Origin of the sequence: Burkholderia sp. E168m15, from assembly GCF_016586105.1 — a bacterium.
GTDB lineage: Bacteria > Pseudomonadota > Gammaproteobacteria > Burkholderiales > Burkholderiaceae > Burkholderia > Burkholderia orbicola.
Genome location: NZ_BCPO01000102.1, coordinates 1 through 56858, shown reverse-complemented (window position 1 = coordinate 56858; position 56858 = coordinate 1). Strand labels below are relative to the sequence as shown.

Here is a 56858-nt window from a genome sequence, read left to right as displayed (position 1 = left end):
CCGTCGGCGGCATGTACGCCGCGCCGCGCACCACGCACGGTTCGACGAAATGCTCGTGCAGGTGATCGACGTACTCGGTCACGCGCCCTTCCTTCGTACCGGAAATGCACACGTAGTCGATCATCGACAGGTGCTGCACGTACTCGCACAGCCCGACGCCGCCCGCGTGCGGGCACACCGGCAGCCCGTACTTCGCGGCCATCAGCATCACCGCGAGAATCTCGTTCACGCCGCCGAGCCGGCACGCGTCGATCTGCACGACGTCGATCGCGCCGCGCGCGATGAACTGCTTGAACAGCACGCGGTTCTGGCACATCTCGCCGGTCGCGACCTGCACCGGCGCGATCGCCTCGCGGATCTTGCGATGCCCCTCGACGTCGTCGGGGCTCGTCGGCTCCTCGATGAACCACGGCCGCGCGAACGCGAGTTCGCGCACCCAGTCGATCGCCTCGTCGACTTCCCACACCTGGTTCGCGTCGATCATCAGCTTGCGGTCGGGGCCGATCACCTCGCGCGCGATCGTCACGCGGCGGATGTCGTCCTCGAGGTTCGCACCGACTTTCAGCTTCACGTACTCGAAACCTTCGTCCACCGCCTCGCGGCACAGCCGGCGCAGCTTGTCGTCGCTGTAGCCGAGCCAGCCGGCCGACGTCGTGTAGCACGGGTAGCCGTCGCGCTCCAGCGCGGCGATCCGCGCGGCCTTGCCGGGCGCCTGCCGGCGCAGCAGGTCGAGCGCTTCGTCCGGGCTCAGGCAGTCGGTCAGGTAGCGGAAGTCGATCGCCCGCGCCAGCTCCTCCGGGCTCAGGTCGGCAACGAGCCGCCACAGCGGCTTGCCGACGGCCTTCGCCCACAAATCCCACACCGCGTTGACGACGGCGCCCGTCGCCAGGTGGATCGCGCCCTTGTCCGGGCCGATCCAGCGCAACTGGCTGTCCGACGTCACGTGCCGCCAGAAGCGGCCCATGTCCTCGCGAATCCAGTCGAGGTCGAGGCCGACGACGAGGTGACGCATCGCGTCGATCGCCGCGCAGCAGATTTCGTTGCCGCGCCCGATGGTGAACGTGAGCCCGTGGCCTTCGAGCCCGTCGCGGTCGGTTTCGAGCACGACGTAGGCCGCCGAATAATCGGGGTCCGGATTCATCGCGTCGGAGCCGTCGAGCTGGCGCGAGGTCGGAAAGCGCACGTCGAGGACGCGCATCGATCGAATGATAGGCATGACGAACCGTCCGTTGAAGGGAATCAGGCCTGCACGGTACGCTGGCGCTGCTCGCCGAGCCCGTCGATGCCGAGCGTGATCACCTGTCCGGCGCGCAGGTAGACGGGCGGCTTCTGTCCAAGGCCGACGCCAGGCGGCGTGCCGGTCGAGATCACGTCGCCCGGCTGCAGGCTCATGAAACGGCTCAGGTAGCTGATCAGGTGCGGCACGCGAAACACCATCGTCGCGGTCGTGCCGTTCTGGTAGCGGTGGCCGTCCACCTCGAGCCACAGCCGCAGCGCGTGCGGATCGGGCACTTCGTCGGCCGTCACGAGCCACGGGCCGATCGGGCCGAACGTGTCGTTGCCCTTGCCCTTGTCCCACGTGCCGCCGCGTTCGAGCTGGTATTCGCGCTCCGACACGTCGTTCACGACGCAGTAGCCGGCGACGTGCGACAGCGCATCGGCTTCGTCGATATAGCGGCCGCCCTGGCCGATCACCACGCCAAGTTCGACTTCCCAGTCGGTCTTCTCCGAGCCGCGCGGGATCTCGACGTCGTCGTTCGGGCCCGAGATCGCGCTCGTCCACTTGCCGAACACGACGGGCTCCTTCGGCACCTCCATCCCCGATTCGGCCGCGTGGTCGGAATAGTTGAGGCCGATGCAGATGAACTTGCCGACACGGCCGACGCACGCGCCGAGCCGCGGCGTGCCTTCGACGAGCGGCAGCGACGAAGGCGGAATGTCGCGCAGCCGCGCGAGCGACGCAGGCGTCAGCGCGTCGCCGGCGATGTCGTCGATCACGCCGGACAGGTCGCGAATGTGGCCCTGCGCATCGAGCAGGCCCGGCTTTTCATGGTGTTTGTCGCCAAATCTCAGCAGTTTCATAGCGTCATCCGAACGGAAACGGAAAGGGGAAGTGAGCGGAAAGGGGTGGTCAGTTCGACACGGTCAGTTTGACCAGCCGCCGTCGATCAGGTGAATCGTGCCGGTGGTGAACGACGCTTCGTCGGACGCCAGGTACAGCGCGAGCGCGGCCACTTCGTCCGCGCTGCCGATACGGCCGATCGGCTGGCGCGCGACGAACGCCTGGCGCACCTCGTCGGCGGACACGTGGCGCGTGCGCGCCTGGTCGGCGATCCGCTGCTCCAGCGACGGCGATTCGATCGTGCCCGGGCAGATCGCGTTGCAGCGGATGCCGCGTTCGACGAAATCGGCGGCCACCGCCTTGGTCAGCCCGATCACGGCCGCCTTGGTGGTGCCGTACACGAAGCGGTTCGGCACACCCTTCACGCTCGACGCGGCCGACGCCATGTTGACGATCGACCCGCCGCCGGCTTCGAGCATCGCGGGCAGCAGCGCGCGGATCAGCCGGTACATCGACGTGACGTTCAGGTTCAGCGAGAACGCCCACGCGTCTTCGTCGCACTCGAGGATCGAGCCGTGATGCACGTAGCCCGCGCAGTTGAACAGCACGTCGAACGCGCGTTCGCTCGCGGCGAGCGCCGCGACCTCGTTCGTAGCGGTGACGTCGAGCCGCCGCGTGACCAGCCGGCCGCCCGCGCGTTCGGCGTCGGCCTCGAGCCGCACCAGCGCGGCTTCGTTGATGTCGGTCGCCAGCACGTCGGCGCCCTCGCTCGCGAACCGCAGCGCGGTCGCGCGGCCGATGCCCTGCCCGGCCGCCGTCACCAGCGCGCGTTTGCCCTGCAATCTCATGAGCATCTCTCCGAAAAAGCCGGCCGCCAGTCGGCCGATTGGCACAAAGGACTAAAGGTCCAACCAATCATAGGAAGGGATCGCCCGTTTGTCACGAAATCGCGATTCAGTATTTACCCGGGGCGGATCAATCCGTCCGGCACGCAAGAATGCGGCGGGCGAGTGGCGTTGAAGTCCGGCCTCTCGATTCGCGCAAACCCGGTACCGGCGGGCCTTCCAGCCGACTCTTCACCGACGTTCGGGACGACGGCCGCGCCAAACTGACAAAAAAGTCATGTTCGCGTCAGGGTGCCAACGGGTGGCGCACGCCATCATGGCGTTGCCGGACCGCGCTTCCGGTACATCGCCTCCCCGCCCGCGCCGGATCCCTGCGGGCACCTCCGTCCCCTGGCGATGTATCCCGTGACTGGGCGAGCAGACACGGCGCGCGGGCCGATTTTCCGCCCCGGGCTTTCCGTCCGGGGCTTTTTGTTCTTGGTTTTCCAAGAAAATAAGCGTGGATTGTTTCTAAATCGGCAAAAGGTAATTTGAGCCAGACAGGATGTTTTTTCCGGTCACAGACGCTTACATTTAGCGCACCACTCATGGAAACCCCTACGGATTCCCCCTTGGGTAGTGACACCCACTGCCATGGCCGAACCCGCACGGGCTTTAGGAAACGGCAAAATGAAGGCCTCCCAATCCCTGCCTGCGCTCGATCCCGCCGACGTCCACGTCGAAATCCTCGAACGTTCCGATACGCTGCTCGTCGTCCGCTGGGTCGAGCCCGGCCGCTGTCACTACGGCGAGCAACGCTGGCGCCGCCGCTTCGCGCAGCGCACCGGCACCTGCGCGCTGTCGCGCCAGGTCATCCATCGCGGCGACGAAGTGTTCCGCCCGGCCGAGCGTCCGGCCCCCGCGAACGCCGCCGCCATGATCTCCGCCGCCGAGGTACTCGCGCTGGCCGGCAGCAGGTAACACCTGCCGGCCGTGCGCCAGGCTGGCGGCGCCACGCTATCCGCCAGCCAGTCCTAGAAGCGCCGGTCTAATTCCCCTGCTTGTCTGCTCCGTCCGCCCGCACTATCGTTACACCACTCAATGTAACGATTACGTACGGCGGCCGACCGGCCGCGCCGATGGAGGCAGACATGCATGCATGGAGCGCGCGCCACGTCCCGGCGCAAGGCGGCAAGGTCGCGGTCGTGACCGGCGCCAATAGCGGCCTCGGCTGGCACCTCGCGGAAACGCTGGCCGCGAAAGGCGCGACGGTCGTGATGGGCTGCCGCGACGCCACCCGCAGCGCGCAGGCCGCCGACGCGATCCGCCGGCTTCATCCTCATGCACGCGTCGAAGTCGATCCGCTCGACCTCGCCGATCTCGCGTCGATCGCACGCTTCGCGGCCGACGTCGGCGAACGCCACGGCCGCGTCGACATCCTCTGCAACAACGCCGGCGTGATGTTCCTGCCGCTGCGGCACACGCGCGACGGCTTCGAGATGCAGTTCGGCACCAACCACCTCGGCCATTTCGCGCTGACCGGCCATCTGCTGCCGGCGCTGCGCGCCGCACGTCGGGCGCGCGTCGTCACGATGTCGAGCGGCTTCAACCGAGGCGGCCGGATTCGCGTGGACGACCTGCGCGCCGCGCATCGCTACAACCGTTATCTCGCCTATTGCGACAGCAAGCTCGCGAACCTCGTGTTCGCGCTCGAGCTGCAGCGCCGCTTCGAGCGCGCGGCGTTCGCCGGCATCAGCGTCGCCGCGCACCCCGGCTATGCGGCGACCAACCTGCAGTTCGCGGGCCCGGCAATGGACCGCTCGCCCACCCGCGCCGCGCTGATGCGTGCCGCGAACCGTTATCTCGCGCAGCCGGCCGATCAGGGCGCGCTGCCCGCGATTCATGCGGCCACGTCGCCCGATCTGGCCGGCGGCGCGTACATCGGCCCGTCCGGCTGGTTCGAATCGCGGGGGCTGCCGGCACCGGCAAGCGTGCCGCGCGCGGCGCGCAACGTGGCAACGGCGGCGTTGCTGTGGGAAGCCTCGGAAGCCGCGACGGGCGTGCGCTTTCTCAGTTCCGGCGCACCCGCGGGCCGCGCGTCGGGCCGGCCGTTCGATACGGCGGCCGAAGCACGCTGAATCGCGCGTCGCCGGCCACGGCATTCTTCATACCTATTACGCCAACCGAAAGGAAAGCCCGTTGAAAGACTGTTTCGACGCCTCACTGTTACCAGTCAGGAAACAATTTATCGTCAAATTCAGCGTTTACCCTGAACACGCCGGTGACTAACATTTGATCAATCGCTCAAGACATGGTGTCGAGAGCGAACTCAATAAAACACCGGAGGTCACCATGAAATCGCTCGTTTCCGCAGTCGTTGCCGCTGCCGCCCTGTCCGCTTCGTTCGGCGCATTCGCTCAACAAAGCACCGTGACGCGCGCTCAAGTGCGCAACGAACTGGTCCAGCTCGAACAGGCCGGCTACAAGCCGGGCGTGTCGAGCCCGTACTACCCGAACGACATCCAGAGCGCCGAAGCGCGCGTTCATGGTGTCGACAGCAGCGGCTACGGCGCGCAACCGGCGCCGCTCGTCCACTCGGGCGCGCCGGCAGCCGCTTCGTCGAACGCACGCGACTCGATCTTCTTCGGCCAGTAAGCCGATGCGCCCTCGGCGGGCGCCGCGCGTCGCGCGATGAAGTCACGCAGTCCTGACGAGCCCCCTTCGCGGGGCTCGTCTGTTTTGTGAAACGCATACCTCCGCCGCCCGGCAGCGGGTGGCTTCGCCCGGACGCCCGGCGTCCGGGTGCTTTTTCCCGGCGAGGTGTGCAAGAAGACGCCGTGTGTGCCGGTCAGCCGGCCACGGCCGCGGCCCCGGCCGGCGCCGATCGCGACAGCACGCGCCAGCGCGACAGCAACTCATCGCGATCGACGTAACAGCCCTGCAGGTGCCGACGGCCCGTCGACGGATCGAACCCGGTGCGCGCATGCAGCACGCGCCGGTTGTCGAACGCCCACATGTCGCCCGCCCGCAGCCGGCGCTGTACGCGAAAGCGCGGCTCGCGCGCCAGCGCGAGAAACCGCCGGTACGCACGATAGACGGCCGCGACCGAACCGGCCGGCGCATCGAGCGGCCCGCGCAGGAAGTTCGCGACGCGTACTTCCGTCACGTTGCCGCGTGCATCGAGGCCGATCACCGGCGCCGAACAGCGGTAGTCGCTGTTCGCGCTCTTGTTCCAGAACTCGAACGGCGTCGATGCGAGCTGCTCGAAATCGTCCGGATGTTCGCGCCGCAGCGCATCCGCGAGCGCGAAGCCGTCGAGGAAAATGCTGTCGCCGCCCGTCGCGTCGTTCGCGAGGCAATGCAGGAACTGCACGCCCGGCTGCAATTCACGCGTCGGCAGGTCGGTGTGCGGCGGAAGATTCAGCGACGTATACGCATTGCTGTCCGGGCGCGGCTTCGATTCGACGTCGAACAGCACACCGAAATTACTTTCGCGGATCAGGCCGACACGGCGTGCGATCTCGTCGACGCGGCCGCGCTCGGCCGGCACGCCTTCGACGCGCGTGAGCCCCGTGCGCTGCAACGCGCCGAGCCATGCGAGCAACGCACGGTCGTCTTCCATCACGTCGCGCCACGCGAATACGCCGATCGCCGTCGCATCGTCACCGGTCCATACGTGCCGCCCGTGCGCGGCCAGGCGCTCGGCGCGCGACGCGTCGTCGTACGCATGCGCACGCAACCAGCCCGGCGACCACGCGCTGCGGTGCCCGTCGTTCCATTCCACATGCAGCGCGCCGTCGGTCTCGACGTGCACGGTGAGCGCCGACAGATCCTCGCGCGCATCGGCGATCTCGAACACCTGTTCGCGCGTGATCGCATGCACGCACGCGGAACACGCGCAGTTGTCGCGCAGCCAGTCGAAATGGAACGGCGAGCGTCGCGCGTCGCTCCACTCGACCTCCACCGCGTCATCGCCGATCGTCGCCGCCGCGATCGCCGCGTCGGCCGAAAACGTCCGCCAGTCCTCGATACGGTGTTGCGCCGCTGCCTGCATCGTTGCCTCCCGGAAAACGCCCGCTACGCGTGTGGTGCGAGCAAGAACCCGCCGACCAGCCGGTGCATCCGCGCGGCCTGCGGGCTCGTCCCGAGCGCGCGCCAGCAGCCGTGCACCAGCCCCTCTCCCATCCAGTAGCGCGCGATACCGCCCGCCGCGCGAATCCGTTCGACGTACACGCGCGCATCGTCGCGCAGCGGATCATGCTCCGCGCCGATCGCGAGCACCGGCGGCAAACCGTCGAAGCGTGTAGCTTCGAGCGGCACCGATGCACACAACAGCGGGTTGCCGTCGCGCAGCACGTCGGCCAAGTCGCCGCCCCAGTACAGCGCGCGATAGCGATGCACGTCGTCGAGCGTCAGCATCGGCGCGTACGCTTCCGCGTCGCGCGCGGGCGACTGCGGTTCGAAACCGAGCATCGGATAGACGAGCGCGATGCCGTCCACGTTGCGTTCGCCCGCATCGCGCAGCGCGGTCGCCACCGCCGCCGCGAGCATCCCGCCCGCGCTGTCGCCCGCGAGCGTCAGCGGCGGCACGCACGGCCCCAACGGCCGATGCGCATCGCGTGCGGCACGCGTAACTTCCAGGCAATCGTCGAGCGCGGCCGGCGCGCGGTGTTCGGGCGCGAGCCGATAGTCGACGGCGATCACGTCGAGGCCCGTATCGGCTGCCAGTTGCGCGGTGATCAGCGCATGGCTGTCGAGCGAGCCGACGACGAAGCCGCCGCCATGAAAAAACAGCACCGTGCCGCGCGGCGTGCCGTGTGCGCACGTATAGCGCCGCAGTGCGATCGTGCGGCCGCCCGGTGCGCGCCACACGGCGTCGTGCTGCACGATGCCGGCCGGCAGCGCGGCCGGCGTCCATTCGGCCGCGAAGCGGTCGTAGAGACGGCGCTGCTCGTCGGGCGAACGCGCCGCCGCATCGGCCGGATACCACGCGTCGACGGCCGCGACGAACGCCGCGATTTCCGGTTCGAGCATCGTGTGCGCTCCGCGGTCGAAGATGACGATGGAAAAGATGCAGCACGCCGCTAGCGGCGCGGCGGCAGCCCGATCACGCGGCCCGCATACGCAGGCGCCGCGCACTCGCGCTGCAACGCATGCAGTTCGGCCACGCGCGCGGCCACGTCGTCGTCGAACGGTGCCGATTTCGCGCCGTCGCGCGTATCGACGTGCAGCAGCATCTGCTCGCTCGCCGACACCGCGTCGTCATGCCCGTCGGCGAACAGTTCGAGATACAGGTGCAGCCGCTTCGCATCGTGCGCGAGCACGCGCGCATCGACACGCACCGGCGTGCCTTCCTTGATCTCGTGCAGATAGTTCACGTGCGCTTCGAGCGTGTAGACCGAGCGCCCCCGCTCGCGGCGCGCGGCGTCGTCGAGGCCGATGCGATCCAGCAGCGCATCGGTCGCGAAGCTGAAGATCAGCAGGTAGAACGCATCGCGCAGGTGGCCGTTGTAGTCGACCCATTCGGGCCGCACCACGTCGCGGTAAATCGTCAGCGGGGTATCGCCGGTCATCGCCTGTCCTTTAGTCCTCGAATCGCATCCCGTGCCGCGCCTTCACCGCGGCGATCGATTTCAGCACCTCGGTGATGCACTCGTCGCGATAGCGTTCGAGCTCCTTGATGCTGCGCGTGCCCTGCTGTTCGGTCGTGCCTTCGACGACGCTGTCGATCAGCGCGTCGGTGAGCGTCGGCGCGACCAGCTTCGTCCACGGCAGTTCGAGCGCCGGGCCGAATTGCTGCATGAAGTGTCGCATGCCCGCGTCGCCGCCGGCCAGCGTGTAGGTCAGGAACGTACCCATGAACGACCAGCGGATGCCCGCGCCGAAGCGGATCGCATCGTCGATCTCGCCGGTCGTCGCGACGCCTTCGTTGACCAGATGCAGCGCCTCGCGCCACAACGCTTCGAGCAGGCGGTCCGCGATGAAGCCCGGCACTTCCTTGCGCACATGCAGCGGCCGCATGCCGAGCTTGCGATAGACCTCCATCGCGCCCTCGACCGCTTCCGGCGACGTGCGCGCGCCGCCGAGCACCTCGACGAGCGGCAGCAGATAGACGGGGTTGAACGGGTGACCGACCACGCAGCGCTCCGGATGCGTGGCCCGCGCGTAGAAATCGGTCGGCAGTAGCCCCGACGTCGACGACGCGATGATCGCGTCGGGCTTCGCCGCGCGGCTGATCTGCTCGTGCAGTTCGAGCTTCAGCGCCTCGCGCTCGGGCGCGCTCTCCTGGATGAAATCCGCATCGGCGACGCATGCTTCAATCGTCGATACGAAGCGCAGCCGTGCGGGATCGGCGCCCGGCGCGAGGCCGACGCGTTCGAGCGCGGGCCATGCGTTCGCGACGTTCGCGCGCAGTCGCGCTTCGGCGCCCGGCGCCGGGTCCCACACGACCACGTCGAGACCGTGCGCGAGCGCGCGGGAAATCCATCCGCTGCCGATCACGCCAGTGCCGATGGCGGCAAACGTCTTGATGTCGGTCTTCACAGCCATGTCAACGCATCCTTCGAATCAGGGGAAATCGGTCGGCGGCCGCGCGTGGACGCATGCCGCCGTGCCATGTCAGTCGGTGGGTGAAAAAGCTCACGCGAATTCGGCGATCGCGCGACGTTCGAGCGCACGCTCGCCGCGCGCCGGCAGGCCGAGCTTGCGGCGGCCTTCGGCCGGCGTCAGCACGCGGCCGCCGAGGCGCTCGACGATCTCGCGGGCGCGCTCGACGAGCGTGCCGTTGGTCGCATGCACGCCGCGGTCGAGCCAGATGTTGTCTTCGAGGCCCACGCGTACGTGGCCCCCGAGCAGCATCGCCTGCGCGACCATCGGCATCTGCATGCGGCCGATCCCGAAGCCGGCCCAGTGCGCGCCGGGCGGCAGGTTGTCGACCATCGCCTTCATCGTGCCCGTGTCGGCCGGCGCGCCCCACGGAATGCCGAGGCACAGCTGGAACAGCGGCGGATCGTCGAGCAGCCCTTCCTTGAGCAACTGCTTCGCGAACCACAGATGGCCCGTATCGAAGATCTCCAACTCCGGCTTCACGCCGAGTTCCTGGATGCGCTTCGCGCCGGCGCGCAACTGCGCGGGCGTCGACACGTAGATGTAGTCGCCGTCGCCGAAATTCAGCGTGCCGCAGTCGAGCGTGCAGATCTCGGGCAGCAGTTCCTCGACGTGCGCGAGGCGCGTGAGGCCGCCGACCAGATCGGTGCCCTTGCCGAAGCGCATCGGGTCCTCGCCGGGGCCGATCTCGAGATCGCCGCCCATGCCGGCCGTCAGGTTGATGATCACGTCGACGTCGGCCGAGCGGATGCGGTCGACCACTTCGCGATACAGGTTCGGGTCGCGGCTGCCGCGCCCCGTCTGCGGATCGCGCACGTGGCAGTGGGCGACCGTCGCGCCGGCCTTCGCGGCTTCGATCGCGGCGGCCGCGATCTCCTTCGGCGTGACCGGAATCGCCGGATGCTTGCCGACCGTATCGCCCGCGCCGGTGACGGCGCAGGTGATGATGACTTCGTGGTTCATGCTGGATGCCTCGCTTGATTCGGGTTGTGTCGCATTGCTAACAGCGTATGGGCGCAGGCCATCACAGGCCGAGATACGCCTTCACGGCAGGCAGGCCGTCCTTGCCGTCGAACGTCTTGACGCCCGCGAGCCACGGATCGAGCACCTGCGGGTTCTTCTTCAGGTACGCCTTCGCGGCCTCGGCCGGCTTGGTCTTGTTCATCACCGACTGCATCAGCTGGTTCTCGAGCTGCGTCGAGAAGCGCAGGTTCGTCACGAGCTTGCCCGCGTTCGGGCAGCGCGCGATGAAGTCGGGCGCGGTGAGCGTGTACACGCGCGCTTCGCCGTAGTTCGGGCCGAACGCCGCGTCGCCGCCGGACAGGTAGTTCATGCTGAGCTGGATGTTCATCGGATGCGGCTCCCAACCGAGGAACACGACCCACTTCTTGTCGCGGACCGCGCGCTCGACCGTCACCAGCATCCCCGCTTCGCTCGATTCGACGAGCTTGAAGCCGCCGAGCCCGTACTGGTTCGTGTCGATCATCTTCTGGATCGTCGCGTTCGCGCTGCTGCCCGGCTCGATCCCGTAGATCTTGCCGTCGAGTTCCGCGCGGTGTTTCGCGATGTCGTCGAAGGTCTTCAGGCCGGCCTGGTATTCATAGCTCGGCACCGCGAGCGTCGCCTTTGCGCCGGACAGGTTCGGCGGCTCGACGACGTTGATCGACTTGCTGTCGAGGAACGGTTGCAGCTGCTTCTGCTGCACGGGCCACCAGTAGCCGAGCGACACGTCGAGCTGCTTGCTCTTGAGGCCGGCGAACGAGATCGGCACCGACGCGATCGTCGTGGTCGGCTTGTAGCCGAGCGCCTCGAACACGGTCGACGCGAGCGCCGTGGTCGACGTGATGTCGGTCCAGCCGATATCCGCGAAACGCACGGTCCGGCAGGTCGTGGCCTCCGTCTCGGCCAGCGCGGCGTGCGTGAACGCGCCGGTCGCCAGCACGGCCGCGGCGAGCGCGGCGATCTTCGTCGACTTCATGGTTCGGTTCCTCCCGGTTGGTCTCGCGGCAGCCGGTGCGCGAAGTGTGCACCGGCCTGCATCGTGGGAGTAAAAGTAACGAGCCATATTCGCCGCGAGAAGACCGGCGGCGACCTGTTCTTGCCTGTTTGCGACTATGAGTGGAAACCACTAGGTTGCGCTTGAGGCTTGCCGGACGGGGGTTTGGAGTTTTTCTGGCGTGCGGCGAGATTGCCCGGATGCGGCGCACGCCTTTCGATTCCGCCACGGCCTTGCTGACAGACTTCCGACACGTCGCCGGATGCCGTGGGCGGGCCCTATGCTGGCAGTCGCCGGGCGATCGCGCGCGGCCCGCCAGTTGCCGCGCCGCCCCGGGCCCGGATGCTGCGCATCACTGAAATGGACGGAGACGAACATGACCGGCCGTCGCGATGTCCGTCTCCGGTTTCTTCGGCCAGGAGCAATACGATGCTTGTCGCTTTCTTCGTCGTCGCCCTTTTCGCCATCATCGTGGCCATGCATCGCGGCGTGACGCGCGGCGCGAATGCGAAACTTCGCGCGCGGTTCGACGCAGAAGGCCCGCGCGGCGAACTATCGCGGCGGTTGATGCGCGACGCGGGGTACCGCGTCTGAGTCATGACGTCGGTTCGACCGAACACGCGTGCCGATCAGGAAGCGGCCCGTTCAGCCCGCCGTCACCGCCCGCACGAACGCCTGCGCGAGCACCGTCGGCTCGACCGGCAACACCAGCGCGCACACCGACTGCGCATCCTCGTCCGAAATCGGCACGAACACGACGCCATCGATGCCGATGCTCGCCATCCGCGCCGGCACGATCGCCACGCCCCGGCCGGCCGCGACGAGATTCAGCATCGACGTCTTCGGCGACACGATCCGCGCGGCCGCCGGCACGAAGCCACGCTTCAGGCACAGATCGAGCACGACGCGCGCGAGGCCGCCGCGCTCCCGATACACGGCCGACACGAACGGCTCCCGCCGCAGCCGTGCTATCGCGATGCGCTTGCGGCCCGCGAGCGGATGATCGGCCGGCAGCGCCGCGCACAGGCGCTCGGCCGCCAGTTCGACGAAACGCACGCGTGCATCGCGCCGCAGCACCGGCAGCCGGACGATCCCGATATCGGCGTGGCCGTTCGCGATGTCCGTCACCTGATCCTCGGACGACGCGCGGTCGAGATCGATGCGCGCGCCCGAACAATCGCGCATGAAGCGGTCGAGATCCGGCATCAGGCTGCTGACGGGCACGGTACTGGAATGCAGCAGCCGCAGCACGCCGGCCTCCCCGCGCGACAACTGCGCCCCTTCGTCGGCAGCGGCCATCAGCGTGGCCGGGATCGACGCCACGCGTTCGCGGTAGATCGCGCCGGCCGGTGTGAGCCGCACGCCTCTCGGTTCACGGTCGAACAGCAGGAACCCGAGTTCATCCTCGAGCTGACCGATCTGCCGGCTGAGCGCCGACTGCGCGACATGGAGCGCGCCTGCGGCCGGCGTGAAGCCGCCGAGGTCCGCCACGGTCAGGAAATACTGGATTTGCCGGAGTGATGGCATGCCGAAACGAGATGGATGAGCGCCAGATTCGATATTTGCGTTATACCGGCGCGCTCCGCAGAATGAAAGCCCTCCATGCCGGGCATCGCCGTTGCGGCCATCCTTTCGGAGCGTTCATCCTCGTGGCTACCCTCCTGTCTTATCTGCTGGTCGTGGCGGCCGGCATCAGCGTCGCGTTGCAGCAGGTGCTCAACGCGAACCTGCGCGCGCAAATCGGCTCGCCGTGGTGGGCCGGCTCGGTCAGCTACCTCGTCGGCCTGGCCGCGATGCTGGCGGTCGCGTTGCTGTCGCCTCACCCGCGCCTGAGCGGCACGTTCTCCGGCGCGGGCTCGTGGTTCAGCTGGACGGGGGGATTGTTCGGCGCGGTATTCGTCGGCGTCGCGATCCTGATGGTGCCGCGATTGGGCGCGGCGACGACGCTCGCGCTGATCGTCGTCGGACAAATGACCGGTGCGCTCGTGTTCGACCACTTCGGCGTGCTGGGCATCGTGCAGCATTCCGCAAGCCCGATCCGCGTGGCCGGCGCGGCGTGCCTCATTCTCGGGGTCGTGCTGATCCGCGCGTGACGGCGGCGCGTGCGTACGTGGCCGGCATATCGGCAACGCATGCACGCGCCGCGATGCTCATGCGTAGTTCATCATCACCGACTTGCTCTCCGTGTACTGGTCGATCACTGCGCGGCCAAGTTCGCGGCCGAAGCCCGACTGCTTCATCCCGCCGAACGGCAACGCGTTGTCGAGCAGCGAGTGGCAGTTGACCCACACGGTGCCTGCGGCAATACGCGGGATCAGCTTGTGGATCGCCGCGAGATCGTTTGACCAGATGCTCGCGCCGAGGCCGTACGGCGTGTCGTTCGCGAGCTGCACGGCCGTATCGACGTCGTCGAACGGCATCGCGACGAGCACCGGCCCGAAGATCTCCTCGCGCACCACGCGCATCGCCTGCGTCGTATCGACCAGCACCGTCGGTTCGACGAAGAAGCCGGGGCCGTCGATCGCGCGGCCGCCCGCAGCGGCACGCGCGCCCTCGCCGAACCCCGAGTCGATGTACCCGCATACGCGCTCGCGTTGCTTCGCGGACACGAGCGGGCCGATCTGCGTCGCCGGGTCCATCCCCGGGCCGATCTTCAGGCTCGCGGCGATTTTCGCGACGCGCTCGATCACGCCGTCGAACACCTTCGAATGAATGTATGCGCGCGAGCCGGCCGTGCACACCTGCCCCTGGTTGAAGAAGATCGCGTTCGCCACGCCCAGCGCGGCCTTGTCGAGATCGACGTCGGGCAGCACGATCACCGGCGACTTGCCGCCGAGCTCCAGCGACATCCGCGTCATGTTGTCGAGCGCCGCGTGGCCGATCGTCTTGCCCGTCTGCGTCGACCCGGTGAACGCGATCTTGTCGATGCGCGGATCGCGCGACAATGCCGCACCGGCCGTGTGACCGTAGCCGGTGACGATGTTGACGACGCCGTCCGGAAACCCGGCCGCCTGAATCAGCTCACCGAGCCGCAATGCGCTCAGCGGGGTGTCTTCGGCGGGTTTCAGCACGACGGTGCAGCCAGTCGCGAGCGCCGGCGCAATTTTCCACGCGGCCATCAGCAACGGGAAATTCCACGGAATGATCGCGCCGACCACGCCAACGGGCTCCTTGCGCGTATAGGCAAAGATTTCGCTGTCCGGCAGGTACGGCATGCCGGCGTCGATCACGCTGCCTTCGATCTTCGTCGCCCAGCCGGCCATGTAGCGGAAGCACTGCGCGGCCATCGCGACGTCGAGCCCCTGCGCGACCAGCACCGGCTTGCCGTTGTCGAGCGATTCGATCTCGGCGAGCTCGCGCGCATTGGCCTCGATCAGGTCGGCGAGCACGAGCATCAGGCGCTCGCGGTCGGTGGTCTTCGCGCTGCGCCACGGGCCTGCATCGAAGGCACGGCGCGCGGCCGCGACCGCCTGCTGCACGTCGCGTTCGTCCGCTTCCGGCACGCGGGCGAGCACGGTGCCGTCGGCCGGGTTCACGACATCGAGCTGGCGGCCCGACGCGGCATCGCTCCACTCGGCGCCGATCAGCATCTTCTTCGGCTTCGCGAGAAACGCGCGCGTCGCGTCGAGCAACGCAAAGGTTTCGTTCGTCTCCATGTTCCTGTTTCCCTGATTCGTTGAGTGAGTCGGTCAGTAGCGATCCGCGACGCCGTCGATCCCGCGCGCCTGCAACGCACGGACGAGACCGGCGCGCACGGCCGCGACGTCGGACAGCGCGGGGCGGCGGTGCGCGGCGACTTCGGCGGCCGTATAGGGCTTGAAGTCGCGCGGCAGCGCATCGCGGTTCATCGTCGTGAGCACCCAGTTCAGCACGTCGGCCAGTTCCCGATCCGACAGCGCCGAGTTCGACGCGCCGGGCACGCGCATCACGTACTCGCGCCCGGCCGGCAGGTGCGTGAAATAGCCGAGCGAATTCGCGAGCGGCGGCACCTTGCCGGGAATGCCGCCGCCCGTCGCCGTGTGGCAACCCATGCAGTTGAGCACCCAGTGCTGCCGTGCGAGCGCGGCATCGGCCGCGCCGTCGGCCTGCGCGGACGCGGGTGCGGCGAACGCACCGGCCGCCGCGGCCGCCAGCAGCAGCCAGCACGACAGCCGATGCGACAAACCGCCGAGCCACGACGACGCCGCGCACCGCGTGCCGTGCACGGACGCGCGCACGCCGTTCACAGGCCGAGCCCCTTGATCACCACCGCGCGCTGCGCATGCACGGCCGTGCCGTCCATCTGCTTCGCCCGCGCCGCACGGATATCGGCCGCGGTGAACGGCTTCGCGTCGCCGTGCTGCGCGTTGAGGTCGAACACGACGTAGTTCAGCACGTGCGCGATGTCGTCGTCGCTCGCGCTCGCGAACGACGGCATCTTGAAGTTGTAGCGTTTGTCGTGCACCTCGATCTCGCCGAACATCCCGTGCAGCAGAGTCGCGATCAACTGCGCCCGCCCGGCTTCCGCCGCCGCGTACTTGCCCGGATACTCGGTCAGCGGCGGCGCGAGGCCGTCCTGTCCTTTTCCGCCCGCCTGGTGACACACCGCGCACTGCGCGTCGAACAGGCTTTTTCCGACCGGGTAATGCACGGCTTCCTGCGCGTGCGCCGCGGCGGGCAACGCGAAGGCCGTCGCGGCCGCCATGCATGCAACGATGCGCTTTCCTGCTTGCTTCACTTTCATTGCTTCGCCGCTCCCAGCAGAACCGAAACCGAACAGTGGTAATTCGAATTACCGTTCGCCATGCACCAGTTGATGTCGTTGTTCAACGACAGCTTGTACAGCGGCTTCTCGCGCTCGTTGCGGTTGCAGAAGCACTTGCCGCACGACGTCTTGCCGCAGCAGTCGTTGTACGACACGATGTAGTCCGAACCGTCGTGAGGATTGCGGCAGGTGCCGATCCACGTGATCGGCGAAGGCGTCGTGCCCGGCGGGCAACTGCTCGACGTGCCGCCGCAGCAGCTGCAGAGCCAGCCGTCGATCGCGCAGTATTTCCAGTAGTCGCAGCTCGTCGGGTCGTCGCTCGCGCCGGCACCGGATGCACCCGACGCCCCCGATGCCGCATCGGCCGCATATGCGGTGCGGTCGACCGGCAGCAGCGGCAGCAGCGCCGACCCCACCAGCACCTTGCCGAGCTTCGCCATCGCGCTGCGCCGCGAACTGTGCTGCGCGACGCCGCGCGCCGACCGCTCGAACCATGAATCAAACACGCCCATGTCGTCGTTCTCCAATGACGTTGAAAAAGGTTCGGCCGGTCACGCGTGCTGCGCGTGCCCGTCGTGGGCATCGTGGCTGTGATCGCCATGCACGAACTGCTGCAGCGACGCGACGCCGCGCTCCTTCGCCTCGAACAGGCTCTCGAGATGCTCGCGCGTGTTGACGAGCCCCTTCGCGCGCACGGTGCCCGTTTCGTCGAGCAGCACCGCATACGGCAGCTTGCCGATCTGGTACGCGAAGCCGAGCTCCTGCGACAGCACGTACGGGAAGCGCCCGAGGTCGTGCTTTCGCGCGAAGCGCGTGTGTTCGTCGGCATCGCCGTCGCTCGCGAGCACGATGTTCACCGGCGTCGCCTCGCTGGCCTGCAGCGACGGCAACAGCGGCAGCAGCTTCTTGCAGACCGGGCACGTCGGCGACAGGAAGAACAACAGCGTGGCCTTGCCCATCGCGTCGATGCCGCCGACCTTCACCTGCGCGCCGCGCATGTCGGTCAATTCGAACGTCGGCGCGATCGCGCCGACCGCAGGCCCCTTGTCGATCATCAGCGCGCCGGCCGGCATGATGCGCTCGTACAGGATGCCGATCTGGCGCACCAGCGCGAGGCAGATCGCGCCGAGCGCGAGGACGGCCACCCACAGCAGGGCGGTGGAAACGGTGAGAGCGGTTTGCATCATGAATTCCTCAGGTGGGAAAGGCGCGGGACGTTGGCGAGCAGCACGTCGACGGTGAGCAACGCGCAGACGATCAGCAGCACGGAGAAGAACAGCGTCAGGTAGTCGAACCACACGACGGCGCGCGTGCCCGGCTCGACGAACGCGGTCGCGGCCAGCGCGACGAGCAGCAGCACGCGCCCGACATGCAGCCAGCCGATGCCGCGCGGGACGTCGGCTCGGGCGGCGGTGAAGCCGGAACAGCCGCAGTCGATGTCGGTATGACCGCGCAGCAGGTTGATCGCGAGCCCGGCCGCGAACGCGAGAAGCAACGCGATCAGGCCGGTCGCGCCGGCCGTGCGCGTGTCGGGAAACAGCAGCACCACGGCGGCGACGGCTTCCGCGAGCGGAATCGCGAACGCGACGGGCGCGGTCAGTGCATCGGGCAGCAGCCGGTAGCCGGCGAGTGCCTGGCGGAACGCGGCGGGCCGGCGCATCTTCGCGAAGGCGCCGAGCAGCACGACGACGGCCGCGCCGGCCTGCGCGCTGGTGGCGAGTACGGGATCGAGGGTCATCGCGGCCTCACGGGTTGACGAGCAGCGACGACGTATTGCCGACCTGCTTCTCGACGTGCTGCAGCGCGCCGGTGCGCGCGTCCATCACGACGAGGTCGGAGGTCGCCGTCAGCCCGTAGAACAGCGGCTTGTCGTCCTCGCTGACCTGGATCGACACGAGCGGATCGACCTTCAGCTGCGCGAGATCCCAGCGCGCGACGCGCTGCTTCGACTTCAGGTCAATCACCCACACCTGCGTGCCGGCGTCCTTGTGCGAGCCGTCGGTGCCCTTGTGCATCAGCACGTAGTAACGGTTCTGTTTTGCCTGCACGGCCGTCTGCTGCATGCCGCCCGGGCGCCAGCCTTCGGCACGCTCGGCGTCCGTCAGCAGCGGCCACGGCTTGCCGAACGCCGGCTTGTCACCGCTGAAATCGGCGCTGCGCACGTTGCCGCCGTAGGTGGTGAACAGGTATTCGCCCTTGTACCGCGACGCGTTCACGAACGCCGGATCCTTGTCGACGTCGATGAATGCCTCCGACATCGTGCGCTTCGTCTCCTTGCCGTTCGCGTCGAGCGTGACGGTCAGTGCCTTGCCGCTTTCGCACAGCGCGGTGAAGCGGTCGTTACCCGACGGATACGCAAGCACGCATGCGGCCGTGTCGATCTCCGACAGCACCTTCTTCGAGACGGCGTCGATCACCGTCACCGACGCGGACGGCGTGATGTTCGCGACGTACAGCCGCTTGCCGTCGGCGCTGAATGCGGTGTTGTACGGCGACGGCACGTGCTGCGCGTGCTTCGCCGGAATCACGATCTCGCCCGCGTGATCGAGCGTCGCGTTGTCGATCATCTCGACGACGTCCGTGCGCGTGCCGTGCGAGCCGCGCGAGAAGTAGGTCGTCGCGACGAAGCTGGTCTTGCGATCGGGCGAGATCGCGAGGCCGGGCGCGAAGCCGCCGTCGATCTGGCCGAGCAGCTTCTTCGCATCGGCGTCGTACACGTAGATGCGCCCGTCGGTCATCGACGGCATCGAGATGTCGACGATATAGACCTCGTGCGGATGCCATGGCGGCATCTTCTGCACGACCAGTTCCTCGGGTTTTTCCACCGCGTTTGCGCCGCCGGCCCATGCCGCCACCAACGCCAGCGTCGCCGCGAGCGCCGAGGTTCGTCGCCTTGTCCTCATGCCGCCTCCAGTGGGGATTCACGTTATGTGGGGCGACTGTAGTTCGACAATAAATCCCGTCAGCACCCGGACCGGCAACGCGTACGTGCCGATTCGGGATATTGGAAATGCGCGTGAAAGCCACGCTGTTGCGCACCCTTCCGACCCTCTGAAACCCGCGCGCGGAATAGCGCTCCCCCGTATTGCGCCGACCGCTCGGCCGGTTTAATCTTGCGCGGTCCAAACGACCGCCGGAGGCGCCGTGCTCGTGTTACATCAGAGGTTCGACGACGCAGACCGGCATGCCGAGGCGCTGCGCGGCTGGAATCAGCGTTACGACCAGATCGGGTCCGGCGCGTATCGCAGCGCGGTCAAGCACGCGGTGCTCGACGGCGTGCAGCTGTTCCAGGAAACGGCGAACGTGCGCATCATCCAGCGCGGATGTTTGCCGCACGGCCATACGGTGTTCGGGATGCCGCTCACCGGCTCGGGCACCTTCGCGTTCGGCGGTGCGCGCATCGAGCGCGGCACGATCGTGATGGCGCGCGGCGGCATACCGTTCGAACTCCATTCACCCGACGACATGTCGCTGATCGGCGTGGTCGTCGAACCCGAATTGATGCAGCAGATCGAAGATGCCGCCGACGTCCGGCTGGACGCACGCGCGCTGCGGCACGGCGTCGTCGAGGTGCCGGTCGCCGCGCGCGAACGCGCGAGCGTGCAGCTCGCGACGCTGCTCGAACGCGTGCTGTCGGCGCCCGATACGTTCGACGCGGCACGCGCGCAGTGCGCGATCCGCGCCGACGTCGGCAACGTGCTCGTCGATCTCCTCACCTACCGGATGCCCGAGCCGTCGAACCGGCTCACGCACGCCTGCCACGCCGACATCGTGCGCCGCGTGCACGACTACGTGATCGAGCACCCGGAAGCGCCCGTCGACATCCTGAGCCTGTGCACGCAACTGCGCGTGAGCCGGCGCACGATGCAGAACAGCTTTCAGTCGGTCGTGCAGACGAGTCCGCTCAACTACACGCGCTCGCTGCGCCTCGCGCAGGTCCGACGCCTGCTGCTCGACACGCGGCAATCCGACCTGCCGATCAGCGAGGCGGCCGCACGCTGGGGCTTCCTGCATCTCGGGCATTTCGCGAGCGTGTACAAGGCCCAGTTCGGCGAATTGCCGTCGGCGACGGCGCGCCGCACGGTGCATCGCGCAAAAACGCGCTGAACGCCGGCAAAAAACCGCGATAATTCCGGCTTGACCGTTCGGCGCCCGCGAGCCGGGCGCGGCCCGCGCCGGCCCGCTCGCCGCGTCGCGCGACGACCACCTGCTTCCACCCCACGCCCCGATGCCCGAGGATTTCCACTTCCTGCTGCTGCCCGGCTTCTCCGCGCTCGGCTTCATGTCCGCGGTCGAGCCGCTGCGCGTCGCGAACCGCTTTCGCACCGAGCTGTATCGCTGGCACGTGATCAGCGCGGACGGCGCGCCCGTCGCCGCAAGCAACGGCATTCCGGTCGCCGCCGAAGCCGCGTGCGCGGACGTCCCGCAGGTCGATACGGTGTTCGTCGTCGCGGGCTTCGATCCGCTCGTGTGCTACACGCGCACGCTCGGCGACTGGCTGCGCCGCCAGCACCGGCATGGTGCGACGCTCGGCGGCATCGACACGGGCAGCTTCGTGCTCGCGGAAGCCGGGCTGTTCGACGCGTCGCAGCCGCTCACGCTGCACTGGGAAGCGCTGGCCGCGTTCCGCGAGCGCTATCCCGGCCTGAACGCGACGCAGGAGCTGTTCGAGATCGACGACCGGCGCATCACGTGCGCGGGCGGCACCGCGTCGATCGACATGATGCTCGACCTGATCGGCCGCCGGCACGGCGCCGATCTCGCGGCGGCGATCTCCGAGCAGTTCGTCGTCAGCCGCATCCGGCAGCGTTCGGACAGCCAGCGGCTCGAGATCGCCGCGCGCTACGGCGTGCACAACCGCAAGCTGATCCAGGTGATCGGCACGATGCAGCGGCACATGGAGAACCCGCTCGGCTCGGACGCGCTCGCACAGGAAGTGTCGATCACGCGGCGCCAGCTCGAACGGCTGTTCAGCGCGACGCTGAACGACACGCCGACGCGCTTCTACCTGAACCTGCGCCTCGATCGCGCACGCGAACTGCTGCAGCAGACCGACATGAGCATCACGTCGGTGTGCGTCGCGTGCGGCTTCGAATCGCCGTCGCATTTCTCGCGTACCTATCGCGCACGATTCGGGATGAGCCCGCGCAGCGACCGGCGTGCGACACGCTGATCGTCACGGCTTTTGATCACAATCCGGCGCGGTATTGCACGTTCCGGCAGCGTTTCCCGCCGCTCGCTGAACAATGCCGGCAATTGATCGACCAACCGAAGCGGTCGTCGAAAATAATTTGGAATGTCGCTGAAAATATTCTGTAACATATCAAACAAAGTTAGATAGGCAGCCTAACGACACGCCTGCTGCATCTCGGCGCGCGTCGCGCCACGCAGGCTGCCCACCGATATCCAATATCGATCCGAGGGGTATGACATGACGATGCTCGCTTCGCCGTCGCCGCACCTGCCTGCCGTTCGCATCCCTTCACGCGCGTCCCCCTCTTTGCCTGCCCGCTTCTTTTCGACCTGAGATTTAGTTCTCCTTAGTCAGTCGATACTCCCTACACCGCTTCGCCGCACCGGTTCCATCGAACCGGCGCGCGGGCCGTGTCGTGCCTGCTCGCCACGAGCGCGCGGGCGTGTCCAACCGTTGAGATGAGGATCACGTATGCAGACATCACGCAAAGCATTGCCGCTCGCCCTGAGTCTCGCGCTCGGTTTCGGCATCGTCGGCGGCACCCTGGCCGATACGAAAGTGTCGAATCCGCAGGCCGCCAGCCTGCGCGAAAGCCTGACGCGCGGCGTCGCGCCGCCGGCCGCGAAAGCCGATACGGCCGCCGGGCAATTCCGCGCGGACGGCGTCGCCGTCACGCTGTACAACCCGGCCTGGCGCGTCAAGAAAGCCGCCGCGACGCCCGCCGCCACCGCGCGCGACTTCGTCGCGTCGCAAGCGGCGCAGCTCGGCCTCGACGCGGCGGCGCTCGCGAGCCTCGTCGTCACGTCGGAACGCAACGATGCCGACTTCACCGTCGTGCGCCTGCAGCAGCAGGCTGCCGGGCTACCCGTGTACGGCAGCGACATCGCGGTGACCGTCGCGAAGGACGGCCGCATCCTGTACGTCGCAAGCAACACGATCAGCGGCGTGGTCGCGACGACGCGCAAGTCGCAGGCCGTCGACCAGCAGCAGGCGCTCGACCGCGCCCGCGCGTATCTCGGCGTGAGCGGCTTCACGCATCTCGACGCCCAGCTCGTCGCATTCGTCGACCAGGCCGGCACGCACACCGCGTGGAAGGTGCGCGGCCGCCCGCAGGACGGCCCGAAGGGCGACTGGGAACTGCTGATCGATTCGGGTAGCGGCGAAGTGCTGCGCGCCGAGGACAAGGCGTTCTACGCGACCGACGGCACCGGCTTCGTGTTCCGCCCCGATCCGCTGTCGCCGACGAAGAGCAGCTACGGCAGCACCGGCTACAAGGACAGCAGCGACGCCGATTCGACGCAACTCACGGCCGCACGCGTGCGCGTGACGCTGAAGGAGCTCGCGCAGTCGGGCACGCGCTACACGCTGACGGGCCCGTACGCGGCATGCATCGATTTCGATGCGCCGCTCGACAAGGCGTGCCCGTCGCAGTCCACGCCCGCGTTCGAATTCACGCGCGGCAACCTGTATTTCGAGGCCGTGAACGCGTACTACCACATCGACACGTTCCTGCGTTACGTGAACCAGACGCTCGGCATCAAGGCGCTGCCGTACCAGTACACGGGCGGCGTGCAGTACGACCCGCACGGCGAATCGGGCGACGACAACTCGTCGTATTCGTCGAGCAGCGGCCGGCTGACCTTCGGGCAAGGCGGCGTCGACGACGCGGAAGACGCGGACGTCGTGATCCACGAGCTCGGCCACGGCATCCACGACTGGGTCACCAACGGCGGCCTGTCGCAACAGGAAGGCCTGTCGGAAGGCACCGGCGACTATCTCGCCGCCGCGTACAGCCGCGACTTCAACCAGTGGAGCCCGTCGGATGCGCAGTATCAGTGGGTCTACAACTGGGACGGTCACAACGAGTTCTGGGGCGGCCGCGTGACCAACTGGAACGTCGGGCGCACCTATGCGCAGGCGCGCGGCGCGGAGATCCACACGGCCGGCCAGTACTGGGCGTCATGCAACCTCGTCGCGCGCGATGCGATCGGCGCGCAGGCGATGGACAAGGCGTTCCTGAAGGGACTGTCGATGACCAACAGCTCGACCAACCAGAAGGCGGCCGCACAGGCCGTGCTGACGGCCGCCGCCGCGCTCGGCTACAGCAGCACGCAGCTCACCGCGATCGGCAACGCGTACAACAAGAGCTGCACGTACGGCGTGACCGTTCCGCAGAAGTCGTAATGCCGCAGCAGGCGGGAGCGCGTCGCACGACCTGCGGCGCGCTCCCTTCTCCGACATCGCCATCCTCACGAGACCGAACATGCCTACTCTGAAACCGACCCGCCTGAGCGCCGCGCTGGGCGGCATGCTGCTGACCGCCGCCGCGCACGCGACGCCCGTCTGGATCACGCTCGGCGACACCGCGTTCCGCCAGCTCCAACGCATCGATGCGACCGCAACCGCGCAATACAGCACGACCGTCGACGCCGGCAAGGCGGCCGACGGCGCCGCGCGCCGCGAAACCGTTCACGTCGTCGAGATCGACGATACCCGGCTCGGCGAGCTGGCCCACGCGGTCCACCACACGCGCGGCCACGGGCCCGGCTACGTCATTCACGATTCGTTCGACGACGCGCGGCAGGCGCTGCAACCGTTGCCGGCGACGCTCGCGAAACAGGCCGCCGCTCCCGCGTACACGGTGTCGAACGTGCCGCAGATCGGCACGTGGGTCCAGCAACTGCAGGCCAGCAACATCGTCGGTACGATCACGTCGCTGTCCGGTTTCACGAACCGCTACTACACGACGTCGCACGGCGTCGCCGCATCCGACTGGCTCGCACTGCAATGGAAGCAGCTGGCGGGTTCGCGTGCCGACATCACCGTCGAGCAGTTCGCACATACGGGTTTTCCGCAGAAATCCGTGATCCTGACGATCCGCGGCAGCGATCCGGCCGCGGGCACCGTCGTGCTCGGCGGCCACCTCGATTCGACCGTCGGCCGCACGACGGAGAACACGCGCTCGCCCGGCGCCGACGACGATGCGTCGGGCATCGCCAGCCTCACCGAGGCGCTGCGCGTGCTGCTCGCGAACAACTACCGGCCGAAACGGACCATCAAGTTCGTCGGGTATGCGGCCGAGGAAGCCGGCCTGCTGGGTTCGAAGGCGATCGCGAAGCAGTTCCGAACGCAGAATGCGAACGTGGTCGGCGTGCTGCAGCTCGACATGACGAACTACAAGGGCGATCCGAAGGACATCTACCTGATCACCGACTACACGAACGCGGCGCAGAACACCTACGTGAAGAACCTGGCTGCGACCTACCTGCCGGAGCTGGCGATCGGCACGTCGCAGTGCGGCTATGCGTGCTCGGATCACGCGTCGTGGAATGCGCAGGGGTATCCGGCATCGTTCCCGTTCGAGGCCGACCAGAACGACAGCCCATACATCCACACGGTGAACGACACGCTGGAGAACTCCGATCGACAGGCCAACCATGCGCTGAAGTTCGGCAAGCTGGCGCTGGCCTATGCGGTCGATCTCGGCGGCATTGCCGGCGCGACGGTCAAGCGCTGAGCGTACCTCGCCGAGCGGTTTTCTCGCATTCGGCAATGAAACGGGCGTTCATCCGCGTGGGTGCGCCCGCTCGAATGCCTTTTCTCCGTCGGGCTAGAATCGTCGTTCGACCACTCGCTACACGCTTGCCCATCATGACCGAACCCACTCGCTCCATCGACGACCTGTCGCCCGCCCGCGTCACGACCGCGTTCGACCTGCCCGGCCATACGACCGTTCGCTCGCTCGGCGTCGCGCAGGGCATCGTCGTGCGCTCGCGCTCGATCGTCGGCTCGTTCGGCGCGTCGCTGCAGACGATCTTCGGCGGCAACATCACGCTCTATACGTCGCTGTGCGAGAAGGCGCGCGAGCAGGCGTTCGACAAGATGCTCGCCGAGGCGCGCAAGCTCGGTGCGAATGCGATCGTCGCGATGCGCTACGACTCGACCGAGATCGGCTCGGGCGTGACCGAAGTCATCTGCTACGGCACGGCCGTGCGCGTGACGCAGGACGCGTGACGTGTGATGCGCGTCACGCGTCGCGTTCGAGCGACTTCATGTTCGTGAGCTGCGGAAAGAGCCGCATCCACGCCAGCGCGACGGCGATCGTCGCCGCGCCGCCGACGGCGATCGCGGCCGGCGCGCCCCACCACGCGGCCGTCACGCCCGATTCGAATTCGCCGAGCTGGTTCGACGTGCCGATGAACAACGAGTTGACCGCGCTCACGCGGCCGAGCATGTCGTCGGGCGTACGCAGCTGCACGAGCGACAGGCGCACGACGACGCTGATCACGTCCGACGCGCCGAGCGCGGCCAGCGCCACGAGCGACAACGCGAAGTGCCGCGACAACCCGAACACGATCGTCGCGATGCCGAACGCGATCACGCCGCCGAACATCGCGCGGCCCGGCCGCCCCTTCAATGGAAAACGCGTGAGCCACAGCGTGCCCGCGAGTGCGCCGACCGCCGGCGCCGCGCGCAGCGCCCCGAGCCCCCACGGGCCGACCTGAAGGATGTCGCGCGCATAGATCGGCAACAGCGCGGTCGCACCGCCGAACAGCACCGCGAACAGGTCCAGCGACAGCGCGCCGAGAATCGCCGGCTCGCGCCGGATGAACGCGATGCCCGAGAACACCGAGCGCAGCGTGACCGGCTCGCGCGCGGGCGGGGCGCTGCGCAGCGGAATCGTGCCGCTCAGCATCGCCGCGATCGCGAAGGCCGCGACGCTCGTGCCGAACGCGACGGGCGCGCCGATACCATAGAGCAACCCGCCGAACGCGGGCCCGAGGATCTGCGCGGCCTGGTTCGCGGACGTCGACAGCGCGGTCGCGCGCGGCAGGTCGCTGCGCGGCACGACGGCCGGCAACAGCGACGACACCGACGGCGACTCGAACGCACGCGCCGTGCCGACGATCGCCGCGAGCGCATATACGGCCGGCGCGGCCAGCCACCCTTGCACCGCGCCGAGCAGGAACACGCCGGCGGCCAGTGCCTCGACGCTCTGGCAGATCGTCGCGATGCGCCGGCGGTCGTAGCGGTCGGCCACCTGCCCGACGACGAGCGTCAGCGCGAACATCGGCACGAACTGCGCGAGGCCGACGAGACCGAGTGCGAACGCGCTGTGCGTGAGCGCATATACGTACCAGCCGATCGCGACCGACAGGATCTGGAAGGCCAGCGACGACATCACGCGCGTGCCCCAGAAACGCTGGAACGGTGCGTGGCGAAACAGGTTGGCGGGTAACGGGGATAACGGACTGGAATCGGGCACGGGGGTGGTCATCGGGGTCTCGGCGGTCGGCGGTGCGCACCGCAGCCGTTCGGGAAAACGACGACGCACGCGGGGGCGTGCGGCAACGGTGCGGACGCGGCCAAAGCGCGATGATATGCCAACCGCCGAAAACCGGCCGGCCGCCTGCCGCGAGCGCCATCGAGCCGGCGCATCGCACAAAAAAAAAGCGCGAACCGCGGTTCGCGCCAAAGAGAGACCTCGCTGAAGACGTCACACCATTCCCACCACTGCGCTCAGAACGAATGCCGCATCCCGATCCGCACGTCGGCCTGCGTCTGCGTCGTCGACGGCGTGAAGCTGTAGCCGACCACCGCATCGACGCCCTGCGACGCGCGCAGGTAATCGCCGGAGATGTAGATGTCGGTGCGCTTCGACAGCAGGTAATGCAGGCCCGCCGTGCCCTGGTTCCAGTGATGGCCTTCGAAGCGCGTGTGCTGGTAGCCCGCGATGAAGCTCAGCGCCGGCGTGAACTGGTACAGGCCGCCGCCTTCGTACACCTGCATGTGCGACGACTGGCCGAAGCCCTTGATCGTCGTGTACGAGTAGTTGGCGTCGAGCGTCAGCTTGCCGATCGTGTAGCTGGTGCCGATGCCGAACGTGCCCTGGCTGTCGACGTCCATCGGCGTGTTCGCGAACAGGTCGGTGCGCGCGCCGGTCGCCGGATCGACGGTGACGGTCTGCTGGCCGAGGAACGTGTGCGTGCCGATCATCGCGTACGGATCGAACGCGTAGATGCCGTTCGGGTTGTTCAGGCGCGTGTACGCGGCGCCGATCGAGAAGTCACCCTTCGTGAAGCTCGCGCCCGCGCTCCATGCGCTGTTGCGATGGAAGTTGCCCGCGACGTTGCCGAACGAGTACATCGCGCCGAACTTGAAGCCGCTCAGGTCGTTCGACAGGAACTTCACCGAGTTCGGCAGGCGGTCGCCGTTGAAGCGGTCGAAGTCGCCCTGGTGGATCGCGTAGCCGCTGCCCCACGCCGAGATGTTGTAGATCGATACGAGTTCGTTGGTGATGTCGAGCTGGTTGCCGAACGACAGCGTGCCCCAGTCGTTCTGCAGGCCGACATACGCCTGACGGCCGAATTCCGCGCCGCCGAAGCCGAGTTGCCCGTTGCCGAGATGGAAGCCGCTCTCGAGCGTGAACACGGCCTTCAGGCCGCCGCCCAGGTCTTCGGTGCCCTTGAGGCCGAAGCGGTTCCCGTAGGCGACGCCGTCGTCGAACTTGACCACGTGCGAACCGCCCGTGTTGTTCACGTACGTGATACCCGCGTCGAGAATCCCGTACAGCGTCACGCTGCTTTGCGCATGTCCGACGGCGGGAATACAGGCCGCGCATGCAAGCGCGGCGGCTACGGCAACTTTCGTATGCTTCATTATCGACCACCCTCCCTGAACCGTTCGATGGATAGAATCTCGTCCCGACGCGTGCCGCGATGCGCCGGTGGATTCGAATTCAGACCGCCCCGCTGGCTTCGGTATTTCGTTTTCCGCAATAACGCAGCCATTGGCGAAAAATACAAACCCATATTTCAGGCCACCCGTCTGAAGGCGACACTAAATGGTCGCCATGCGACGGATCGGGAAAACACGTAGACAGGCGGCACGGTAAATACCGGCCGCCCGGAGGGAGGGAATCAGCGGCCGTCGAGGGCCGCGCGCACGGCCGGCAGGCCCGGCGCGCCGGCCGCCGTCGTCACGCCGTCGAGCCAGCCGGCGACCAGCGCCGGCTCGGCCTTCAGCGCATGTTGCGCCGCGAGTGCGGGCGAGGTCTTGTTGTCGAGCATGTCGGCGATCATCCGGTTCTCGACGTCGACGGAGAACGTCATCTGCCGGAACAGCCGCGCGAGGTTCGTGCACTGGCCGGCGAACCCGGCACGCGTGACCGTGTTGACCGTCGCGCCGCCGTAGTTCGGGCCGAAGTACGCATCGCCGCCCGACAGATACGTCAGATGAAACTTCGTGTTCATCAGATGCGGCTCCCACGCGAGAAACACGATCCAGCGCTTGTCGCGCACCGCCCGCTCGACCTGCGTGAGCATGCCCGTCTCGCTCGATTCGACGAGCGACCAGTTCGCGGGCCCCAGCACGTGGTCGGACAGCATCCGCTTGATGTTCTGGTTCGCGGGTGCGCCGGGCTCGATCCCGTAGATCTTGCCGCCGAAACGGTCCGCGTAGCGCGCGAGATCGGCGAACGTGTGCACGCCGGCCGCGGCCACGTAGTCGGGCACCGCGAGCGTGAATTTCGCACCACTCAGGTTCGCGTGCAGCACGTCGATCGATTTTTCGTCGACGAACGGCTTCACGAGCGGCGCCTGCGCGGGCATCCAGTTGCCGAGGAACACGTCGACCTGCCCTTTCTTCAACCCCTGGTACGTGATCGGCACCGACAGGTTCGCCACGTCCTGCCGGTAGCCGAGCGCCTTCAGCACGACGCCCGCCATCGCGTTCGTCGCGTCGATGTCGGTCCAGCCGGGCGCCGCCATCTTCACGGCGTCGCACGTCTGCGGATCGGCGGCATGCGCCGGCTGCGCCGCCACGCACGCGGCGGCGGCAAGCGCCGCGCCGATCCTTCGGATTGCTGCATTGCATTGCCGTTTCATCGTCCGCTTCCTCCGTCGTTCATGAATGTTCGCACCGCCGGACGCTCAGCGCCCGACGCGCGGAAAACGCGCCATCGCCTCGAGCGTGTCGAGTTCGATGTGATTGCGCATGTAGCGCTGGCTCGCGTCGGTGAACGGCTGCCAGTCCCACGCGTGGATGCGGCCCTGCGTCGTCGCCGCGTAATGGAAGCGCCGGCGCCGCTGGCTCGCGCGCACCTGCCGGTCCAGCTCGGGCAGGTTCCAGCGCTGTGCGGCCTCCACGCGGAACGCGGCGAGCACGTCGGCGGCTTCCGGCTGCCCGGCCAGGTTCGTCAGCTCGCGCGGGTCGTCCGACAGGTGGTAGAGCTGGTCGGGATCGGCCAGGCAATGCACGTATTTCCAGTCGCCGCGGCGGATCATCACGACCGGCGCGAGCGCGCCTTCCGCGAGGTATTCGCCGAGCGCGACATCGTGCGCGGGCGTGCCGTGCAGGTGCGGCACGAGGCTCGCACCGTCGACCGGGTCCGGCCATCCGGCGTCCGGCCAGCCGCCGGCGGGCGTGGCGCCGGCCAGCTCGACGAGCGTCGGCAGCAGGTCGACGTGCGACACGGGCCCGCGCACCCGCGCAGCGCCGAAGCGGCCCGGCGCATGCACGATCAGCGGCACGCGGCAGCCGCCTTCGAAGAACGTCATCTTGTACCAGAGCCCGCGTTCGCCGAGCATGTCGCCGTGGTCGGACGTGACGATCACGATCGTGTCGTCGGCGAACCCGCATTGCTCGAGGGCGGCCAGCACGCTGCCGAACTGCGTGTCGACGTAGGACGTCGCGCCGTAATACGCGCGGCGGGCGGCGCGGATCTGCGCGTCGGTCGGCGGCGTGCGGTCGTTCTCGCAGACGAAGCGCAGCCGCTGCGAATGCGGATCGCTTTCGGCCGCATCGAGCCGCACGGCCGGCATGTCGATGTCTTCGTCGCGGTACAGATCCCAGTATTCGCGCGTGATCGCATACGGGTCGTGCGGATGGGTCAGCGACACGACCATGCAGAACGGCCGCGTATCGTGTCCGGCCGCACGTTCGCGCGCGACGTCGTACAGCTTCTGTTTCGCGGCGAACGTCACTTCGTCGTCGAAGTCGAGCTGGTTCGTACGCACGCACGGGCCGGCATCGAGCACCGAGCTCATGTTGTGATACCAGCTCGGCCGCTCGGTCGGTTGATCCCAGTCCGGCACCCAGCCGAAATCGGCCGGATAGATGTCGGTCGTGAGGCGCTCCTCGAAGCCGTGCAACTGATCGGGCCCGCAGAAATGCATCTTGCCGGACAGCATCGTCCGGTAGCCGCCCGCGCGCAGGTAGTGTGCGAACGTCAGCGTTTGCGCCGGCAATTCGGCGGCGTTATCGTAGGCGCCGATCCCCGACGGCAGCTTGCCGGTCAGCAGCGAGAAGCGCGACGGCGCGCACAAAGGGCTCGCGCAGTACGCGGCGTCGAACACCACGCCTTCGGCGGCGAGCCGGTCGAGCGTCGGCGTACGGGCGACGCGGTTGCCGTACGCCGGCAGCGCGAACGGCGTGAGCTGGTCGGCCATCAGGATCAGGATGTTGGGTGTCGGGTTCGTCATCGGCGATCGTGGGGAAAGCGGTGTTCGAATGGAACGGCGCGCCGCCTTGGCAGCGAGACGTCCGGCATGACGGAGGCGGTCCGCAGAAACTGCCGCGCGCAGGGGCCGCGCTGGCTAGAATTGCCGAATGCATTGCGCGGCGGCGCGCGAAGCGCATGTGCCGTACCGTCCGCTGCACTATCGCCCGCCCGAATTCACGCGGGTAGGCGTCCGGCCCTTATGGGGCCATTAGAGGGACTTATGTCGAAACCCGAACCGTTACCGTCGATGCAGGCGCTGCGCGCGTTCGAATCGGCTGCCCGGCTGGCGAGCTTCACGGCCGCCGCGCGCGAGCTCGGCTCGACGCAGCCGGCCGTGAGCCAGCAAGTGTTCCAGCTCGAAGCCGAACTCGGCGTGCCGCTGTTCGAACGCAGCCCGCGCGGCGTCACGCTGACGGCCGACGGCCAGTGCCTGTACGAAGCCGTGCGGCTGAGCCTCGACACGCTGCGCGGCGCAACCGCGACGTTGCGCGCGCGCCGCGAGCACGGCGCACTCACGATCGTCACCGACTTCGGTTTCGCGACCTACTGGCTGATGCCGCGCCTGGCCGGGCTGAAACGCGTGATGCCGGACGTCGACGTGCGCGTCGTCACGTCACAGGATTACGACGCGCAACGCGACCACGGCGACATCGCGGTCCTGTTCGGCGACGGTCACTGGCCGTCGTGCACGGCCGCGCGGCTGTTTCCGGAATCCGTCACGCCCGTCTGCTCGCCCGCGTTCCGCGATGCGCACCGGGGCGTCGCGCGGGCCGAGCACCTGCTCGCGCTGCCGCTGCTGCACGTACAGCCGACGCGCCCCGAGCGCTGGCTGTCGTGGTCGGGCTGGTTCGACGCGCACGGGCTCGAATCGCCGGCCGCCACCCGCGGCGTGACCTTCAACAGCTATGCGCTCGTGATCCATGCGGCGCTGCTCGGCGAAGGCGTCGCGCTCGGCTGGGCGCCGCTCGTCGACGAACTCGTCGCGGCCGGCCAGCTCGTGAAGCTGGTCGATGCGCCCGTCGTCACGTCGCGCGGCTACTTCCTGGTGCGCCCGCCACAGCGGCCCGAGCCGGACGCGACCCACGTGTTCCGGCGCTGGCTGCTCGACGCGTGCGCGGCGGCCTGACGCAGCACGCGCCTTCGCGTCCGTTCCGCTTCTCCGCGCCCCTTCCCCGCTCCCGCCCGCTGGCGCACCGATACCAGCCACACGGCGCGTTGGTTCTATCCGCGCTGAAATCGTCCTGATTTACTTGAGCCTCCCGCTACCCGCGCGGCGCGGCGCTGTCGTGCGCCGCCGCGCGGCCGTGCGCCCTGCCATTCGAGGAGTCTCATGACCGCCGAGCACCGCCCCGATCAATTCGTCCTGACACTGTCGTGCCCGAGCGCGGCCGGTCAGGTCGCCGCCGTCGTCGGCTTTCTCGATCGCCATCGCTGCTACGTCGATGCGCTGAACGTGTTCGACGACGATCTCAGCAACCGCTTCTTCGTGCGCTGCGTCTTTCATCCGACGGATGAAACGCTGCAGATCGACGCGCTGCGCCAGGAATTCGCGCCAATCGCGGCCGGACTCGGCGGCCACGATGGCGACAACCAGTGGGCGATCCACGACGTCAATGCGCGGCCGAAGGTGCTGATCATGGTGTCGAAGCTCGAGCACTGCCTCGCGGATCTGCTGTTCCGCTGGCGCATGGGCGAGCTGAAGATGGACATCGTCGGCATCGTGTCGAACCATCCCGATTTCGAGCCGCTCGCCGCGCAGCACGGGCTACCGTTCCGCCACTTCCCGATCACGGCCGACACCAAGGCGCAGCAGGAAGCGCAATGGCTCGACTTCTTCGAATCGAGCGGCGCGGAGCTCGTGATCCTCGCGCGCTACATGCAGGTGCTGTCGCAGGAGACGAGCGCGAAGCTCGCGAACCGCGCGATCAACATCCATCACTCGTTCCTGCCCGGCTTCAAGGGCGCGAAGCCGTATCACCAGGCGCATGCGCGCGGCGTGAAGCTGATCGGCGCGACCGCGCACTTCGTGACCGACGATCTCGACGAAGGCCCGATCATCGAGCAGGTCGTCGAGCGCGTCGATCATGCGCTGCGGCCGGAGCAGTTGCTCGCGGTGGGGCGCGACGTCGAAAGCCTCACGCTCGCGCGGGCGGTGAAGGCGTTCATCGAGCGGCGGGTATTTTTGAACGGCGACCGGACGGTGGTGTTTCCGTAAGCGGGCGGCGGCCGCACCCGAACGCGGCGGAAACGAACAAGGCCCAACCGGCGTGTAACCGGCTGGGCCTTTTTGTCGTCGTGCGACGGCGGCGCGCCCACCTTACCGCATCACTTCACCCACGCGAAGTAATACGACAACCAGATCGTCAACGCCGCGCCGATCAGCGCCGCATACGGCATCAGGCTCAGCCATGGCGCGCGCTTCGGCACTTCCAGTTCCATATCCCGCTGCATCTGTGCGGGGAAACGGCCGCGATCTTGCCAGTAGTGGCGGAACAGGAACACCGGCACGATCAGCAGCATCGCGATCAGCCCGTTGCGCAGCGTGCCTTCGCCCTGCAGGTTCGCGCCCGCGCCGACGTAGACGAGGTTCGCGTAACCGCAGATCGCGCCGCCGACGAGCAGCCAGGTCGGGCAGCGGAACGGCCGATCCCAGTTGCCGCGATCCATCCGGTGGATCCAGCCCGACTGGAGATTCAGGAATACGAACAGCATGTAGCAGACGTTCGAGATCGACAGCACCGTCATGTAGTCCGACATCATCAGCAACACGAGGTTGAAGCCGAGGTCGGTCCACATCGCGCGCGTGGGCGAGCCATGCTCGTTCACGTGCGACAGGTACTTCGGCAGCCAGCCGTCGACCGATGCCTGGTACAGCGTGCGGGACGAACCCATCATCGACGTCATCACGATCAGCAGGATCGACAGCATCAGCATCACGACGACCGCATTCGCGACCCACGCGCCGCCGCCGACGATCTTCGCCATCGCGGCCGCGACGCCGGTGCCGTCGCCGATCGACGGATCGAGCATCGCCTGCGTGCCGAGCGCGCCCTGGAACGCCATCGGCACGAGCGTCATCACGACCAGACACAGTGCGCCCGACCAGAAGATCGCCTTCGCGGTGTCGCGACGTGGATCGCGGAACTCACGCGTGTAGCAGACGGCCGTCTCGAAACCGTACGAGGCCCAGCCAGCCATGAACATCGCGCCGAGCGCCATCGTCACGCCCTGCCCGTTCCACGAACCGAAGCTCGCGGCCGTGAGGTTGCCCTGCGCGTCGTGACCGAGCGGCAAGAGCGGGAGCAGGTTCGACATCGGCACGTCGCCGGTGACGAACGGTACGATGCCGACGATCAACAGCGGCGTGAGCGATGCAATGCCGAGAATGCGCTGCGTACGTGCAGCCTTCGACGCACCGCTGTGCTGAAGCTTGAACGTGATGAGAAGCAGAATCGTCGCGATGATGAACGTCGCGTTGATCCGCAGGGACAGACCCGGCTTGATGAACCCGAGATCCGCAACCTTGAGCTGCCAGTGCAGCACCGCCGCATTGGCGGGAAAGAGACTCGTGAGCGCGTAGCTCGCCGCGAGGCCGCAGCCGAGTGCAAGCATCGGCGACCACGCGAGCCAGTTGCACCACACGGAAACCGGGGCAATCAGCTTGCTGTAACGCACCCAGCCAATCGCGCCGTACACCGACGCGCCGCCCGATTTATGGGGAAATAGCCCGGATATTTCCGCATAAGTCGCGCTTTGAATCAGCCCCATCGTGATCGCGGCGATCCAGATCGCCCACGCGGGCTGGCCGATCGTCGCGCATACGCCGCCGATCGTGAACAGCACGCCTGCCGGCACGCCGCTCGTCACCCAAAAAGCGTCTTTCCAGGTCAGGCCACGGTGCAGCGTATGGCCCGTCGAATCATGTGAGATGGTTGCCTCAACATCACTGGTGCGATTAGCACGCAGTCCTGCCTGACTCATCCAGTTCCTCCTCTCGATCAGTGTTAGCGCGTTGGCGCTTACGCTGCTCCGATACAAAGCAGATGACTCCGCACAAGGGCGCTAGTGTAACAACTTACGCGCTTTTTTGCAGAATCCGCAAAAGAATTCCGGGATATGGCCGCATTGCATCCTGATTGTTTCGGATTCCTGCATGCCATTCCCGGCGTATTTTTATGATGATTCGTACGACGTAGATCGAGGCGCTTACTGTGCGCCTTCCGTCCACGAATTCACGCGATCGGCATGCGCCGCAATCCACGCATCCGCGGCCGCTTCCGGCTTCGAGCCGTTCTGGATCGCCAGCATCACGCTGTCGATTTCACCCGGCTTCCACTGGAATTTCTTCAGGAACGCGACGACCGGCTTCGCCTTGGTTTCGAGGCCCGGATTCACGACGCTGTCGACGTGCTCGGCGCCGCCGAACACCTTCTTCGGATCCTCGAGGAAGCGCAGCTTCCACTTCGCGAACATCCAGTGCGGCGCCCAGCCGGTCACGATCACCGGCTTGTTCGCGCCGACCGAACGCGACAACTCGGCCGTCATCGCGCTGCCCGAGCTGGGCATCAGCGTGTAGTTCAGCCCGTAGCTCTTGATCGCGTCGTCGGTCTTGCGCATCACGCCGGCGCCCGCATCGATGCCGACGATCCGGCCGCCGAAGCTGCCCTTCTCCGCATTCAGGTCGTCGATGCTCTTCGCCTTCACGTACGCGGGTACGATCAGGCCGATCTTCGCATCGGGGAAATTCGCGCCGAGGTCGACGACCTTGGCCTTGTACTCGTCCCAGTACGAGCCGTGCGTGACCGGCAGCCACGCGGACAGCGTCGCATCGAGATCGCCGCGCGCGACGCCCTGCCACATGATCCCGGCCGCGACCGGCACGAGCTTCACCTCGTAGCCGAGCTTCTTCTCGATGACGCGGGCCGCGACGTTCGACGTCGCGACGCTGTCGTCCCAGCCTTCGACGTAGCCGATTTTCAGCGTCGGCTTCGTATCGGCCAGTGCCGATGCGCTCAATGCCACCATTGCCGACAGGGCGCCGGTCCACAACAGTTTTCCGAACAGTTTCATGGTCGATCTCCTTGGTCTGCGCACCGTGCGCGTTGTCTCTCTAGGTTCTTCAACCACAAATCCGCGGTATCGTTGTTTTCCGACAGATGCTTGTCCGGACGCGACGCGCCCGGACAGCCGATGGCGTGCTTCGACTACTTGTCGATCACGAGATCCGACAGCGGCTTGCTGCAGCACAGCAGCACCATCCCCTGGTCGATCTCGCGCTGGCGGATACCGCCGTTGTGCTTCATCTCGACCTGCCCCGACACGAGCTTCACCTTGCAGGTGCCGCACATGCCCTGCGTGCACGAGGCGGGCAGCCGCACGCCCGACTGGCGCGCCGCGTCGAGCACGTGCTGCTCCGAGCCGCACGAAATCTCGCGGTTGCTCTTCGCGAAGCTGACCGTGTACTGCTTCGTCGCGGCGTCACCGCCTTCGACCGGCGGCACGAGTTCGGCGAGCACTTCGTCGCTCGCGGTCTGCGCGAGCGTTTCGAACGAGAAGCTTTCCTCGTGATACTGCTTGCGATCGAAGCCGGCTTCGTCGAGCAGGTCGCGCACGGCCTTCATGTACGGCGCGGGGCCGCACGTGAAGATCTCGCGTTCCATGAAATCCGGCGCGATCAGCTTGAGCAGCGGCAGCGTCAGGAAGCCCGTGACGCCCGGCCAGTTGGTACGTGCGCCGACGCGCTCGACGACGAACGACGTGCGGAAATTCGTATGGTTCGACGCGATCAGGTCGAGCTCGCGCGCGAAGATGATGTCGTCAGGCGTACGTGCGCTGTGCACGAACAGGATGTCGCGATCCTCCGCGAGATCGTGGTGCGCGCGGCTCATCGACATCAGCGGCGTGACGCCCGAGCCGGCCGACAGGAACAGGTACTTGCGCGCCGGATGCCGCGCGCAGGTGAATTCGCCGGCCGGGCCGAGCACGCGCACCGCCGCGCCCGGCTGCAGGTTGTCGTGCAGCCAGTTCGACACCTTGCCGCCCGGCACGCGCTTGACCGTGATCGAAATCGTGTGCGGCCGCGCCGGCGACGACGAGATCGTGTAGCAGCGGTTGATCGTCTCGCCGTCGATGTCGAGCTCGAGCGTGATGAACTGCCCGGGCTCGAACGAGAACGTGCGGCCCTGCGGCGAACGGAAGAAGAAACTCTTCACGTCATGGGTTTCCTGCCGCACGTGGCAGCACACCAGCGTTTCCTCGACGTCGCTCGTCCAGCGCTCGGGCAGCGCGTTCCAGAACGCCGGGTGCGTCACCCGGCTGTCCGCCGGCTCGAAATTGGCCGCATCTCGCATCATGTCTTGCTCCGCATATACGCTGCTAAGTACTACGCGCCGGTTTTTTCGGCGAGCCGGCCGATATACCAGGCCGAGAATTTTTCGACGAGACCTTCCGTGTACGGCGAATACGGGCCCGGCTCGTACGCGCTGCTGTTCGCCCCGCGCTGCGAGAATTCGACGAGCGCGCGATCCTGGTCGTTGGTCGCGTTCCACACGGCCGTGAGGTTCTTCACGTCGTAGTCGATGCCTTCCTTCGCGTCCTTGTGCACGAGCCACTTCGTGCGCACGAGCGTCTTGCCGGCCGACAGCGGGATCACCGAGAACGTCACGATGTGATCGCTCATGAAGTGGTGCCACGAGTTCGGCTGCGTCCAGAACGACAGCCCGCCGAGGTCGGCCTTGTCGAAGCCGCCGAGCAGCTTCTTCGACGCGACCTTCGCATCGAGCGTCTGCGATTCGCCGTGACGGTCGAGCGGCAGGCGCTGCGTGCGGAAACCCGTCACGTCGAGCAGTTTTTCGATTTCGGCGGACGGCAGGCCCATCTCGGCCCACTCCTTGCCGCGCCGCACGCAGGTTTCGGCGAACGCGTCCATGCCTTCGGCGTTCGCGTCGGAACGCTGGTAGCCGAAGCCGTATTCGTACAGCGAGATCGTCAGCTCCGGATGGTTCGCGACGCAGTGATAGCACTCGCGGTTGTTCTCCATCGTGAGCTTCCAGTTGCCTTCCTCGATGATGTCGATCTGCGCGGCGATCTTCGTGTTCGGCAGATCGTGCGGCAGCAGGTACGGCTCCATCTCGGCGCGCATCTGCGCGAAATCGACCGGCGGCTCGTCGGCGAGGCAGATGAAGATCAGGCCCGCGAGATTCTCGACGTGCACCGACTTCAGGCTGTGCTTGCAACGGTCGAACTTCTCGCCCATGTGCTCGGCGAACATCAGCTGGCCCGTCAGGTTGTAGGTCCAGCTGTGGTATGGGCACACGATGTTGCCGACCGAGCCTTTATCTTCGTTGCACAGGCGCGCGCCGCGGTGACGGCACACGTTGTGGAACGCGCGGATCGCCATGTCGTCGTCGCGCACGATCAGGATCGAATCGTTGCCCAGCTGCACCGTCACGTAATCGCCCGGCTCGGGAATGTCCGGTTCGATCGCCACCTGGATCCAGTGCTGGCGGAAAATCGCCTCCATGTCGAGCGCGAAGATGTCCTCGCTCGTGTAGAACGGTGCGTCGAGGCTGTGCCCTTCCTTGCGCCGCTCGATCAATGCACGAATGTCTGCCGATACTTTCATCGTTTGCTCCGGATTCCTTGCATCCCTGGGTTTCTTGCCGACAGGCATCAAAATCAGTAGTCGATGAGCTGATGCTCGCGCAAATACGCGAGGATCACTTGTGCTTTTTCGACCGAACTCCCTTCATTTACGACGTTGCCGCCACGGCTTTCGGTCGTCGTCGCGGACAGCATCCGGGCATGCCCGGAGCGCTTCTCGGCGGCGACCAGCTTTACGGGTTTACGCTCGACCGGGCCGACCGTCCACGCGGTGGCGTCGGCGTCCGCACCGGGCGCCGCGAGCGCCGGCCGGATCGCGCCGGCGCGCAGCCGCGCATACGCATAGCGCGGCTCGACACCCGCGAGCGGATGGACGGCGACGACGGCCGGCAGCGCCGCGTCGACACGCCGCCGCAGCCCTTTCGGCAAAAATTGCCGGACCGCCGCACGGCCGCCCTCGACCGTCACGTCGACGGCCGAGCCGACGAGCGGATAGCCGAGTGCCGCGGCGACGCGGTACGGCAGCATCCCGGTGTCGTACGCGCCCTCGGCGCGCGTGCCGGTCAGCACGAGGTCGTAGCCTTCGACGCGCGCGGCGAGCGCGTGCACGGCATCATCGCCGTCGCGGCAGGCCAGCACCTCGACCTCCCGCGCACCGAGCGCGAGATACTCGGCCAGCGCCGAATTCGCGGGGTCGCCCGCGTGGATCACGTCGAGCGTCGCGCGATGCTGCTCGGCGAGCTGCCGGCCGGTTTCGAGCGCGGCCGCATCGTTGCGGCTGTAGCGTGCGACGCCGCTGACCGGATGCCGGCCGACGGACACGAGCACCGCGATGCGTTGCAAGGGGCGAGGGGCGTTCATGCGGCGACTCCTTCGGGTTCACGGGTGCCGACCGCGGCCGGCGATTCGCCGCGCGCGGCCCGCGCGGCCTGGACCTGTTCGATCAGCGCGGCGATCGTCGCCTGCGCGTCGCCGACCACCGTCAGGTTCGCGCGCTTCGCGATCGGCGCGCTGCCGTCGAGGTTGACCGCGATCACGTGGCGGCAGTCCTTGATCCCCTGCAAATGCTGCACCGCGCCCGAGATGCCGAACGCGATGTACACGCTCGCCTCGACCGTCTTGCCGGTCGCGCCGACCTGCTTGTCGCGCGTGAAGTGGCCGTTGTCGACCGCGACGCGGCTCGCGCCGATCGCCGCGCCAAATACGCCGGCCAGCCGCTCGAACGCGCCGATGTCGGACACGCCGTTGCCGGCCGACACGATGAAGTCGGCTTCCTCGAGCGCGACCTGGGCTGCGTCGATTTCGTCGAGGCCGAGATCGCGGTACGGCTGCGCGGCGTCATGCGCGGGGCGGATGAAATCGGCGGCCAGCCGCTCGCCGGCGCCGACGAACGGCAGCTTCGCGTCCACCGCGTTCTGCGCGAGCAGGATCACGTCGGGCAGCGCACGGGTCGCGAACGCACGCCCCGCCTGCGCATACGCGCCCACATGCTTTGCGTCGATCTCGACGACGTGGGTCGCGACGCTCGCGCCGGCGGCCGCCGCGTAACGCCGGCCGAGATCGCCGTCGCCCGTCGCGTTGTCGGGCACGAACACGTGTTTCGGGGCGAGCGCGGCCACGCAGGCCTGCAATGCTTGCAGTTCGCTTTCGGGATCGAACGCGCGGCGATCGAAGCCGGCCAGCTCGATCAGCTTGTCGACGCCGAGTTCCGCGACGTCATCCTTCAGTTCTCCGAATGCCAGCAGCGCGACTTCCGTCTGCGCATCGGCAAGCACGGCGGCGGCGGCGATCGCCTGTCGTGAATGGTCGTCGAGCGCGCCGCGTTCGCTGTGCGCGACCACCAGCATCACGTGCTTCGGGTCCTGCAGCGCGCGGCGCGGCTTCGCGGCCGCGGCGCCATGACCATGCGCGGACCATTGCGCGGCGTTCGCATCGGCGCTGCCTTCCTCGCCGAGCGTGATGCGCTTCAGGCCGGCGGCCGTGATGATGAACGGCCGGCGCGGATCGATTCGTTTAATCGTATTCATCGATTCACTCCAGCGAGGCGGCGACGAGTTCGGCGACGTCGAGCACGTCGGGGCGCGGGCCCACGACGCCTTCGAGCATGGCCGTGCAATTCGGGCAAGCCACCGCGACGACGTCCGCGCCGATCGTGCGCGCGTCGGCGATGCGGATGTCCGGGATGCGCTGCTTGCCGGGGATGTCGGTCAGCGGCGCGCCGCCGCCACCACCGCAGCAGCGGCCGCGCATGCCGTTGCGCTCCATCTCGACGACCTGGATGCCGATCGTCTTCAACAGCTTGCGCGGTGCTTCGATCTCGCCGTTGTAGCGGCCGAGGTAGCACGGATCGTGGTAGGTCGTGCGCTTCTCCTGCAGCGCCTCGACCGCCTTCGGCGCGATCTTGCCGCTGTCGGCCAGTTCGGCCAGATAGGTCGTGTGATGCTTGACCGTCACGCGCAGCCCGAGCGCGCGGTATTCGTTGCGCAGGCTGTGCATCACGTGCGGGTCGGCCGTCACGATCTGCTGGTACGACAGCGTGCCGAGCGTGCCGATCAGGCGCTTCGCCATCTGCTGGAACGTCGCTTCGTCGCCGAGCCGGCGCGCGACGTCGCCCGTGTCGGTCTCGGTCGAGCCGAGCACCGCGTAATCGACACCGGCCTTGTTCAGCACCTTCACGAACGCACGCAGCGTGCGCTGGTAACGCATGTCGAACGCGCCTTCGCCCGCGACGAACAGCACGTCGACCGGCTTGCCCGGCTGCGCGACCGGCGCGCTCAGGTCCACCGACCAGTCGTAGCGCGCGGCCGTGTCGTAGCCGCCCATCGTGCCGGTCTCGCGCAGGTTCGCGAGCACTTCCTGGCCCTTGCCCGGCACCGTGCCGTGCACGAGCGTGCGGTTGCGGCGCATGTCGACGATCGCGTCGACGTGTTCGATCAGCATCGGGCACTCCTGCACGCACGCGCGGCAGGTGGTGCACGACCACAGCGTCTGCTCCTCGATCAGGCCCGACACGATCGGGCCGTTCGGTTCGCCGCGATGCTGGCCGACCGGGATGCCCGGCGACGGGCTGCCTGCGTATGCCGCATCGGAGCCGCCGGCCATCCCGACCACGAGATCCTGGATCAGCTTCTTCGGATTCAGCGGCTGGCCCGACGCGAACGCGGGGCACGCGGCTTCGCACTTGCCGCACTGCACGCATGCGTCGAAGCTCAGCAGCTGGTTCCAGCGGAATTCGACCGGCTTCGCGACGCCGTACTCCTGGTGCTCGATGTCCGGCAGCTTCAGCGCGGTCGGCGGCGTGGCCGTGCCGTTGCCGGTGAACGATTCGCGCGTGGCCGCGAAACGCTCCTGGCGCGGGTGGAACGCGAGATGCAGCAGCCCGGCGATCGCATGCTTCATCGGGCCGCCCTTCGCGGCGCCGACCGTCATCGTGAACGCGCCGACGCCGATCAGCAGCGCGCAGAGCACCGCGAACGCACCCGACATCGCGCCGGTCGGCACCAGCATGAACAGCACGAGACCGAGCGCGAACGAACCGAGCAGCCAGGGCAGCGTATTCCACGGGCCGCGCGACAGGCGCGCCGGCACGTCCTTCGCCGCGCGTCGACGCCACACGAACACCGCGCCGACCAGCATCGCGAGCGCCGCGAGGAAGATCAGCTTGTCGAGCCACGGCGAGTAGATCGCGAGGCCGTAGTTGACGAACACCAACGCGAGCGCGCCGATCGCGCCGCCGGCGGTCGCGACGTGGGTCTTCGCGATGTACGGATCGCGGGCGACCACATGGTGCAGGTCGACGAAATAACGCTTCGGGATCGCGAACAGGTTCGCGACGCCGAACGAGCCGGGCGCCGTGGCGCGGCCCAGACGCCAGTAGGACGAGCGCTTCGCGACCGCGAACGCGAGCCCCGCCACCGACAGCCACAACAGGGCGGTAATGAGGAAGGACGGGTTCATCTTTTAGAAATCCTTCACGAGACGCAGCGAGTCGTAGATCGCACCGTGGACGTTGTGCATCGAGATGCAGTCGCCGACACGGAACAGCAGGAAGCGGCCGTTGCCGAGTTCTTCCGACAGGCACGGCTGCGGCTCGGCTGCGAACAGCGTGTGCGGATCGATCTGGCCGCGGTTCACCGATTCCGGCTTGAGCTTCCAGTACAGCTCGTCGTTCGGCGACGAGCCGTTCTCGATCACGACCTGGTCGACCGCGCGCTCTTCCAGTTCTTCCGTGTACTCGTTACGCAGCACGGCGATCATCTTGCCGTTCTCTTCATAGACGCGATCGAGCATCGTGTTCGGCGTCGGAATCACGCCGAACGCGTACAGGCGGCGATAGAAGATCGGGAACGTCGTGCCGCCGCAATCGTCGGCCACCTTCACGTCGGGCGTCACCACCTCGACCTTCGAGCCGCGGCTCGCCATGAAGTCGGCCACGCCCGCGCCCGCATGGGTGCTCACGCCGTCGAACAGCAGCACGTTCTGCTTCGGCTCGACCGTGCCGGTCAGGATGTCCCACGCGCTGACGGCGAGCCCTTCGGCCACGCCCCACGCCGGCACCTGCCACGTGAAGCTCGACCCGCCCGTCGCGAGCACGACGATGTCCGGCTTCTCGGCCATGATCATCTTCTCGTCGGCGGCCACACCGAGGCGCCGGTCCACACCCAGACGCTTCGTTTCCATGTCGAACCAGCGGATGATCCCCGACATCTGCTCGCGCTGCGGCGCCTTCGCGGCGATCATCACCTGGCCGCCCACTTCCGCGTTCTTCTCGAACAGCACGACGTCGTGGCCGCGCAGCTTCGCGACACGCGCGGCCTCGAGGCCCGCGGGGCCGGCACCGACCACCACGACCTTGCGCTTCGGGCCGCGCGACTTCTCGATGATGTGCGGCATCGTCGCTTCGCGCGACGTCGCCGCGTTCTGGATGCACAGCACGTCGAGGCCGTTGTACTGGCGGTCGATGCAGTAGTTCGCGCCGACGCACTGCTTGATTTCGTCTTCGCGGCCGTCGCGGATCTTGATCACCATGTGCGGATCGGCGATTTGCGCGCGCGTCATGCCGACCAGGTCGATCATGCCGTTCGCGAGCAGGCGCTCGGCCTGGCCTGCATCGCGGATGCTCTGCGCGTGCATCACCGGAATCTTCACGACCGACTTGATGCCCGCCGCGAGGTGCACGAACGGCTCCGGCGGCAACGCCATCGGCGGCATGCAGTTGGCGATCGTGTTGTGCGTATCGCCGCCCGAGCCGACCACGCTCAGGTAGTCGATCAGGCCCGTCTCCGACATCGCCTGCGCGATTTCCTTCAGCGCTTCGTGATCGAGGCCGTCCTCGTGGAATTCGTCGCCGCACATGCGCAGGCCGACGCAGAAATCCTTGCCGACCGCCTCGCGCACGGCCGTCAGCACTTCGATGCCGAAGCGCAGGCGGTTTTCGAGGCTGCCGCCCCATTCGTCGGTGCGGTGGTTCGAACGCTTGCTCCAGAACTGGTCGATCAGGTGCTGGTGCGCGGCGGAGATTTCGATGCCGTCCATGCCCGCCGCCTTCACGCGCTTCGCGGCCGCCGCGAAATCGCCGATGATGCGGCGGATTTCCTCGATCTCGATGATCTTCGCGTTGCCGCGGTGCACGGGTTCGCGCACGCCCGACGGCGACATCAGGTGCGGCCAGTGCTCGCCGTGGAACGACGAGCGGCGGCCCATGTGCGTCGCCTGGATCATGATCTTCGCGCCGTGCTTGTGCATCGTGTCGGCCAGGCGCGTGAGCGGATCGATGATCTTGTCGGTCGACAGGTTCACCGATTTCCACCAGCCTTGCGGGCTGTCGATCGACACCGGGCTCGAACCGCCGCAGATGGCCAGGCCGACGCCGCCCTTCGCCTTTTCTTCGTAGTAGCGGATATAGCGGTCGCCCGGCAGGCCGCCCGGCTCGGCGTACACCTCCGCGTGCGCGGTGCTGACGATCCGGTTGCGCAGCGTCAGCTGGTTCAGCTGCATGGGTTTGAACAGGTGGGGATAACGCATCGCTGGCGACCTCTGGCGTTCGAATGTCTCGTGTTGCGGGTGTTGTTCTGCTTCAGTGAATCAATGCGTCAGTGCATCAGTGCGCGATCGGCGACACTTCGAAGACGCAGTGGTCGTGATGCTCGGCCGCGCACTGCACTTCCTTCGAGTACGCACGCGGCGCGCCCTTGCCTTCCGGCGTCGTGTCGTTGACCCAGTCCATCGCGCCCGCGAACCAGCCCGCGAACATGTAGCAGAGCTTGCCTTCCTTGCCCGGCTGCTGGAGCACGAATGACGAGTGGCGCAGCTCGATCTTCGCGCGTGCGCTCGCCGGATCGGCCTCGATGATCGAGAACAGGCCCCAGCCGCGTTGCGACAGGCGCTTCAGGTAGTGCTCGAACACGGCCACGCCGGTGATGCCGTGCTGCTTTGCTTCCTTGTCGCACCAGTGGTAGGCGGATTTGTAGCCGGCCTTGTAGAGGATCTCGGCATACGCTTCGACGCCGAGCGCTTCCTCGACGGCGACGTGGTTGTTCGTGAAGAAGTGGCGCGGCACGTACAGCATCGGCAGCGCGTCGGTGGTCCAGACGCCGGTATCGGGATCGACGTTGATCGGCAGTTGCGGTTGCATCGTGGTGACTCCGTGAGGAAATTGGCCGCGCGGCTCGGTGCGCCGGCGCGACATCGTCCGCGCGCCCACGCTGCTTGCGCGGGCACGTCCCGATTTTTTTATGTTGAAACGAAGGGAGCGGTTCGGCTCGGCGAGGGCTTACGCGCCCCACACGTCCTTGAACACGCGCACCCAGTTCTCGCCCATGATCTTGCGGATGCGCGACTCGCTCCAGCCGTGGCGTTCCATCGCGGCGGTCAGGTTCGGGAATTCGCCGATCGTGCGGATGCCGTCCGGGTTGATCACCTTGCCGAAGTTCGTCAGTTGGCGATAGCGTCCCTTGTCATGCGTCAGCATGTCGAAGAATTCCTTCGCGAAATCCTGCGTGAAGTCCGTGCCGATGCCGACCGCGTCTTCGCCGATCAGGTTCACGACGTAGTCGATCGCCTCGATGTAGTCGTCGATGTTCGCTTCGATGCCGCGCTTCAGGAACGGCGCGAACATCGTCACGCCGACGAAGCCGCCCGCATCGGCGATCTCCTTCAGCTGCGCGTCGCTCTTGTTGCGCGGATGTTCCTTCAGGCCCGACGGCAGGCAGTGCGAGTAGCACACCGGCTTCTTCGAGAACGCGATCGCTTCCGACGACGTGTTGCCGCCCACATGCGACAGGTCGACCATGATGCCGACGCGGTTCATCTCGGTGATCACTTCGCGGCCGAAGTCCGACAGCCCGCCGTCGCGTTCGTAGCAGCCGGTGCCGACCAGGTTCTGCGTGTTGTAGCAGAGCTGCACGACGCGCACGCCCATGTCGGCGAACGCTTCGATGTAGCCGAGGTTGTCCTCGAACGCATGCGCGTTCTGGAAGCCGAGGATGATCCCGGTCTTGCCTTCCTTCTTCGCGCGGAAGATGTCGTCCGTCGTGCGCACGAGCGTCAGCAGCTCGCCGTTGTCGCGGATTTTCTTCTTCATCACGCCGATGTTGTCGACGGTCTTGGTGAAGTTCTCCCACACCGACACCGTGCAGTTCGCGGCCGTGATACCGCCCTTTCGCATGTCCTCGAACACCGGCTTCTCGAACTTCGAGATGTTCAGTCCGTCGATGATGATGCTGTCCTGATGCAGCGTGCTCATATCTGCTCTCGCTCGTGTGACTGTTCTTGTGGGGTCGATCAATAGATCGGGAAGCGCTCGCAGAGCGCGAAGATCTCGCGACGCACGCGCTGTTCGGTTGCGGGGTCGCCTTCCGGGTTCGCCCGCAGTGCGTCGAACACTTCGAGGATCAGGCGGCCGACTTCACGGAACTCCGCGACGCCAAAGCCGCGCGTCGTGCCGGCCGGCGTGCCGAGGCGGATGCCCGACGTGACGGTCGGCTTCTCGGTGTCGAACGGGATGCCGTTCTTGTTGCAGGTGATGCCCGCGCGTTCCAGCGCCTGCTCGACCGGCGCGCCCTTCAGGCCCTTCGGGCGCAGGTCGACCAGCAGCAGGTGGTTGTCGGTGCCGCCCGTGACGAGATCGACGCCGCCGGCCTTCAGCACTTCGCCGAGCGCCTGCGCGTTCGCGAGCACGTTGTCGATGTAGGTCTTGAAGTCCGCGTGCAGCACCTCGCCGAATGCGACCGCCTTGCCGGCGATCACGTGCATCAGCGGGCCGCCCTGCAGGCCGGGGAACACGGCCGAGTTGATCTTCTTCGCGATGTCCTCGTCGTTGGTCAGCACGAAGCCGCCGCGCGGGCCGCGCAGCGTCTTGTGGGTGGTCGACGTGACGACGTGCGCGTGCTCGACCGGGTTCGCATGACGGCCCGCGGCGATCACGCCCGCGATGTGCGCCATGTCGACCATCAGCTTCGCGCCGACGCTGTCGGCGATCGCGCGAAAGCGTGCGAAGTCGAGCGCGCGCGGGTACGCCGAGAAGCCGGCGATGATGAGGTTCGGCTTGTGCTCGTGGGCAAGGGCCTCGACCTGGTCGTAGTCGATGCGCAGCGTGTCGCGGTTCACGCCGTACTGCACGGCATTGAACCACTTGCCCGACAGCGCCGGCTTCGCGCCGTGCGTCAGGTGGCCGCCGGCATCCAGCGACATGCCGAGCACCGTGTCGCCCGGCTTCGCCAGCGCGAGCATCACCGAGCCGTTCGCCTGCGCGCCCGAGTGCGGCTGCACGTTCGCATAGCCGGCGTTGAAGATCTGCTTCACGCGGTCGATCGCGAGCGCCTCGACTTCATCGGCGAATTCGCAGCCGCCGTAGTAGCGCTTGCCGGGATAGCCTTCCGCGTACTTGTTGGTCAGCACCGAGCCCTGCGCCTCGAGCACGGCGCGCGACACGATGTTTTCCGACGCGATCAGCTCGACCTGCGACTGCTGACGCTCGAGTTCCTTCAGGATGGCGCTGCGCACCGGCGCGTCGCGCTCGGCAAGGGGCTGCGAGAAGAAAGGCTGGGTGTTCGACATAGTGCGTCCGTGACGAAGAATAAAGGGCTGCAACCGAAGCTCAAGGCCCGCCGTGCCTGGGTTTCCCATGCTTCCAGTGCAAGGCTGCCGACGGCTCTATTCTTGTCGTTCGGATTTTCGGCGGATTGATGAATTTAGACGCGTTCTTTGCCTTTTCCGCCATGCACGTCCGTTTTATACAAGTGACCGGTCGTGCTTTTCGGTATGACCGCCGGAAACGGTGCGGGCTGTTCACCTATGGACACGCACACCGGCAGTGCGTTTGCCGCACGTTCGCGTGCGGCGTCTCCCGGATACGGTGCAGTGCAACAACGGCCCGATGCCCAGACAACGTATGGAGCTAGGGTTTAGCCGTATGGCACGCTTGTTGCACTCGCTCACACAATACCGCAGCCCGATCCGTGCCCCGGGCCAAAAGCTATTAGAGATTCAAGGAACGCTCCCCATGTCGCCCGACCGCACAGCGTCGCTGTCCCACTTCGCGTTCATGCCGTTACCGAACTTCACGATGATCGCGTTCACCAATGCGATCGAGGTGCTTCGGATGGCGAACTACCTGAGCGGTCAGCCGCTCTACCGCTGGTCGGTGATCAGCCCGGACGGCGGCCCGGTCACGGCGAGCAACGGCCTCACGGTCGACACGGGCCCGGCCGAATGCGCGGGACAGCCCGACATCGTGTTCGTGTGCGGCGGCGTCGACGTACAGCGCGCGACCACGCCCGCCCATCTGTCGACCCTGCGCCGCTTCGCGCGCTCGGGCATCCCGCTCGGCAGCCTGTGCACGGGCACCTATGCACTCGCGAAATCGGGGCTGCTCGCGGGCTACGCGTGCGCGATCCACTGGGAGAACATGTCGGCGCTGAAGGAAGAGTTTCCGGACACGCGCTTCCTGAAGGAACTGTTCGTGATCGACCGCGACCGCATCACGTGCACGGGCGGCGTCGCACCGCTCGACATGATGCTGAACCTGATCGCCGCGCGCGTCGGCACCGCGCGCGTCACGCAGATCGCCGAGCAGTTCATCGTCGAACACGTGCGCGACACGAGCGCGCAGCAGCGCATGCCGCTGGTTGCTCGCCTCGGCTCGGCGAACAAGTCGCTGTTCGAAGTGATCTCGCTGATGGAGAACAACATCGAGGAGCCGCTGTCGCGCGAAGAGCTCGCGCGGCTCGCGAACATGTCGCAGCGGCAGTTGCAGCGCCTGTTCCGCGAGCATCTGGGAATGACGCCGACGCACTACTACCTGACGCTGCGGCTGCGCCGTGCGCGCGAGCTGCTGCTGCAGACCGACATGTCGATCATGCACATCACGATGGCGTGCGGCTTCCAGTCGGCATGCCACTTCAGCAAGAGCTATCGCGATGCGTTCGGCGTCGCGCCGACGCGTGAGCGCCGCAAGCAGGTCGCGCCGCTCGCGCAGGGTGCGGTGAGTGCTGCGCCGGCGTTTCCGGCGCGTGTGCTGCATGCGTGAGGCGGGCAGTACCTGATGCAAAAAAGCGGCCTCGAAGGCCGCTTTCCGTTTTCGCTTACGATCCCCACACCTGCATTTCATAGAGCGAATACCCCCACTGCGTCGCCCGCTTCGTGCCGAGCATCCGCACATAACGGCCGTGCCCGTTCAGGTTCGGCAACGTCACATGGCTGTACGACACGCCGTTGCTCGTCGAGTAGATCGTCGTCCAGTTCACGTTGTCGTTCGACGTCTGGATCTGGTAGACGAGCGCGCCCGCATCCCAGTACAGATCGATGCTGCTGATGGTCTTCGTCGCACCGAGATCGACCGAGATCCATTGCGGATCGACGCCGGCGCCTTCCGGCGAATCCCAGCGCGTGCTCGCCGTGTTGCCGTCGAATGCCTTGTCTGCCGTGAGCGACGCGTTGTAGCTCGCCGACGCCGCGGCCGGCCGCCCCTGCGACAGCAGCGTGCGCGCCGCGGCCGCGCCGCCGTAGTAATTCGCGCCGAGCTTCGCCTTCGTCGCGTCGGCATTCACGCCGAACTGCGACAGGCTCCAGCGCTGACCGGTCGTCACGTCGCCGACATAGAGCTGATAACCACCCGCCGTCGTCGATGAGAAAAACAGGTAATTCGTACCACTGACGGGTGCCGGGTCCGAGTTGTTGCTCATGCAGTCGTTGAGCGCCAGCGCGCTCGGCGTCGAGGCCGGGTCGGCCGTCTTCGCATAGATCTGGTCGGCCCCGCCGCTGTCCTTCCAGCGCGCGTAGTACACCATGCCGTCCGCACGCACGGTCGGGTAGTACGTCTGCAGCCCGGCCGGACGATCGAACACGGCGGTCGCGCCGGTGGCGATCGTGCGCTTCATCAGCCCCATGTTCGAGCCGGTGCCGGTCGCGTAGTACACGGCGCTCGCGTCCGGCGCGAGGAACGGCATCGAGTATTCGGCGCCGGCCGGCGCATTCGTCAGGCTCACAACCGACGTGAACACCGGGCCGGCGCTCGTGTACGACAGCGTCGCCTGCTTCACGTCGCCGTTTTGCTTGAACACGAGCGTCTTGCCGTCCGTGCTGAACTTCGGGTCTTCGTTGCGCGTGGCGCCCGTGCTGTTCGTCATGTTGACGGGCGGCGTACCGGCGCCGAGTTGCAGCATGAACACGTTCCATGCGCCGTTGCTGATGCCCATGAACGCGAGCCACTTGCCGTCGGGGCTGAACACACCATTCATCGGATCGGTGATGCCCCACGCGCTCTTGCTGAGTTGCGTCAGCGTATGGGCCGAGAAATCGTAGAGGAACAGCTGGCTCGTGCCGTCGCCGTACTTCACGTAGCTGTGGTAGACGAGCTTGCCGGTCAGCGCGGCGGGGAATGTCGCGTTCGGCTGGGCGGCGGGATTGTTGACGCAGGCTGCGGCGGCCACGCCGCTGAACAGGTTGAGGGCGATGCCGGCCACGAGGCCCGCGACGAGGGTCTGCAGTTTCACGCTGGATACTTTCGGGTAAGGTAAGGACGCCGCAAAAAAGGACTCGCGCGACACGCGCGGACGTCACGGATTCGCGGTCGGGCAGCGTGAATTCCGTATCGGTCGGACAGCGGGAACAAAGCTTGCGAGAGGATGCCCGTTCGTCAGACGAAAGAACAGGATCAGAGCGCCGATAAAACATACGGATCAGCGATTTGGGGCGCGCTTGCACGTGACGGCTGCCGTACTACTCTGTGTCATCAGGGCACAACGGCCGGGGGACACGCATGAAGCGCTATGCGGTGCTGGCGCAGACGATCGCCGACGCGATCCGGCGCGGCGACCTGGCGGCCGGCGCGCGCATCCCTACCGTGCGCGCGGCATGCCGCGCGTATCGGGTGAGCCCGTCCACGGTGTTTCGTGCGTACTACGCGCTCGAAAGCGAGGGCCTGATCGTCGCGCGGGCGCGCTCGGGTTATTTCGTGGCGAACGTCGCGGACAAGCACGTGCGGTTCGGCCGCGATTCGCCGCGCAAGCCGGGCGCCGCGCAGAACGACGCCGCTCGAACCGGCGACGACGATGCGCTGTTCCGCCTGCTCGACTCGCTCAAATGCGACGACATCGTGCCGCTCGGCTCGGCATTCGCGAGCTATTCGCTGTTCCCGATGAGCAGCCTGTGGCGCCAGGTGGCGTCGGCCGCTCGCCACATGGACCGCACCAAACTGCTCGAAGGCTTGCCGCCCGGCAACGAAGCACTGCGCCGCCAGATCGCGTTGCGCTATCTGAACGCGGGCGCGTCGCTGCCGCTGGAGGAAATCGTCATCACGACGGGCGCGACCGAAGCGCTGACGCTCAGCTTGCAGGCGCTGACGCGCCCGGGCGACATCGTCGCGATCGAACGGCCGGCCTTCCACGCGGTGCTGCAGGCCGTCCAGTGCCTGCATCTGAAGGCCGTCGAGATTCCGGTCGACCCGCGCACGGGCCTCGACCTCGACGCGCTCGCCGAGGCGCTCGACACGCATCCGGTACGCGCATGCTGGTTCATGACGTCATTCCACAACCCGACCGGCGCGACGCTGACCGACGAGCGCAAGCGCGCGCTGATCGACCTGCTCGCGTCGCGCGGCGTGCCGCTGATCGAGGACGACGTGTATGGCGAACTGCAGTTCGGCACGGCGCCCACGCGGCCCGCGAAACTGTATGACGACAGCGGACTCGTCCTGCATTGCGGATCGTTCTCGAAATGTCTCGCGCCCGGGTTCCGAATCGGCTGGGTCGCGGCCGGCCGCTTCGTCCGGCAGATCCGCGAGGCCAAAGGCACGAGCACGCCGGCCGCCGACGTACCTGCGCAGATGGCGATATCGAGCTATCTGCGCGACGGCGCATACGACCGGTTCCTGCGCAAGCTGCGACGCAATCTCGCCGCGCACCAGGCGCAAATGCTGTCGGCCGTGCGCGCGTATTTCCCGACGGATACCGAAGTGTTCGCGCCGCGCGGCGGGTATTTCCTTTGGATCGAATTGCCGCCGCACCTGGACGCGATGCACCTGTTCGACGACGCGATGGAAAGCGGCGTCAGCATTGCGCCCGGGCCGATCTTCTCCGCCACCGGCGGTTTTCGCCGCTATTTGCGGCTCAACTACGGGCGGCCGTGGACCCCGGCCGTCGAGCGCGCGCTGGAGACGCTCGGCACGCTCGCGGCCCGGCAGCGGCACGGCGGCTAGTACGAAACGGGCGGCACGAAATGTGCGCCACGCAACGCGCGACATGCGCCTTGCGTTTCGCGCGCGAACGACCAAGAATGAAGCGGCAGGCAGACGCGGACGAACGGGTTCCACGCGTCCGATGTTATGGAGAATCAAATGAACGCCGAATGCGAACGACCGCCGATGTGTAGCCCCACGATGGCATCCGTCGGTCGCTGACGATGCGCGTCCTGCCCAACCGGAGTGTCCGCGCGCGCGATGCCTGGCGTTCCGTGCTGAATGCACGCGCCGAATCGCGGCACGCGACGTGCTGCCGCTGCCGCGAATGCGGTTTCGTCGCGTTCCGCGCACTCGAGCACTGCCCCGTCTGCGGTCGGTGGAACTGGCCGTTCGAGCCGATTCGCCACACGCCGGCCGACGCGCGTGCCGTGCATGCGCCGCGATCGTTCCACACGTGGTCGTCGCGCGTCGCCCGCGCGCTGCGCAACGCGGCTTTCCAGCGGCCGCGCGCATCGAGCGCACCGCTCCTGAGTATCCTCACGCTCGTGCTGCTGGTCGGCGGCTACGTGATGGTCGACCAGACCTGCAAGGCCGATCCCGTTTGTCGCGGCTCCGCTGCGCCGGCCGCCGTCGCGACCGAAACCATGCTGCAGGCATCGAACGATCCGTTGCTGCCGGTCGTGCCGGCACCCGTCTACCCGTTTCATTCGCCTGATCAAACGCAAGTGGCAGCCAATCCGCAACAGAGCGCCCCGCTCGCCGGCAAACCTGCTCGCCCGATGGCAGTTGTACAAGCCGCGCCGTCGTTGCGGCCCGACCGGACGCGCGCCGGCGCAGTCCGCGTGGCCGACTGGAAAGGCAACCGCGACACCGCCCATCGCCCCACGCGCGCGATCCGCCGCGTCAGCCTGCACACCGGGCGTACACGCCGCACCGCCGCCAGCAACGCCGAACTCGCGAAGCTCTATCGCGGCCACTGAACGCGCCCGCAACGAAAAACGGGCGGCCCGTTTCCGGAGCCGCCCGTACTCGCGTCACGCGTCACGCGTGTCGAACGCTAGTGCATCACGCCGCCAGCAACCCGTGCGGGTCGATGACGAATTTGCGCGGCGCACCGCCGTCGAACTTCTTGTAGCCTTCCGGCGCCTGGTCGAGCGAGATCACTTCGACGTTGACGATCTTCGCGATCGGCAGCCGGTCGAACAGGATCGCCTGCATCAGGTTGCGGTTGTACTTCAGCACCGGCGTCTGGCCCGTGAAGAACGAATGCGACTTCGCCCAGCCGAGGCCGAAGCGGATGCTCAGGCTGCCGTGCTGCGCGGCCTTGTCCTTCGCACCCGGATCGTCCGTCACGTACAGGCCCGGGATGCCGATCGCGCCGGCCGGGCGCGTGATTTCCATCAGCGAGTTCAGCACCGTCGCGGGCGCTTCCTCCGAATGGCCCGACGAGCCGTGACCGTGCGCCTCGAAGCCGACGCAGTCGACCGCGCAATCGATCTCGGGCACACCGAGGATCTGCTCGATCTGCTCGCCGAGCGACGCGTCCTTCGACAGGTCGACCGTCTCGAACCCCATCGCCCGCGCATGCGCGAGGCGTTCCGCGTTCATGTCGCCGACGATCGTCACGGCCGCGCCGAGCAGGCGCGCCGACGCGGCCGCCGCCATCCCGACCGGGCCCGCGCCCGCGATATAGACCGTCGAACCGGGCTTCACGCCCGCGCTCACCGCGCCGTGATAACCGGTCGGCAGGATGTCGGACAGGCAGGTCAGGTCGCGGATCTTCGCCATCGCCTGATCGCGATCCGGGAATTTCAGCAGGTTGAAATCGGCATACGGCACGAGCACGTACTCGGCCTGGCCGCCGATCCAGCCGCCCATGTCGACGTAGCCGTACGCGCCGCCGGCACGCGACGGGTTCACGTTCAGGCACACGCCGGTGTGCGTGTCCTTGCACATCGCGCAGCGGCCGCACGCGACGTTGAACGGCACCGACACGAGATCGCCGAGCTTCAGCGTCTCGACGTCGCGGCCCACCTCGACCACTTCGCCGGTGATCTCGTGACCGAGCACGAGGCCGACCGGCGCGGTCGTACGGCCGCGCACCATGTGCTGGTCGGAGCCGCAGATGTTCGTGCTGACCACTTTCAGGATCACGCCGTGGCCGATCGCGCGGCCGCTTGGGTCGACCATCTTCGGATAATCGATTTTCTGGACTTCGACCTGGCCCGGCCCAAGATAGACGACACCTCGATTGCTGCTCATCGTATTGTCTCCATGTCTCGTTGGATGGCGCCGCGGCGCGCCGGCGCCATGCGGCGCACGCGCAACGTGCTGTTCGAGAGTAGTCCGGGAGGCAGGGGCGCCGATGTCTCAAACGCGACATGCGTTTGATCGGCGCCGACATCGATGGCGGAAATACGAAAGTCGGGCGGGAATCTACCGGGGGCCGGACCAGCCCTTGCGGCCGGCCCTGCCTTGGCGGCCCGGCGCTCACCCGCCCTGATTCTCGCGGATGATCGCGGCGGCGGCCGCTTCCGCGTCGCTCGCGACGCCGTCGTGCACGCGCGTGCTGACGGCCGGCGTCGGCGGCTCGCTGTCGAGCGCGTGACCGTTGCGGTCGTGCGTGTCGACCGTCGCGCGCATCGACAGCCCGACGCGCAGCGGATGCGCGGCGAGGTCGCGCGGATCGAGCGCGATCACCACCGGCACGCGCTGCACGACCTTGATCCAGTTGCCGGCCGCGTTCTGCGACGGCAGCATCGAGAACGCGCTGCCCGTGCCGGCCGAGAAGCCCTGCACACGGCCGCGATAGGCGATGCGCGAGCCGTAGAGATCCGACACGACCTCGACCGGCTGCCCGACGCGCATGTGGCGAATCTGCCCTTCCTTGAAATTCGCCTCGACCCACAGCCGGTTGAGCTGCACGATCGACATCAGCGGCACGCCGGGCCCGACCTGCTGGCCGACCTGTACCGAGCGCTGCCCGATCGTGCCGTCGACGGGCGCGACGATCGTCGTGCGCTTCAGGTTCCGGTACGCGAGCTTGAACTGCGCGGCCGCCTGCACGACCGCCGGGCTTTCGTCGACGGGCAGCTTGCTGCCGAGCGCGCGCGCCGCGTCGAGCTGCGCCTGCGCGGCCGCGAGGTTCGCCTGCGCGCCGGCCACCGCCGCGCGCGCCCGCGCCAGTTCTTCCGGCGCGACGATCTCGACCGATGCGCCCGAACGCGCGGCGAGCGCGCGCTGCGCCAGCGACAGGTCGGCGCGGCGCGCATTCACGGCCTCGACGTACATCGTGTTCGAAATCCTCGCGTTCGCGACCTGGCGCACGGCCTGCGCGAGCTGCGCCTTCGCCTGCGCGAACGCGACGGATGCCTCGGTGTCGTCGAGCCGCACGAGCGTCTGCCCGGCGCGCACGGCTTGCGTATCGGCGACCACCACGTCGGTCACGGCGCCCGGGATCTGCGCGGCGACCTGCACGATGCTGCCCGCGACGTATGCGTCGTCGGTGTCTTCGTAATAGCGGTCGCTCAGCAGCCAGTAGGCGATCCATGCGATCGCGGCCAGCAGCACGATCGCGAAGAACACGGTGAAGCGCTTGCGGCGCGTCGCGCGGCGCGCGTCGAGCGCCGGGTCGTTCAGTGCGGCCGGCGGCGCGGCGGAATGGAGGTTGTCGTGGTGCATCAGTCGCTTTGCGTAACGATCAGACGATCGTGCTGGAAGACGGGAATCGCAGGCATCGGCGACGAATCGCGCGTCGGGCTCGCCGAGGCCGTGCGCGCGAGAACGGGGTTGCCGCGCGGCGCCGCGTCGGGGCGGGTCGCACCGATCGTCGACGGGCGTGTCGTGTCGTCGCGTCGTGCCGATGCAGACGCGTTGCTCGTCGCGGTAGCAGCCGGCGACACTGCCGTGCTGCCTGCGCGTGCATCGTTAGACTGGCCAGCCGTCTCCCGATTCGCGGCCACGGCGCCCACAGCAGCCACGGCCGTTGCCGCCCCGCGCTTCGCCGCCCCACTCCGCGCCCGCGGCCCGGCCGGCGTCTGCGCTTGCGCGACCGTTGCGCCCGCATCGAACCCGCCGCCCAGCGCGCCGATCAGCCCCACCCGCAGCGTCCGCTGCTTGCCGAGCAGCGCGATCATCTGCGCGCGCTCGTCGATCAGCGTGAGATCCGCGACATCGACGTCCTTCTGCATCAGCACGCCGCGCCGATGCCGATCCGCCGCGATCTGCACGATCTTCTGCGCGGCCGCGACCGCGTCCTGCTGCTGCGCGACGAGCGTCTGCGACGTCTGCAGCGACGTGACGAGTTGCGCGACCTGCCCGAGCGCGTCGTCGACGGTCTTGTTGTACAGCCCGATCGCGACGTCGGCCTGCGCGACGTCCGCGCCGAGCTTCGCCTTCAAGCGGCCGCGATCGAAGATCGGCAGCGAGATCGCGGGGCCCACGGAGCCCGCGAGCGAATCGCGCGAGAACAGCGACGCGGGCGTCAGTGCGAACACGCCGCCGAGCGCGACGAGATTCACGTCCGGATAGAACTGCGCACGCGTCGAGTCGGCATTCGCGAACGCGGCTTCGACGCGCAACCGCGCGGCGACGATGTCGGGCCGGCGGCCGAGCAGATCGGCCGGCAGCCGGGCGGGCACGGCGCCGCCC

The 56858-nt window shown here is 67.3% G+C and carries 51 protein-coding genes (1 of these 51 running past the window's edge); 15 read left to right on the top strand and 36 right to left on the bottom strand.

Annotated features, from left to right (window positions below; translation table 11 throughout):
* From JMF86_RS17255 to JMF86_RS17245, 3 genes are all read right to left on the bottom strand, one after another.
* Window positions 1–1216: the 5' portion of an L-fuconate dehydratase gene (locus JMF86_RS17255; RefSeq protein WP_011547134.1), read on the bottom strand. It extends 62 nt beyond the left edge of the window; the window shows 1216 of its 1278 coding nt (coding positions 1–1216); its start codon is at window positions 1214–1216; the stop codon falls past the left edge of the window.
* A gap of 23 nt (window positions 1217–1239) precedes the next feature.
* Window positions 1240–2082, bottom strand: a complete 843-nt coding sequence (locus JMF86_RS17250; protein ID WP_006480696.1) for an ureidoglycolate lyase — start codon at window positions 2080–2082, stop codon at window positions 1240–1242.
* Between the two features lie 63 nt (window positions 2083–2145).
* Complete coding sequence (locus tag JMF86_RS17245; RefSeq protein ID WP_011547133.1) at window positions 2146–2910, bottom strand: SDR family oxidoreductase; 765 nt, start codon at window positions 2908–2910, stop codon at window positions 2146–2148.
* Window positions 2911–3576: 666 nt separating this feature from the next.
* Here JMF86_RS17245 and JMF86_RS17240 point away from each other — a divergent pair.
* The 3 genes from JMF86_RS17240 to JMF86_RS17230 all read left to right on the top strand — a co-directional run bounded on the left by JMF86_RS17240 (window position 3577) and on the right by JMF86_RS17230 (window position 5541).
* Window positions 3577–3867, top strand: coding sequence for a DUF3331 domain-containing protein (locus JMF86_RS17240; RefSeq protein WP_011547132.1), 291 nt, complete (start codon window positions 3577–3579; stop codon window positions 3865–3867).
* A gap of 170 nt (window positions 3868–4037) precedes the next feature.
* Window positions 4038–5024 (top strand): oxidoreductase, encoded by a 987-nt coding sequence (locus tag JMF86_RS17235; protein ID WP_011547131.1) that lies wholly within the window; start codon window positions 4038–4040, stop codon window positions 5022–5024.
* Window positions 5025–5238: 214 nt separating this feature from the next.
* Window positions 5239–5541: a DUF4148 domain-containing protein gene (locus tag JMF86_RS17230; RefSeq protein WP_006480691.1), complete on the top strand. Its 303-nt coding sequence runs from the start codon at window positions 5239–5241 to the stop codon at window positions 5539–5541.
* A 193-nt stretch (window positions 5542–5734) separates the two neighbouring features.
* Here the strand turns inward: JMF86_RS17230 and JMF86_RS17225 are convergent, their stop codons facing one another.
* The 6 genes from JMF86_RS17225 to JMF86_RS17200 all read right to left on the bottom strand — a co-directional run bounded on the left by JMF86_RS17225 (window position 5735) and on the right by JMF86_RS17200 (window position 11470).
* Window positions 5735–6940, bottom strand: coding sequence for a TauD/TfdA family dioxygenase (locus JMF86_RS17225; protein ID WP_011547130.1), 1206 nt, complete (start codon window positions 6938–6940; stop codon window positions 5735–5737).
* A gap of 23 nt (window positions 6941–6963) precedes the next feature.
* Window positions 6964–7920 carry an alpha/beta hydrolase gene (locus tag JMF86_RS17220; RefSeq protein WP_011547129.1) on the bottom strand — a complete coding sequence of 319 codons (957 nt, stop codon included), beginning with the start codon at window positions 7918–7920 and terminating at the stop codon, window positions 6964–6966.
* A gap of 50 nt (window positions 7921–7970) precedes the next feature.
* On the bottom strand, window positions 7971–8459 hold the full coding sequence (locus JMF86_RS17215; protein WP_006480688.1) for a thioesterase family protein: 489 nt from the start codon (window positions 8457–8459) through the stop codon (window positions 7971–7973).
* A gap of 10 nt (window positions 8460–8469) precedes the next feature.
* Complete coding sequence (locus JMF86_RS17210; protein ID WP_011547128.1) at window positions 8470–9435, bottom strand: L-carnitine dehydrogenase; 966 nt, start codon at window positions 9433–9435, stop codon at window positions 8470–8472.
* A 90-nt stretch (window positions 9436–9525) separates the two neighbouring features.
* The gene (locus JMF86_RS17205) at window positions 9526–10455 is read right to left on the bottom strand and encodes a 3-keto-5-aminohexanoate cleavage protein (protein ID WP_011547127.1); all 930 of its coding nucleotides are present in this window, start codon (window positions 10453–10455) and stop codon (window positions 9526–9528) included.
* Window positions 10456–10516: 61 nt separating this feature from the next.
* The gene (locus JMF86_RS17200; protein WP_011547126.1) at window positions 10517–11470 is read right to left on the bottom strand and encodes a choline ABC transporter substrate-binding protein; all 954 of its coding nucleotides are present in this window, start codon (window positions 11468–11470) and stop codon (window positions 10517–10519) included.
* A 360-nt stretch (window positions 11471–11830) separates the two neighbouring features.
* Here JMF86_RS17200 and JMF86_RS17195 point away from each other — a divergent pair, with 360 nt between their 5' ends.
* Window positions 11831–12082, top strand: coding sequence for a hypothetical protein (locus JMF86_RS17195; RefSeq protein ID WP_125381613.1), 252 nt, complete (start codon window positions 11831–11833; stop codon window positions 12080–12082).
* A gap of 51 nt (window positions 12083–12133) precedes the next feature.
* On the opposite strand, the gene JMF86_RS17190 is transcribed toward JMF86_RS17195, so the two are convergent.
* Window positions 12134–13015, bottom strand: a complete 882-nt coding sequence (locus tag JMF86_RS17190) for a LysR family transcriptional regulator (protein ID WP_011547124.1) — start codon at window positions 13013–13015, stop codon at window positions 12134–12136.
* A gap of 122 nt (window positions 13016–13137) precedes the next feature.
* On the opposite strand from JMF86_RS17190, the gene JMF86_RS17185 reads away from it, so the two are divergent.
* Window positions 13138–13581 carry a DMT family transporter gene (locus JMF86_RS17185; protein ID WP_011694819.1) on the top strand — a complete coding sequence of 148 codons (444 nt, stop codon included), beginning with the start codon at window positions 13138–13140 and terminating at the stop codon, window positions 13579–13581.
* Window positions 13582–13638: 57 nt separating this feature from the next.
* Here the strand turns inward: JMF86_RS17185 and JMF86_RS17180 are convergent, their stop codons facing one another.
* From JMF86_RS17180 to JMF86_RS17150, 7 genes are read right to left on the bottom strand one after another with little or no spacing between them, the layout of a single operon-like run.
* Window positions 13639–15144 (bottom strand): aldehyde dehydrogenase family protein, encoded by a 1506-nt coding sequence (locus JMF86_RS17180; RefSeq protein ID WP_011547122.1) that lies wholly within the window; start codon window positions 15142–15144, stop codon window positions 13639–13641.
* 33 nt (window positions 15145–15177) lie between these two features.
* Window positions 15178–15714, bottom strand: coding sequence for a cytochrome c (locus JMF86_RS17175; RefSeq protein ID WP_011547121.1), 537 nt, complete (start codon window positions 15712–15714; stop codon window positions 15178–15180).
* Window positions 15711–16211, bottom strand: a complete 501-nt coding sequence (locus JMF86_RS17170; protein WP_011547120.1) for a cytochrome c — start codon at window positions 16209–16211, stop codon at window positions 15711–15713. Before JMF86_RS17170 ends, JMF86_RS17175 begins: the two co-directional genes overlap by 4 nt.
* Complete coding sequence (locus tag JMF86_RS17165; protein WP_011547119.1) at window positions 16208–16744, bottom strand: methylamine dehydrogenase light chain; 537 nt, start codon at window positions 16742–16744, stop codon at window positions 16208–16210. The genes JMF86_RS17170 and JMF86_RS17165 overlap by 4 nt, the downstream gene beginning before the upstream one ends.
* Window positions 16745–16783: 39 nt before the next feature.
* A complete protein-coding gene (gene mauD / locus JMF86_RS17160; RefSeq protein ID WP_011547118.1) occupies window positions 16784–17419 on the bottom strand; it encodes a methylamine dehydrogenase accessory protein MauD in 636 nt (211 codons plus the stop codon).
* Window positions 17416–17970 (bottom strand): MauE/DoxX family redox-associated membrane protein, encoded by a 555-nt coding sequence (locus JMF86_RS17155; RefSeq protein WP_011547117.1) that lies wholly within the window; start codon window positions 17968–17970, stop codon window positions 17416–17418. The genes mauD and JMF86_RS17155 overlap by 4 nt, the downstream gene beginning before the upstream one ends.
* A 7-nt stretch (window positions 17971–17977) precedes the next feature.
* Window positions 17978–19135 (bottom strand): amine dehydrogenase large subunit, encoded by a 1158-nt coding sequence (locus JMF86_RS17150; protein ID WP_201317083.1) that lies wholly within the window; start codon window positions 19133–19135, stop codon window positions 17978–17980.
* Window positions 19136–19376: 241 nt separating this feature from the next.
* Here JMF86_RS17150 and JMF86_RS17145 point away from each other — a divergent pair, with 241 nt between their 5' ends.
* The 5 genes from JMF86_RS17145 (at window position 19377) to JMF86_RS17125 (ending at window position 25440) form a co-directional block, all read left to right on the top strand.
* The gene (locus JMF86_RS17145; RefSeq protein WP_011547115.1) at window positions 19377–20339 is read left to right on the top strand and encodes a helix-turn-helix domain-containing protein; all 963 of its coding nucleotides are present in this window, start codon (window positions 19377–19379) and stop codon (window positions 20337–20339) included.
* A 121-nt stretch (window positions 20340–20460) separates the two neighbouring features.
* Window positions 20461–21405 (top strand): GlxA family transcriptional regulator, encoded by a 945-nt coding sequence (locus JMF86_RS17140; protein WP_006480675.1) that lies wholly within the window; start codon window positions 20461–20463, stop codon window positions 21403–21405.
* Window positions 21406–21897: 492 nt separating this feature from the next.
* Entirely contained in the window at window positions 21898–23610 is a 1713-nt protein-coding gene (locus JMF86_RS17135) for a M36 family metallopeptidase (RefSeq protein ID WP_011547114.1), read from the top strand.
* A 79-nt stretch (window positions 23611–23689) separates the two neighbouring features.
* Window positions 23690–24943, top strand: coding sequence for a M20/M25/M40 family metallo-hydrolase (locus JMF86_RS17130; RefSeq protein WP_011547113.1), 1254 nt, complete (start codon window positions 23690–23692; stop codon window positions 24941–24943).
* Between the two features lie 134 nt (window positions 24944–25077).
* Window positions 25078–25440 carry a YbjQ family protein gene (locus tag JMF86_RS17125; protein ID WP_027807238.1) on the top strand — a complete coding sequence of 121 codons (363 nt, stop codon included), beginning with the start codon at window positions 25078–25080 and terminating at the stop codon, window positions 25438–25440.
* A gap of 13 nt (window positions 25441–25453) precedes the next feature.
* On the opposite strand, the gene JMF86_RS17120 is transcribed toward JMF86_RS17125, so the two are convergent.
* From JMF86_RS17120 to betC, 4 genes are all read right to left on the bottom strand, one after another.
* Window positions 25454–26704 carry an MFS transporter gene (locus JMF86_RS17120; protein ID WP_011547111.1) on the bottom strand — a complete coding sequence of 417 codons (1251 nt, stop codon included), beginning with the start codon at window positions 26702–26704 and terminating at the stop codon, window positions 25454–25456.
* Between the two features lie 242 nt (window positions 26705–26946).
* Entirely contained in the window at window positions 26947–28086 is a 1140-nt protein-coding gene (locus JMF86_RS17115) for a porin (protein ID WP_011547110.1), read from the bottom strand.
* Window positions 28087–28346: 260 nt separating this feature from the next.
* The gene (choX, locus tag JMF86_RS17110) at window positions 28347–29312 is read right to left on the bottom strand and encodes a choline ABC transporter substrate-binding protein (RefSeq protein ID WP_125381616.1); all 966 of its coding nucleotides are present in this window, start codon (window positions 29310–29312) and stop codon (window positions 28347–28349) included.
* A 45-nt stretch (window positions 29313–29357) separates the two neighbouring features.
* Window positions 29358–30908, bottom strand: coding sequence for a choline-sulfatase (betC, locus tag JMF86_RS17105; protein ID WP_011547108.1), 1551 nt, complete (start codon window positions 30906–30908; stop codon window positions 29358–29360).
* A 240-nt stretch (window positions 30909–31148) separates the two neighbouring features.
* Here betC and JMF86_RS17100 point away from each other — a divergent pair, with 240 nt between their 5' ends.
* Together JMF86_RS17100 and purU are read left to right on the top strand one after the other, a co-directional pair.
* Entirely contained in the window at window positions 31149–32054 is a 906-nt protein-coding gene (locus tag JMF86_RS17100) for a choline sulfate utilization transcriptional regulator (protein ID WP_006480666.1), read from the top strand.
* 204 nt (window positions 32055–32258) lie between these two features.
* Window positions 32259–33143 carry a formyltetrahydrofolate deformylase gene (purU, locus tag JMF86_RS17095; protein WP_011547106.1) on the top strand — a complete coding sequence of 295 codons (885 nt, stop codon included), beginning with the start codon at window positions 32259–32261 and terminating at the stop codon, window positions 33141–33143.
* A gap of 110 nt (window positions 33144–33253) precedes the next feature.
* Here purU and JMF86_RS17090 read toward each other — a convergent pair whose 3' ends face one another.
* From JMF86_RS17090 to JMF86_RS17040, 11 genes are all read right to left on the bottom strand, one after another.
* Window positions 33254–34909, bottom strand: coding sequence for an APC family permease (locus tag JMF86_RS17090; RefSeq protein ID WP_011547105.1), 1656 nt, complete (start codon window positions 34907–34909; stop codon window positions 33254–33256).
* 225 nt (window positions 34910–35134) lie between these two features.
* Complete coding sequence (locus JMF86_RS17085; protein ID WP_006486270.1) at window positions 35135–35998, bottom strand: glycine betaine ABC transporter substrate-binding protein; 864 nt, start codon at window positions 35996–35998, stop codon at window positions 35135–35137.
* A gap of 134 nt (window positions 35999–36132) precedes the next feature.
* The gene (locus JMF86_RS17080) at window positions 36133–37281 is read right to left on the bottom strand and encodes a hybrid-cluster NAD(P)-dependent oxidoreductase (protein ID WP_011547102.1); all 1149 of its coding nucleotides are present in this window, start codon (window positions 37279–37281) and stop codon (window positions 36133–36135) included.
* Window positions 37282–37310: 29 nt separating this feature from the next.
* Window positions 37311–38552: an SRPBCC family protein gene (locus tag JMF86_RS17075; protein ID WP_011547101.1), complete on the bottom strand. Its 1242-nt coding sequence runs from the start codon at window positions 38550–38552 to the stop codon at window positions 37311–37313.
* A 53-nt stretch (window positions 38553–38605) separates the two neighbouring features.
* The gene (locus tag JMF86_RS17070) at window positions 38606–39391 is read right to left on the bottom strand and encodes a drug:proton antiporter (protein ID WP_011547100.1); all 786 of its coding nucleotides are present in this window, start codon (window positions 39389–39391) and stop codon (window positions 38606–38608) included.
* Window positions 39388–40557 (bottom strand): electron transfer flavoprotein subunit alpha/FixB family protein, encoded by a 1170-nt coding sequence (locus JMF86_RS17065; RefSeq protein WP_011547099.1) that lies wholly within the window; start codon window positions 40555–40557, stop codon window positions 39388–39390. The genes JMF86_RS17070 and JMF86_RS17065 overlap by 4 nt, the downstream gene beginning before the upstream one ends.
* 4 nt (window positions 40558–40561) lie before the next feature.
* On the bottom strand, window positions 40562–42487 hold the full coding sequence (locus JMF86_RS17060) for a (Fe-S)-binding protein (protein ID WP_011547098.1): 1926 nt from the start codon (window positions 42485–42487) through the stop codon (window positions 40562–40564).
* 3 nt (window positions 42488–42490) lie between these two features.
* Window positions 42491–44554 carry an NADH:flavin oxidoreductase gene (locus tag JMF86_RS17055; protein WP_011547097.1) on the bottom strand — a complete coding sequence of 688 codons (2064 nt, stop codon included), beginning with the start codon at window positions 44552–44554 and terminating at the stop codon, window positions 42491–42493.
* A gap of 76 nt (window positions 44555–44630) precedes the next feature.
* Window positions 44631–45164: a DUF5943 domain-containing protein gene (locus JMF86_RS17050; protein ID WP_011547096.1), complete on the bottom strand. Its 534-nt coding sequence runs from the start codon at window positions 45162–45164 to the stop codon at window positions 44631–44633.
* A gap of 138 nt (window positions 45165–45302) precedes the next feature.
* Complete coding sequence (locus JMF86_RS17045; protein ID WP_006480656.1) at window positions 45303–46274, bottom strand: dipeptidase; 972 nt, start codon at window positions 46272–46274, stop codon at window positions 45303–45305.
* Between the two features lie 38 nt (window positions 46275–46312).
* Window positions 46313–47587 carry a serine hydroxymethyltransferase gene (locus JMF86_RS17040; protein ID WP_011694820.1) on the bottom strand — a complete coding sequence of 425 codons (1275 nt, stop codon included), beginning with the start codon at window positions 47585–47587 and terminating at the stop codon, window positions 46313–46315.
* A 355-nt stretch (window positions 47588–47942) separates the two neighbouring features.
* On the opposite strand from JMF86_RS17040, the gene JMF86_RS17035 reads away from it, so the two are divergent.
* Complete coding sequence (locus JMF86_RS17035) at window positions 47943–49058, top strand: GlxA family transcriptional regulator (protein ID WP_011547094.1); 1116 nt, start codon at window positions 47943–47945, stop codon at window positions 49056–49058.
* Between the two features lie 55 nt (window positions 49059–49113).
* Here JMF86_RS17035 and JMF86_RS17030 read toward each other — a convergent pair whose 3' ends face one another.
* Complete coding sequence (locus JMF86_RS17030) at window positions 49114–50523, bottom strand: discoidin domain-containing protein (protein WP_077220469.1); 1410 nt, start codon at window positions 50521–50523, stop codon at window positions 49114–49116.
* Window positions 50524–50789: 266 nt separating this feature from the next.
* Here JMF86_RS17030 and JMF86_RS17025 point away from each other — a divergent pair, with 266 nt between their 5' ends.
* Entirely contained in the window at window positions 50790–52226 is a 1437-nt protein-coding gene (locus JMF86_RS17025) for a PLP-dependent aminotransferase family protein (protein WP_125381620.1), read from the top strand.
* A 203-nt stretch (window positions 52227–52429) separates the two neighbouring features.
* Window positions 52430–53188, top strand: coding sequence for a hypothetical protein (locus tag JMF86_RS17020; RefSeq protein WP_011547091.1), 759 nt, complete (start codon window positions 52430–52432; stop codon window positions 53186–53188).
* Window positions 53189–53273: 85 nt separating this feature from the next.
* Here the strand turns inward: JMF86_RS17020 and fdhA are convergent, their stop codons facing one another.
* From fdhA to JMF86_RS17005, 3 genes are all read right to left on the bottom strand, one after another.
* A complete protein-coding gene (gene fdhA / locus JMF86_RS17015) occupies window positions 53274–54470 on the bottom strand; it encodes a formaldehyde dehydrogenase, glutathione-independent (protein WP_011547090.1) in 1197 nt (398 codons plus the stop codon).
* 228 nt (window positions 54471–54698) lie between these two features.
* Entirely contained in the window at window positions 54699–55889 is a 1191-nt protein-coding gene (locus JMF86_RS17010; protein ID WP_011547089.1) for an efflux RND transporter periplasmic adaptor subunit, read from the bottom strand.
* Window positions 55889–56858: TolC family protein (locus JMF86_RS17005; RefSeq protein ID WP_201317082.1), on the bottom strand; the 970-nt coding region annotated here is incomplete at its 5' end. The genes JMF86_RS17010 and JMF86_RS17005, both read right to left, overlap by 1 nt.

What these genes read in the sequence shown, in the direction of transcription:
- JMF86_RS17250 (WP_006480696.1), bottom strand. Translation starts at nt 2,082, where the DNA reads ATGAAACTGCTGAGATTTGGCGACAAACACCATGAAAAGCCGGGCCTG.
- JMF86_RS17245 (WP_011547133.1), bottom strand. Translation starts at nt 2,910, where the DNA reads ATGAGATTGCAGGGCAAACGCGCGCTGGTGACGGCGGCCGGGCAGGGC.
- JMF86_RS17240 (WP_011547132.1), top strand. Translation starts at nt 3,577, where the DNA reads ATGAAGGCCTCCCAATCCCTGCCTGCGCTCGATCCCGCCGACGTCCAC.
- JMF86_RS17235 (WP_011547131.1), top strand. Translation starts at nt 4,038, where the DNA reads ATGCATGCATGGAGCGCGCGCCACGTCCCGGCGCAAGGCGGCAAGGTC.
- JMF86_RS17230 (WP_006480691.1), top strand. Translation starts at nt 5,239, where the DNA reads ATGAAATCGCTCGTTTCCGCAGTCGTTGCCGCTGCCGCCCTGTCCGCT.
- JMF86_RS17225 (WP_011547130.1), bottom strand. Translation starts at nt 6,940, where the DNA reads ATGCAGGCAGCGGCGCAACACCGTATCGAGGACTGGCGGACGTTTTCG.
- JMF86_RS17220 (WP_011547129.1), bottom strand. Translation starts at nt 7,920, where the DNA reads ATGCTCGAACCGGAAATCGCGGCGTTCGTCGCGGCCGTCGACGCGTGG.
- JMF86_RS17215 (WP_006480688.1), bottom strand. Translation starts at nt 8,459, where the DNA reads ATGACCGGCGATACCCCGCTGACGATTTACCGCGACGTGGTGCGGCCC.
- JMF86_RS17210 (WP_011547128.1), bottom strand. Translation starts at nt 9,435, where the DNA reads ATGGCTGTGAAGACCGACATCAAGACGTTTGCCGCCATCGGCACTGGC.
- JMF86_RS17205 (WP_011547127.1), bottom strand. Translation starts at nt 10,455, where the DNA reads ATGAACCACGAAGTCATCATCACCTGCGCCGTCACCGGCGCGGGCGAT.
- JMF86_RS17200 (WP_011547126.1), bottom strand. Translation starts at nt 11,470, where the DNA reads ATGAAGTCGACGAAGATCGCCGCGCTCGCCGCGGCCGTGCTGGCGACC.
- JMF86_RS17195 (WP_125381613.1), top strand. Translation starts at nt 11,831, where the DNA reads ATGCTGCGCATCACTGAAATGGACGGAGACGAACATGACCGGCCGTCG.
- JMF86_RS17190 (WP_011547124.1), bottom strand. Translation starts at nt 13,015, where the DNA reads ATGCCATCACTCCGGCAAATCCAGTATTTCCTGACCGTGGCGGACCTC.
- JMF86_RS17180 (WP_011547122.1), bottom strand. Translation starts at nt 15,144, where the DNA reads ATGGAGACGAACGAAACCTTTGCGTTGCTCGACGCGACGCGCGCGTTT.
- JMF86_RS17170 (WP_011547120.1), bottom strand. Translation starts at nt 16,211, where the DNA reads ATGAAAGTGAAGCAAGCAGGAAAGCGCATCGTTGCATGCATGGCGGCC.
- JMF86_RS17165 (WP_011547119.1), bottom strand. Translation starts at nt 16,744, where the DNA reads ATGGGCGTGTTTGATTCATGGTTCGAGCGGTCGGCGCGCGGCGTCGCG.
- mauD (WP_011547118.1), bottom strand. Translation starts at nt 17,419, where the DNA reads ATGATGCAAACCGCTCTCACCGTTTCCACCGCCCTGCTGTGGGTGGCC.
- JMF86_RS17155 (WP_011547117.1), bottom strand. Translation starts at nt 17,970, where the DNA reads ATGACCCTCGATCCCGTACTCGCCACCAGCGCGCAGGCCGGCGCGGCC.
- JMF86_RS17150 (WP_201317083.1), bottom strand. Translation starts at nt 19,135, where the DNA reads ATGAGGACAAGGCGACGAACCTCGGCGCTCGCGGCGACGCTGGCGTTG.
- JMF86_RS17140 (WP_006480675.1), top strand. Translation starts at nt 20,461, where the DNA reads ATGCCCGAGGATTTCCACTTCCTGCTGCTGCCCGGCTTCTCCGCGCTC.
- JMF86_RS17135 (WP_011547114.1), top strand. Translation starts at nt 21,898, where the DNA reads ATGCAGACATCACGCAAAGCATTGCCGCTCGCCCTGAGTCTCGCGCTC.
- JMF86_RS17130 (WP_011547113.1), top strand. Translation starts at nt 23,690, where the DNA reads ATGCCTACTCTGAAACCGACCCGCCTGAGCGCCGCGCTGGGCGGCATG.
- JMF86_RS17125 (WP_027807238.1), top strand. Translation starts at nt 25,078, where the DNA reads ATGACCGAACCCACTCGCTCCATCGACGACCTGTCGCCCGCCCGCGTC.
- JMF86_RS17120 (WP_011547111.1), bottom strand. Translation starts at nt 26,704, where the DNA reads ATGACCACCCCCGTGCCCGATTCCAGTCCGTTATCCCCGTTACCCGCC.
- JMF86_RS17115 (WP_011547110.1), bottom strand. Translation starts at nt 28,086, where the DNA reads ATGAAGCATACGAAAGTTGCCGTAGCCGCCGCGCTTGCATGCGCGGCC.
- choX (WP_125381616.1), bottom strand. Translation starts at nt 29,312, where the DNA reads ATGAAACGGCAATGCAATGCAGCAATCCGAAGGATCGGCGCGGCGCTT.
- betC (WP_011547108.1), bottom strand. Translation starts at nt 30,908, where the DNA reads ATGACGAACCCGACACCCAACATCCTGATCCTGATGGCCGACCAGCTC.
- JMF86_RS17100 (WP_006480666.1), top strand. Translation starts at nt 31,149, where the DNA reads ATGTCGAAACCCGAACCGTTACCGTCGATGCAGGCGCTGCGCGCGTTC.
- purU (WP_011547106.1), top strand. Translation starts at nt 32,259, where the DNA reads ATGACCGCCGAGCACCGCCCCGATCAATTCGTCCTGACACTGTCGTGC.
- JMF86_RS17090 (WP_011547105.1), bottom strand. Translation starts at nt 34,909, where the DNA reads ATGAGTCAGGCAGGACTGCGTGCTAATCGCACCAGTGATGTTGAGGCA.
- JMF86_RS17085 (WP_006486270.1), bottom strand. Translation starts at nt 35,998, where the DNA reads ATGAAACTGTTCGGAAAACTGTTGTGGACCGGCGCCCTGTCGGCAATG.
- JMF86_RS17080 (WP_011547102.1), bottom strand. Translation starts at nt 37,281, where the DNA reads ATGATGCGAGATGCGGCCAATTTCGAGCCGGCGGACAGCCGGGTGACG.
- JMF86_RS17075 (WP_011547101.1), bottom strand. Translation starts at nt 38,552, where the DNA reads ATGAAAGTATCGGCAGACATTCGTGCATTGATCGAGCGGCGCAAGGAA.
- JMF86_RS17070 (WP_011547100.1), bottom strand. Translation starts at nt 39,391, where the DNA reads ATGAACGCCCCTCGCCCCTTGCAACGCATCGCGGTGCTCGTGTCCGTC.
- JMF86_RS17065 (WP_011547099.1), bottom strand. Translation starts at nt 40,557, where the DNA reads ATGAATACGATTAAACGAATCGATCCGCGCCGGCCGTTCATCATCACG.
- JMF86_RS17060 (WP_011547098.1), bottom strand. Translation starts at nt 42,487, where the DNA reads ATGAACCCGTCCTTCCTCATTACCGCCCTGTTGTGGCTGTCGGTGGCG.
- JMF86_RS17055 (WP_011547097.1), bottom strand. Translation starts at nt 44,554, where the DNA reads ATGCGTTATCCCCACCTGTTCAAACCCATGCAGCTGAACCAGCTGACG.
- JMF86_RS17050 (WP_011547096.1), bottom strand. Translation starts at nt 45,164, where the DNA reads ATGCAACCGCAACTGCCGATCAACGTCGATCCCGATACCGGCGTCTGG.
- JMF86_RS17045 (WP_006480656.1), bottom strand. Translation starts at nt 46,274, where the DNA reads ATGAGCACGCTGCATCAGGACAGCATCATCATCGACGGACTGAACATC.
- JMF86_RS17040 (WP_011694820.1), bottom strand. Translation starts at nt 47,587, where the DNA reads ATGTCGAACACCCAGCCTTTCTTCTCGCAGCCCCTTGCCGAGCGCGAC.
- JMF86_RS17035 (WP_011547094.1), top strand. Translation starts at nt 47,943, where the DNA reads ATGGCACGCTTGTTGCACTCGCTCACACAATACCGCAGCCCGATCCGT.
- JMF86_RS17025 (WP_125381620.1), top strand. Translation starts at nt 50,790, where the DNA reads ATGAAGCGCTATGCGGTGCTGGCGCAGACGATCGCCGACGCGATCCGG.
- JMF86_RS17020 (WP_011547091.1), top strand. Translation starts at nt 52,430, where the DNA reads ATGCGCGTCCTGCCCAACCGGAGTGTCCGCGCGCGCGATGCCTGGCGT.
- fdhA (WP_011547090.1), bottom strand. Translation starts at nt 54,470, where the DNA reads ATGAGCAGCAATCGAGGTGTCGTCTATCTTGGGCCGGGCCAGGTCGAA.
- JMF86_RS17010 (WP_011547089.1), bottom strand. Translation starts at nt 55,889, where the DNA reads ATGCACCACGACAACCTCCATTCCGCCGCGCCGCCGGCCGCACTGAAC.